Genomic DNA, 42,483 nt, shown 5'->3' with positions numbered 1-42,483 from the left:
ATGCGATCGTACTTTTTACGGACTTTAATCATTATTTCAAAATTAAGATATTTTATTGTTCTTAACTTGATCTGCCGACTAAGTTAGCAACTCCAATAATTTCCAGTCATGAATGGGAAGTTTTTCTAACTAATTTTTGGAAAGATGCCATAGAATTCGCTCAAATAGTTGAACAAATACCAGAAGAAAAGCTACAGGAAATTTTTATCGATGAGAAATATGGTACTTATCTTCTAAATATAGAGTCGATGATTGAACACTGCTATTATCATTTAGGGCAGATAGTGCTTCTGAAAAAGTATTTTGTTGTAAATGCTTAATTGACGACATGACTTTCTAGATCCCTTTCATGTAATATATCACATTTATGCAATTTACAAGACCATGATCTTCATTTAAATATGACTTTTCAAGCGCCCATCAAACCTTTAGTATTAAGCTTGACTCTATTATCTGCTTGCAGTAATCGTTTTTAGTCAGGATGTTTTGCTGATGGGCATTATTGAATTAAATCTATTAAAACATGTAATACTGTCGATTATTGCTCACAGAATCTATATATTTTTTGATCAGAAAGTCTTTTTACATATAATCTTCGTTCGCCATAATAGGTCTCAATCCGATTAATTACCGCGATCGCGGAGTCAATAACCGGCCTACTATAGATGGTATCATTCCGGACGAAATTATGTGTATCGTTAAACACAAGGATATCCTGTAGACCACTATTATCCCCACAATTTTTCCAAATGGAATTTGTTAAGCTCTTGTTTTTGCAAGAAAAAAGGAAAAAGCTCAGGCCTAAAAAGGTAAGGAGAAATTTTAGTCTCATCATAAAACTATTCACACAACATGTACTACAGCAATAACATGTAAAATACATAATTTTTCTAAACTTTTTCTGTAATCTCCCCTACAAATAGCTATTTTAGAAGTGGGATAGTTCTATGATTTCTTCTGACGAGGCGAAAGACTTTATTCAAAAGCATGAAGGTATTTCAATAACAAAAAGTCAGCTCGACCAATTTTCTGAACCTTATAAAACTTTAGGGCTTATAACCATCAATCAATTGGTAAGAGACTATTCCGAGCATTTTGCTGATGCCATTTAAGGACTATTTTCTAGGATAGCCTCTACTTTAGGCCCGATTATTTTAAGCATCCTTTCAAATCCTACATCTGTTGGGTGGGTGCCATCCACTGTTCCTTCGGAATCATCACCTATCAAATGATCCGTGGGTATATAATACAAATTTTTATACCCTGCCTGCAGCAATCGCTCATACTCCAATTTAAAATTTCTGTTCTGCTCGGTCAAGCGCGTGCGCCACTTTAAATTATAATTGCCGACCTGACGTGTAATGCTCTCGATTAGCAATATGGGTAACTGGGGATGGGATCGACGGATCCGTTCCACAAAATTAAACGTTCGTTCCCGAACTTCATCAGGGCTACTATTGGGCACACAATCCATAATGAGCAGATCCATGGAGTCAATAGCACTCAGCATATCGGCCACAGCAGGCTCCATGCGGGCATTGCCGCTCACGCCCATATTGATCACGTTGGCATTCAGCCGGCGCCCCAATTGCGCTGGATAGGCTAATCCCGGACGGCTTGCGGAAGCTCCATGGACAATGCTGGAACCATAGATCACGACCTTTTTAGCAAACGACTGTCTGGTACCAACAAAGCTGGCTTTGTCATCAATAATCAGGTCAAAATCCAATAGCTCTTTATATAGCGGAAAATAAATAAGAAATTCTTTTTCTGTCGCAGCCATATCTTCGACCAGCGTAGCCTTACTTTCCGCCAGGTTAAGATCTGGACGGGCTACCCCTGCAAATCGCCAGCCGCTGGCTTCTTTTACATATACATCAAAACCCCGCGACATAATCGGCGTGGAATTATTGCCCAGCGCGGCATCAACCGTCTTCCAGCGTAAAGATAATTTGCTCGTATTGCTCTTAAACGTGATAAACATTCCTGCAGCATGGGTATATAATTTCTTTACCGCAGCTGGAAGTTCGCTGTACTTCGCTGTATCTATCCGATGAAATTTTGGCGCATTTTCAAAAGCTCTTCCCTGCAGCGCAAATTTAGCAGACGGAATAACCTGTTGGGCGTATGAAGATACCGAGCCGCAAACAAGGGCGAGGAAGAATAGGATACCTGTCTTTTTTTTCATGATGTTTCAATTAATAGCAATAGAAATCATTATCACTTCATAGCGGCCATCTCATCTTATCCATGAGATGGCCGTCTACCTATAAAAGTATCGATTTTTTATTTCACTGTAAATACCGTGGCTACAGCGCGTTCACCTTCATGGTCAAACTTTCCATTATCTGAAGGATAGTTGACCACACCCTCGCCCTTCACCCAGGCTGTAGAGGAACCGCCACCATCGTAGTTTAATGCGGAAGTGCAACCCAATGCGGCCATTAACTCGCCCAGCTGGGGGATCGTCAGTCCCTGTGACTGCGACGAACGTCCATCGATAACAGCTACGATCAGCTTATTGTCCTTGGTAAGCCCTACTGCCGTTCGGGGATGTCTGCTGGTATTGAAATCTACATTCAACTGTTCCAGTACCTGACCATTCTGCATCAACAACGGGCCGCCAGCCAGTGCAGCGGTAGCGCTCAGCGTCCCCCAGCCCCCTGCCGGCTTAGGCACAATCTGATAGCTCTGCCCGGTAAAGGTAAATGCCCCGTTTTCACGGTAGCTATTAAATCCATTCACAGTCTGATTAATCACCTGGCCATCGTATTTGAAAAATACGGTTGATCCGCCTGTACTGGTATTAAAATAACTGCCATTGAATGCAACCAAAGCGCCCTTAGCCGTGGCAGCAGTACTTGTTTTTAGAAATCCGGTCTTCACATAGGGAATTTCCAGCTGCATGCCTTTCTTCAGATCGATCTCAAATACATTGACATATTGTTTGGAATCAAATATCCGCGGAAATTGGTAATACTTCCACACGACACCGTCGGCAACCGTTTTTGTATTCCAGGCAGTCGTATTGATAATCTCCGCCAGGTCTTCCTCCTGGGGAATACTGTAATCATAGGGCAGCTGCGTTCCGCCCTCATTTTTCTTGCATGAAATAACAAGAAAAAGCAGCAATAAGCTGTATATAAAATTTCTTTTCATCTGTTCTTACTTTATTTCACCGATCCACTTTAATTTTAATGGCATCGCTTTTTCAATTGTTTTCTGGTCAATAGTGCATACGGCAGACTCCATATTGCGGTAAAAGATGACCTTATTTTCTCCCGGCAGCAATCTTGCCGCACTGACATTGCCCGCGCCCCAGCTATAGGGCCAGTTGACAAAATAGTGTTGCGCCACGGTATCCCGGACGTACTGAAAGGCCTTTCCTTTTCGCTCCGCCAATAGTACCTTGTCCTTTCCGATCAGTACCAAGGATTTTCCCTGGATATATCCGGTATTGATTTGGCTCCAGTTCAATGTGTCTGGCAGCTTCAACCATTCCTGAATAGGCTGTTCATCCAATACCTTATAGTCTTTTTTTGAAACTTTGCGGCAATAGCCATCAAAGAGGATGTACCATGCGGTGGACTCGTCGATATATACTGGCGGATTAAACTCTGAGCTGCCTTTCAGAAAAGGAAACAGCTTTTCCACAGGACTGACGCTATAGCTGCTGTTAGCTGCATCCGTTGTGTAGACGATATCCTGCGTGAGATAACAAGTACTGTCTTTTTTTGTCCATACCGCTTCCGGTGTCAGCCAGGTTCCTTTTAACGTAAAAAGGTGATTGTCATCGTAAGCGTTAAATATTCCGGCATAATCAAGACGGTCTTCTTTTTTGGGCTGTATAGCACCTTCAATAAAAAACTTCGCTGTCACCCCATCGTATTTTTGCAGGCGGGCAGCGACAGCAATAGCATGCCAGTGGTTGGAAACAACATACACGGTATCTCCGGGCTGTATGATTCGCTCGCCAGCATTATTTTTGAGGCGCCTGCTAAAAATATAATTCTGCACCGTCGTCTTGGAGTTTTCCTCCTTGAAGATCAATGCCGCAGGCACGCCCTTGTTGGCCAATTGCAGCGCCATGGACGAAGCTTCACAAATCTTGGAACCGTGCGCACCACAACCTCCAGACACCACAATAGCATCCATCGGCCGGATACGGTAGAGCTGCGCAGCAACATCTACCCGCTGAGCCAGTACCTCAGGATCGGCTGAACCTAATAACAGTAGGATGTTTTTGTGCGCAGCAGCCCAGCTGTTGCCCAATAAAAGCATGGTAAGGATAAATAGACAGCTTAATTGTTTCATCTTATTTCACTTTTGCACCCATCCAAGTAGCGGAGCGCGGGTTATTATTGATATCTTGTTGCATGCGACTATCGTCCAATGCCGGCGTGTATTTCTTGGCAAGCTCCAGCAGTCCGGCTGAACTTAAACCATAGCTCATGGACGGATTTTCGGCACCGATGGGCAGGTAATCGGGATTGAGCATGGTCGCAGGTTCAAAACTTACTTTTGGAACAATACTTCCATCAGCAGCGTACACCGCTTGCGCAGCAATCGTGTGCTGTATCCGTGGCACGACAGCAATGTTATCTGAATAGGCATCAACATCGGTAGAACTGCCCGCCTGGGTATTGCCCGATACGATCGAATTGATCAAAGTCAGGTTGTTGACATTGCTGCGTCGATAAATTCCACCTCCTGGACCAACAACGGTATTCTTGGTAATAGTGGTACTGATGACGTCTGCCTGACTGTTATCATACAGCATCAGTCCGCCGCCGCCATTAGCTGATGTACTGGAATTTTCAGCCAGCAGGCAATTAACAAATACCCCTTTTGATTTTTCACGCAGATAAACCCCTGCTCCATAAGATGTATTTGAATTGCCAACCACCTCACAATTATAGAGTGTGATATCCGCGTTTGGATAGGCGTGTACGCCCCCTGCGGTGCCTTTTGCGCTATTGTGATTAAACTGGCTATCGTAGGCAATCAGTGAACCATCGGCGATCCATAGTCCCCCACCATTATTTCCGCTGTTGCTATTATTGTTGATGCGACAGTTTTCCAACCTGAGCTGAGCACCTGCAAACGCGTAGATGCCGGCAGCAAAGCCTGCAGTTCCCTTATCTGCGGTCGCTTTATTGTCAACCACATCCACATTTTTGAGCAGGACCCGAGCCATCCCAATCAACATACCGCCTCCTTGACCACGGCTGAATTTGACGTTGTCAATCGTCGTACCGGCACTGCGGTCGGTAGCATTCCCCCCTTTGATGCTGATATTTTCCAACACAACCTGATTTTCAGGATCTAGGCTTGCCGTCACCGTGACTGTATGAAATACCGATTTTCCACTGGAAAGCTTTCCCTGAAAGATGGTTTTATACAAAGCCGGATTGGGCTGATCTCCAGGTTTGGCATTGGCCGCATATCCGCCGATCAGGCTGACATTTTTTGCGATCTCTATGGTTTTGTCCGATTCCTCATTCACATCACCATTGCGAATGGTCCGCGTTGGAACATAGGTCCCCTCGGCCAGGAATAGCGTACTGCCTGTCGTTGCTTTTTCGAGTGCCTGATCGAGGTCAGTAGCACTACTCCAGGAACTGCCATCCCCTTTGCCCCCAGGAGTCACATAAAAAACGGGAACTTTTCCGGACTCCTGCAAAATCAAGATCTCCTGCGATAGATTATCGTTCAGCCTGAGCAGCAAAGTCGCCGAACGTTCGTCTTCCGAATTTTTCGAAACAGAAAACCGGATCTTATTTTTCCCTTTGGGATACACCGTACTATCGAGTTTGATCCAGTCTTTGTCACTGCTTACAGTAACCGCCGCATTCGCCAAGATATCCAACTGATAGGTATCGGCCCTACTGCCGACTTCCATATAATCTCGATCGATCAGGAGCCGCTGCTCACTTTCGATTTTATCTTTTTTACAGCTCTGTATGCCTAGGGCATACAAAAGAACCATAAAAATATATAACGATTTTTTCATTATAATCAATGTTTTTTGAACCTACTTATTGTTTTGTGTTCCTATAATTTTGCTGCAGCTGACGGTAACATTGGACCAGCTGGTCTGTGGTTTCATAATGACACTCAAACATGAATACACCTTTATATTTAATTTTTTCCAGAGCGGCAAAGATCTTATTCCAGTCATTCTGTCCCTTCCCATTACAGGGTAGATAGTGACTTTCCTTGGTTCCGTCCCCATCCGCGACATGCAGCGTCTTGACGCGCGGCCCAAAAGCCAAGAGCAGGTGCTCGGGATGCGCAATATGGTTCATGTCCACTGCAATGCCGACCTGATCAGGAAAGCGGGCGAAAAGTTCCTGACATTCTTCAACGGTCCGCAGCAGGGGCCGCTCCCGCTCACCCACCGTCAGCGAAGGCCCCAGCATATTTTCGATGACGAGCTGCCGCCCAGCCTTAGCCACTGCCGAGTACAACTCCTTGACAGAACGTACCAGCTGATCCTTCCGGGCCGCACGTTTGTTGGGCTCGAGGTAATAGGAAGGGTGAAACAGGATCACCTGCGGATGAAGGCGGTAAAGACCTTCCAGCAGCTGCAAATGCATACGGATCACCTGCTGCCGTTGCTGTTCGTCCAACGTAGAGATATCTATTTTGGAGGAAAAGGGCATATGAATAGACCATACCCCCACTCCCGCTTTTTTCAGCACAGTAGCCAACGAATCACATTTAAGCAACCATTCATCCTGTGAGATCTTTAAGCTGAGGTCTGCATTGACAAAGCTTCCAAGCCCAGCAATCTCGATGTAATCCATACCAGCTGCTTTGTCCGCCTTGAGTTTTTCCAATGCTATCTTCCTGATATCGAGCGAGTAGCCAACTGCATAATCAGGCCCACCCTGTTTTTGACAGTACGTATATCCTGGGATCAATAGACAACAGAGGATCGCTATAAAAATAAGTTGTTTCATGTTATCGGTATAATTTTTCCCATTCAGGATTTTGTTTCAAATTTGGATTTAACTGGATATCTTCGATTGGGATCGGTGCATAGTAATCACGTTTTTCATCAAACTTACCCCGTTGATAAAAGGGATCCAGGGAGCCTTTATTCGCATTCTGGGTATTTGAAACGGGATCCCAAAGCGTCCGCTGATTGATATTGATCAATGCGGTCACCGTACCCGGTGCACCCGATGTATTGCCTGTATGGACATACACATCGGCCTTGCCATCCCCTGTAAAATCATAGGCTCCAACGCCAGGAAAATAAACGCCGACAATAGGCTGATTGAGTTTGGAGCCAGCTTTCCAGCGCATTAAGTCATCCCAGCGCTGTCCTTCGTTAAACAACTCGATCCGTCTTTCGCGCCGTATTTCCAAAAGAACGCCCCTAAATGCGCCTCCGTCGATGTTCGGATACATAGTCAGCAGATAAGGATCGGGGTTGGCATTCGCTTCAGCCATGGACAGCATCGGCATCCCCGCGCGGCTACGCAGCTTATTGACGGTCAGGTCAAGGTCGCTTTGGCTGATCGTCCCCAGTTCGGCTTTTGCTTCGGCATTGATCAGCAGTGCTTCTGCATACCGGAATAAGATGACATCGAAATAGGAGGCCGATACACCCCATTGCAATTTGTCAGGTAAGGCCTTGATCAGGCGATAGCCTGTCGTGGTGATCGTCAAGTTGACAGGCTCATTTGCTGTTTCTCCATTGGCACGGAAATCAGGCCCCGCAGTTGTCTGTGTAAGCCTTGGATCTCTATTTTGCATTTCCTGATAGAATTCCATAGTCTTGTAACCCGATCTATCGGTAAAGCGGCTCCCATCCTTCATCAGATAGCTATTGATCATATCTTTGGCGATCCCGTAGGCTCCTGAAGTTGCTGAGGTAAAGGAATAGCCAAGGCCATGAACACGCATGCCCAGTTCAAAATCAATGGCAAGAATAGTCTCCACCTGATCCTGATTATTGCGGGCGAACAGATTCCGATAGGCTTGATCTGCTCCCCCCTGGCTGTACAAGGTATAGGCCCCGGTATTCATCAGTTCGGACGATGCACTGACCGCCGCATTCAGGAACTTTTCATGTCCTGCGATCTGATGATATTTTCTAAATGTTCCTTCAAAGAGTGCCACCCTGGCTTTCAGCAGCAGTGCCGTGTATTTGGTGATCAAATTAAGCTGTTTTTCGGCTGGTATATTTTCGATAGCATAGTCCAGGTCAGCCATAATGGAATCCATCACCAGCTGCCGTGAATCCCTCGCTTTGAAGAGATCTTCATCTTTGGCGGTCAGCACCTTTCCATACCAGGGCACGTCACCGAAAGTTTTCACCTTATCGTAATAAAAATTTGCTCTAAAAAAACGGGCTATGCCACTGTATTTCTTTTGAGCCGCAGCGTCGGGAACTTTATGGTAGTTGGCCAGAAAATAATTGATCTTGCGCAACTGGCTCCAGGACCAACCGCCCGCGCCGCTTCCCACGGGGACAGTTCGATTGCCCTTGATCCGGTCGGCTACCGTGAGGGGGATCATATTGTCCGAACTCCCATCGTTTGTATACCAGGATTCATTGGGCAGAAAGGTGTAAAAATCATTGGTGGCAACCTCCAGATCCTTTGCTGTATTGAAAAAATAAGGTGCTTCCACCTGGTCCTCCGAAGGACGGTCCAAATAATCTTTCTGACAAGCTGCCAGCGATAGCAAGATCAACAGACCAAGTAGTTTATAGCTGTTTGTTGTAAGTTTCATTATCATTGCGTTGTCAAATATTAAAGCGTAAGCATTAAACCAAAAGAATAGGTTTTACCCATGGGATAGTCCCGCAGCAGCCCCCGTTCCGAAGAGTCCGCAGGATCATTGGCACTTGCGGGCGAATTATAATTGATCATTGCACCTGCCTGTTCGGGATCTATATACTTGGTCAGATTGCCAAAGTTCCAGGTCAACAGATTCTCGCCACTGAAGTAAAACCGCAGTTTTTCAACTTTATAGCGCCGTGTCCATTGCTGTGGCAGGGTGTAGCCCAACGTAAAATTTTTCATCCGCAGGAACCCGACATTGGTCAGGTAATAATCGTTCAATTCATATAGAGACCTTCCGCTCTGCAAGGATGAGTATCCCCGATAGATCTGTGGATACCTGTTCGCTTTCTTGTCCGGCGTCCATGCATTATCTACCAGGTCTTTACGTACAAAGGAAAGATATGGCCGCTGATAGGAACCCCAGTATAAATCCCCTGTCGGGTACCAGTCCTGTTTGGCAACACCGGCAAATGCCGCCGAGAGATCAAAATTATTCCAAGAAGCACTCATATTGATACCAAATGGAAATTTCGGCATGGCATTGCCAATGGGTTTAATATCACCGTGGTTGGCAAGCGTGTTGTCGCCTTTGTCGATACGGCCATCACCGTTGAGATCTACGTATTTCACATCGCCACCGCGCAACATATTCCACTCACTATTTTGCGATACACTCAGAATATCGTTATATACTTTAGAGAGGGACAATTGCGGGTCCTGGAAACTATTCTGGTAGCTCAATGCCTCCGCATCGGACTGAAACTGTCCGTCGATATGGTATCCCCAGATCTGCCCCAGCACCTGTCCTTCGTAATAGGAGCTCAACAAGCCCTGCGGATTATTATATTTCGTGATGATCCCTTTAAAATTGGTGGTATTCACAGCGATGTTAAAGCGAAAGGGTGAGCCGGCAAGGTCAAATTTGTCTTGGTAGCTTACCCCCACTTCAAAACCTTTATTACGTAATGCAGCGTAGTTTTCACGGGGTTCATTAGCTCCAAATACTGCTGGAAGTGGCTGTCCCGGAAGGTACATGCCTTCGACATCTTTCCGATACCAGTCAAAATTGACGTTTAGCTTGTTTTGGATCAGTCCAAGATCAACACCGAAGTCAATGCTTTTGGTCCGTTCCCAGGTGACGACGTTCGGCAACGGTGCCGGCGTACTTGCCCCAATAAGACGGGAGCCCCCATTTAGCCAGGCCAACTGCTGCACGGTCATCAATTCCTTAAAGGTATTGACCCCTACAGTCTGGTTGCCGAGCTTGCCATATGAAGCTCTGAGCTTTAAGGTAGGTATGGTGCCTTTGATCGATTCCCAAAAGTGCTCACGATCCAGCTGCCAGCCTAATGAAACTGAGGGGAAAAATCCCCATCGGCTCCCGCTAGGAAACCGTGATGAACCATCATACCGTGAATTTATTTCCAGCAGATATTTATTGTCGTAGGCATAATTAAAACGGCCAAATACGCCCTGGATAGCCCAATTTTCAGCTGTTCCGCTCAGGCTGTACATGGAAGTACCCAGCGCCAGGTTGGATAGATCCTCGATCAGCAGATCGTCCATGGCCCCGGCGATACGGTCCCGGTCAAAGGATTCCTGATTGTAGCCCACCAATAATTTGAACTGATGCTTTTGCGCCACATTTTTTTCGTAGGTCGCAAACAGGTTCATCGCGTTATACTTGTCTTTCCAGCGGTATTCTGTCAGACGGTTGAGGCCGGCAGTTGTATAATTGAGTTTGTTGCCCGAGTAGTAACTGAAGGGGTTGAGGCGTGTGCTCCGTGAAAAGTTTTCGATACGGTTGCTATAATCAAAATTTACCTGTAGGCCTTTCAATGGCTTGAGCAGGACACGGAACGTATTGGTAAATTCTTCGCTATTGCGTACCTCCCAGCTTTTTCCCGATTCCAGTCCGGCATTGGCTCCCTGACCGCCAGTACCCACACCGATATCCGTTGGAATCCCATCGACAAAATTAGGGTAAAAAGGCATCAGATTATACCAGGTTGTCGTACTCCAAAGTCCCCCCAGACCATTAGTGTAGCCTCCATATTCTTTATCCTTTTCGTTGATGAACTGCGTATTGTTTGAAATTTCCAACCAGCTGTTGGGTGTGAATACCAAATTGGATTTCATATTCTGGCGATCCATATTCGCATCGTCATTGATATTGTTGATCGTTTCCCGTTTGAATACACGTCCAGAGAGATAGGCTTTCAACTTTTCACTGCCACCTGAAATGGCAATATTATGGAAGTTGGAGGGCTGATATTTTTTAAATAGGTAGTCCCACCAGTTGGTCTTATAGAAAAATTTATAGGTTCCGTCTGCCTGCTTCTCATGAAAGGGCGCAATCTCCCCTGCAGCCACCATTTTGATCGCTTCCCAGTCCATTGCATTGTAACGTGTATAGGAACTGCCGTTATAACCATACAGTGCAGCATCTACTGTTTTCCCGTAGACATAAGGATCAGAGATATAATCGGTACGGGAAGCCGGTGTAGTCCAGGCGAAATTATTGACATAATCCACCTTCACTGTTCCTGCCTTTCCTTTTTTTGTGGTCACCAAGATGACACCAAAAGCACCACGGGCTCCATAAATGGCCGCCGAAGCAGCATCTTTCAGCACAGAAACACTTTCAATATCATTGGGGTTGACCCGAGTAATATTCCCTTCGATCCCGTCGATCAATACCAGCGGGCCGCCCTCATTGATGGAATTGAATCCCCGCACATTGATATCAGGTGTTTTGGATGGATCACCGTTGTTGAGCTGGATATTCAAGCCGGGCATAAGTCCCTGGAGCGTACCTGCAATGTTCGCACTTGGACGTAGCGCGATATCATCCGCATTGACCTGCGACACAGCCCCCGTCAGATTGGCTTTTTTCTGCACACCATATCCCACGACGACCACTTCTTCCATTGCATTGATGGCCGGCTTCATGGTCACATGCAAGGTTGACTGCGGTGCCAGCGCTATTTCCAGCGGCTGATAGCCAACCATCGTAAATACAAGTATGGCATCACGGCTGCTGACCTGGATCTGAAAGCTGCCATCCTCGCGACTGAGGGTTTTCTCCTTTTTGCCTTTTTCACTGACCGTAACATTGTCCAACGGCCGGCCCTGCTCGTCTTTGACAAACCCTTTGACCGGGTACAGCTGCGGAGCCTCCGTAGCCGACGCCTGGCCAACAGCCTGATCCGTTCTTTTGTTCAAGACAATATTTTTATCCGCTTTGACATAAGATAACTGCAGCTGGGCCAATAGATCTTTCAAGGCTTCTTCAAAAGAGATATTGTGGTAGTTGACGCTGATACGGTCGTCTTTTGCGATCAGCGATTCGTTGTAAAAAATGTTGTATCCGCTTTGCTTCTGCAGTTCTTTCAGGACCGCACTCACCTTCACATTGTTCCGCTTCAGATTGACGGTCTGGCCAAAAGAAAATGCGTGCAGCTGTAAATTGGCTGCGAATAAGAGAGGAATTGCTAATGACAATTTCATAGAAATTGGTATTTTCTGGGATCTTACCTGACATAATAGGGTCGGTCCGATCAATTTTTTTTTATTAAATTGCATTCGGTTGAGATAAAATTTAACGGTTTTACTATTCATCCATGTCGAGAAAAAGACAAAACTTTCAGGGGCGTTGGCGCGCTCCTGATTGTTATATATGCTATCTTCTCATCAGCGTTAGTTTAGCACATATATCCTCCTTCCTTTACGTTCGAAATGTACGCCACCGGCGAAAGCAATTGTTTTCAATAGTTTATCGATATTTTCATAGCGGGAGATAGTCCCCGAGAAGTGCTGTCCCTGCAGCTTGTCTCCGTAACTGATCTCGACATCATACCAGCGTGCAACCTCGTCCATGACCGTTTGAATGGATGCATTATCAAAGGCGAAATTTCCATTTTTCCAGGCAAGACTATAGAAGGGATCCACCTGCTCCTTCTTTACATTCTTGCGGCTTTTATCGAAAACGACCTGATCATTGGGTGCAAGCAGCTGTTCTTTCAAGGCAGCATCGGCAAAAGAGAGCTTGACTTTCCCTTCTACCAAGGTGGTAACGATGTGATCACCAAAACTCTTGATGTTAAAGTGTGTTCCCAGGACCTCGAGTGTCTGTCCTCCACTTTGCACAATAAAAGGTATCCTTTTGCCTTTAACATCCATTTTAGCCACTTCAAAATAGGCTTCCCCTTCGAGCTGCACCGACCGCAGCTTCGCATCAAATTTTACGGGATATTTGATCTTACTGCCTGCATTGAGCTGCACAAGACTTCCGTCAGACATCCTGAGCGTATATTCCCCGCCTCGGGGCGTAACAATGGTATTGTAAACGATGTTATTTGTTGGTGTCAGGTTGTCTTTGAGCCTATAACTGATTTGACCTTTGTTGTCCTTGGTAATCAAATATTCGCCTTGGTCAAGTACCGTATCCGCACGGAGCAAACTGAGGTCGATCTGTTTTCCATCTTCAAGAATGATCATGGCTTTATCAGAGCCCGGTACGATCGACACATTAGACAGCTGCTCCTTCGGTGGCGTATCCACGGTATAAAAATTATAGTAGCCCCATAGCGCTGCACCGCAGAACGCAAGAAAGACTGCCGCAACCTGCCACCAATTTCTCCTGAAATTAAAATGTCCATCTGTCGTCCTTTTGGGAGTAGATGCCGCTGTTGCAATTCGGGGATCAGCCATTATGTTTTCCAGCATCCGATGTGGATCAGGGTATGTTGCGGGATGTGCGGGATACGAGTTATCCCGCCAGACTTTCTCCCAAGCCTGAAGAAATACGGGATCATCCATTAATTCCTGAAGCTGTGCCCGTTCTTCTTTACTGGCTTGATCAGCAAGATATTTATGTATTAATTGGCTGTATTGTTCAATTTGATTCATTCCTTTGGATCGATTTCAACTACATAATCGCGCGAACCTCGAAAAAGTACCAATGAGAAAAATATTTTTTTTACGGATTGTAGGTGAGCCATTTTTTAGCCTCCGGGAAGACTAAACAGGGCTAATAAAAAAATTGATGCACAAGTTGAGTTGCTTATAAAAAAAAGATAGATAGGATTTTGTCCAGCTTGAACCGGACAAATTTCGAGGCGAGGCTGAGGTGATTGCGTACCGTATTTTTCGAGAGTCCTTCCTCATCGGCAATTTCCTGATAAGATTGGTCTTCAAACTTGCTCTTTCGGTAAATTGCCTGTTGCTGTGGCGGCAACTGTTCAATAATGGATTCTAATATAACTTGTAGCTCTTTGCCATCTAGCTCATCCTGCAGCGAAAAACTTTCAGGCTTAATGTACTGAAGTGACTGCAGATAGTTGGACCGGACCAGCGATTTACGGAAATTGGATATGGCCATTCTTTTTGAAATAGCAAATAGAAAGGGGAAAATGGCTTCCGGACCGGAAAGCTGCATCCTTTTTAAATAAAATTCAATAAAAACTTCCTGGGTAACTTCCTCCGCGTCACTATCACTTTTACAGAGCTGCCTGACTTTAAAATAGATTATCGGCTGATAATACTTGAACACAATACCAAAAATAGACTGATCCCCAGCTTGTAATAAGAGGAAATCGTCCATTGATATGGAAATATGTTTCAGCCCAGCGATCATGAATTCGGTATATCTAATTGATACAAATTAACCTAACAGATGTTAATTTCGTATAAAATTAACATTAATATCCATAATTTCGAGTTCAATCACCCTATAAAAAACAGTGCTGTCCATAAAGATTGATCTCTATCAGCCCATGAAATAAGACAAAAATACTGCTGTTGAACCTTCAAATACTTAATAGAAGTATCTCAGCCCCCGCCTTTGGCAAACCCTTGTTAGCCGTTCGCCCAAATTATTCTTCAGTCTCTTCATTTTGGCCTTCTAAGTAGAAATTATATGTTTCAAATGTTATTTCGTCAGGAAATTCTTCTAGCAAATTCTTGTTAACGGTAGTATTTTTGTTGGTGGTAAGGTTTTTTGTTATCTCTTGGCGATATTTCAATTTATTTTTTAATTTAGTTACATTAAAATCTCTTTATAAAATATTGATTTTCGATTTATCAAAAGCTAAAAGGCTTTTGACAGATTCTTTCGTCTGCTTAACAGCTTACGAATGCTACTTCTATTTTCAAATTTTATAAAGAACAAAATGAATCATAAAATAAAAATCGCTGTGATTGGCGGTACAGGTAAGTCAGGAAAATACCTGGTCAAACAACTTATAGAACAAGGTTTTCAACTCAAAATTCTTCTTAGAGACCCTGATAAATTTCAAATTAAAAATTCACAAGTCGAAGTTATTAAGGGTGATGTACTAAATTATACTTCCGTCAATGCTTTAATTGAGGGCTGTCAGGCTGTAATTAGTACATTAGGTTTGGGTGTTCCCGCTAGTGAGCCCACAATTTTCAGTCGGGCAACTACCAATGTTATTCGTGTTATGAATGAACAAAATGTTCAGCGATATATTGTATCTACTGGCTTGAATGTTGATACTCCTTTAGATAAAAAAGGCCCTAAAACGCTCTTTGGAACAGCGTGGATGAAAGAGAATTTCCCAATTTCAACAGCTAATAAACAGTCAGAATTTGAAATTTTGTCAAACAGTACCATAGATTGGACTTTGGTAAGACTTCCTTTAATTGAGCAAACCGATCATAGCGGTGAGCTAATTGTCAGTTTAGAGGATTGTCCTGGCGATAAAATAAGTGCTACTGATTTGGCTAATTTTTTAATTAAACAACTGTTCGATGATAGGTTTGTTAGAAAATCTCCGTTTATTGCCAGTCTGTAATGTCGATAGTGAGCCTGAGAACGGCTCACTATCTTATTTGCGCAGGGTCGTTATAACATAATCGCTAACGTCTAGGGTATTGCCTAAAACGGCGATTTCTGGTTTTAGACTAACGGACAGGAAAACTCGGTAAATAGCAGGAATGGGCAGGTGAAAATATTGACAGCTATAGAAACTTACGCCAAGATGTATTCAGTGACAGAATGCACTGGGAAAGCAGGTAATATCGTATAACAACGGGACTGTCCAATCTTTTTGAACAGTCCCTTTTGCCTAAAAAACATCCGCTAATATCGCTATTTAAAACTTATGCGAATGATGTCACTGTACCTGTACTCCCAATAGTTTTAACCATCCGGTACTGGTCATATCCCCATTTACGGCAAGTTTTATTCCCGGCTGATTTTCATTTGTTGTATCTACGATGGCAACGGCCCAGGTATAGTTTCCGGCAGGTACATCAACATTAGCTTTCAACTCGTACGCGACTGGATTATTCTTAAGCCAGGTTGAGGGCTCTCCTTTGTCATCAACAAAAACTTTTTTCACCCTGTTTTCTTCATCCAGGAGTGCAAAAGCTACTTTATATTTATAATTCCACTGGGGAATATTGTTCGGAAAATATCCCCAGCCCATGTTCCGCCAGCGGTGGTTAATTGTCGTTTCTGTCCCCGAATTGACTTTCTCCGGTAAATAAACACGATCGGGATATAAACGATAGCCACCTTCAGAAATAAAACGCTGGCATAAGGTAAAAGATTTGGTGAACCAGCTTTCAATTTCACCGATACGGAAATCCATCATGTTTACGGCAGCTTCCAAGGAGCTGTCAAATTCGCCCTGCCGAACATCTTCGGGATGGTCTTGCCTATATTTACCGCTTGGATCAGTCCAGTAACGATGTGTACCAGTCGTAATCCAACCACCTTCCATAATAATCGGGCGTTTAAAATTCCAGACCTTGGCAAAATTCTTCTCCCAGCTTTGATAATAATCGGTCATTCCAAAGGCATCCTGACGCAGGCTGTACCCTTTGTTGATCATCTTATTCAACAGCTTCTCCGAATTAGGATTGGGAGCTCCATTGCCCGCAGGGTCGCCAACTACGCGATGATAATTGATCAGCAAGGGGACCTTTGTAAAATTCTTCGCATACACATCCGAAATCCAATCAACGACTTCTTCTTTGATCACCTCTATGTTTTGGCCGGAAGGATTATTAGGATCTTCGTAAATGACACTATGCCCTTCACCCCACAAGCCTAGTCCGTAGGCATCGACAAAGGAGGTTTTATTTAAATCATTAAAATCCTTCGCCAACTCTTCGATCAGCTTGCTATAATATTTTCTAAAAATAGGATCTTGCAGCACGGGTGTTTTTCTATCCGGAAAAGATGTATTGGCCACATAATACTTGGCGCCTGCATCGAACACAAACTGCGGCGTATTTGCCCCTTGATCGCGGCCGTCGATGACGATACGAAAGGCGATTGGCAATCCTTTATCTTGTGCCCCTTTGATCATTTTATAAATTGCCGTGCTGGGGTCCCGCCAGGCATATACGCCATCTACAGGATTAAAAGTTCGCCAGCTGGTACGGATATAACAGGCAGATGCATAGTCAATTGCTTTGACCGTTTTACCTAAGTCAGGTACATAGAATTGGGTATCCCAATAAGAAGGAGTCCCCGAAGCTGAAGCATACATGACCCAGCCGTTCAAAGGGTTACGAAACATGGAACTCCGGTTGTAGCTGGGTTTCACCAAGGTGCCCGCTATATCTTTTTCGTTATCAGCACTATCTTTCTTGCATGAAACCGCTAGAAAGCAAAGCATGATAGCAAATGCGCTGAGGCAGGCTTTTTTATAGTTTATATTGTTTTTCACTTTCAGAAATGTTAAAGTTAATTTAAATGCTTTTATGCAATTGCTTACCGTTTTAACCCCAGAATTGTCATGTTCCTTAGATCAAAAATCAGCACATTGGTCGTGGCCGGAATGGTGAAATAAGAATTGCGGTTGGCGCCAACGGTACCTCCGCCCAATTCTGCTATTTTCCCTAAAGTAAGCGTCAGGGTCTGAGCCACACCTTCAGTCGTAGGCGGAGCACTAAAAGCATAAGCCAGGTTTTTGTTATTACTGTTGTCTCCAGTCACGATAAACTTGGTGGTCCCGACTTTACCCCCGGTATAGACCAAAACCTGCGGATCGGCCAAACTTACCTGACAATCCATTTTTACCGGAGTTCCCCAGCCATTGATACTTCCGTGCATCCACAAATCCGTCACCGTGGTCGTATAAGGCTGATCCCCTGTCCATGTCACTATTTTGGGAGCAAGTGCTTTCGCTGGAGAATAAATGGTTGCTGTCGCTTTTTGCATATTGACCACAACGCGATACTCGCCCGCAGTTGCTATTTTCCAGGAGAATACGTTTTCTCTCATTTTGATGCCAACGGCATTTCCATCGTTTAGTTCAGCGCTTCCATCGGAGGTAACAACATAATTGGTTTCACCGTTAAATTCGACCGGAATTTCCAGTTCACCAGGCTGTAAATTCAATACATAAGCATACTGATCCAGATTTTCCAATGTTTTAGGCATCTCCACCTTGCTTGCTCCCACCGCACTTCCGCTTAAAAACACTCTATCGGCGTCAAAAACAACGGTCTTGATCGGGTTCACGGTAATCCTTACGGTCCGTACTTCGGGGGCTTCAAAAGTAGCGCCCCCCTCCCATTGGGCAACCACCCTAAACTCCAGCGTAAAACTCTTATTTGCGGGTATACCCCACTTTTCGTTGGCCCAATTTTGCAATTGTTCAGAAGTAAAGCTTCTACTGAATACATTATCATCCTCATAGTTGAATATGGCTGTACCGGTCCCAAAATTGTTTCCCACTATATCTAACATGGTACTGTAGCTGACCAAATGGTCATCTGACTGTGCCCTAGCGGGTTTCCAGTTAAATGTGACAATATCTTTGGTTATATTGACCTCGTCCAGCGTAATGTTTTCTGACGAAGGCTGAAGTTCCATCGTCTCATTGACTTTGGGTATATCCTGAATTTCCTGTTTGCACGATAACTGGCACATTACCATGCATAAGAAAAATAAAGCTTTGTATAAATAATTGATTATTTTCATTGATTTATGTTTTTGCTAACATTTTGGATAATATCATGCGCCTGACTGACGCAATTGCTGTTTTATCATCAGATAGGGAAACTGCCGAAATTCGAACGCCATTCGTACAGCTTCCCACTAATATTAATTATATCCCGGATTTTGAGGGAACGGTGCACCTGTATTTGCATCTATGATTACCTGTGGAATAGGCCACAGGATATTATTATCCGTAATTTTATCCTTGATCGCATTATTATACTTTTTGACACGCTCCACCAAAGTATTGGTACGTACCAGGGTAAATCTTCTGCTTTCTTCGCCCACTAATTCGCGGATACGCTCATCGAGCAGGAAATCCATATTCATCTGCGCGCCGGTAATTTCGGACGCTCCGGCTCTTTTCCGCACCTCATTGACGGCTTGGGCAGCTTTATCCGGCATATTTTGTCCCAAATAGGCTTCCGCAAGCAACAGATAAGTTTCGGCCAAACGGAATTTCATCCGGTCTTTATAGCTACCGGTCAAACTTAAGTTTTCGGTACGCCCGTAAAAGAATTTTGTAATCGCCGGAAATAAGCTTTTTGTCGTAAACCAGGTCTGTTCGGTAATATTGGCTTTTTTGCCATATAGCGAGGCCTCGTTCGCATTGTTGTAATACCAGTTGCGTTTAATGTTATAACCCGAATTACGGATATCATTTGCTTCAAAAATACCGGCCACATTGCCTGTCGCATTGGTACCCGTGGTGCCTACCCACCATTTCATAGGTACTAACTGTGCGATACCACGACCGCCCAAGGTGTCAGCCAAAACAAATCCTGTAATCGTCGAGTAATTGGGTATCCAAGCCCTACGCGTCCAGTCATCCGAATTGGTACCGCCGCCGATGGTATTAAACTGGAACTGCAATACCCAGATACTTTCTTTATTGCCGCTTTTCCTATTTTGATTATTTTCCAGAAATAAATCGCTGAATACATCGCCTGGTTTACTGCTATTTACGCCGTATCTGTTTTTCATCAGGTTATAATAACCGCTATTAATGACCGCCAATGCCGCTTTTTCGGCTTCGGCATGATTGCCCTGCAACAGGTAGATCTCGCTCAGTAAGTGGCTTGCTGCCCATTTGGTCAGCTTCCCTTCTTTGACGCCGTCTGGATTGGTAGGCAGGTTGTCCACCGCAAACTTCAGGTCGTCAACCATATGTCCGATAACTTCGGCCTTTGGTGTACGGGTAAAATTAAGCTGAAAATCATACAGAATGGTTTCCACGTAAGGTACATCGCCGTAGAGATAAACCAAGGTGCGGTAGGCATAAGCCCGAAAGAAGCGAGCTTCAGCCTGGAAGCGTGCTTTATCTTCCGGTGTATCCCAATTGGTGTTTTTTTCGGAATAAACCAACATGAGGTTTGCCGATGAAATAAGATTATAAGCCCAATTCCAGTAGGTGCCCACAAACCGCTCCGAAGCTGTAAGTGTGAGATTGGCAAAAGCCGTCAGCGAGCCGTCACTATTGATGGCATCCGCAATATCTGTAGAGACCTGTAAGGCTTCGTATGGACAGGCGCCATTGTGAATAAAAGCACCGCCTTCGCCATAGGTATTGTATTCTGAACGGGTGAGCGCATACAGGCCAGCACTCCCCACCTCGAAACCGTAGGTGCTGGTGTAGGTATTTGATGGTGCCAGTTCAGTTTTCAATTCTTCCTCCAGAAACTTCTTACAGCCTCCTAAGGTAAACAATACGATAAGCCCCAAACTTGTTGTGATAATATTTTTCATTTTCATGTCCATTCGATTAGAAGTTTACATTTAAGCCAAACATATACGAACGTGCCGTCGGATAGGAGGCCATCCAGGTGTTGTCGTAATTGAGTACCTCTCTGATATTAGAAATCGTATTCAGATTGTTCACGCTAGCGTTTATATCAATACCATTTACACCTACCTTTTTAGCAATTTTGTGTGGCAATTTATAACCAAAGGTGATGTTCTTCACCTGCACGTAGCTCACCTTTTTATAGTACCCGTGCCCTAATGGATTGAGATAGCCGGGTGAAACAATCGTCGCATTGGGATCCTCCGGTGTCCAATAATTGGCATCGTGTACATAGTTGGTAATCCCGAAAGTCCAGGCCCCAAGATTGGCCATGTGATCATCGCGCCATACATCAAAAACCCCAGTAACCAACGCAGATGCATAAAAATTTTTGTAAGCAAACCGGTTGGCTAAAGATGCTGTATAGCGTGGATTTTTAGATCCGATGACCACCCTGTCACTCGCTTCTATCTTGCCGTTACCATCGCGGTCGTACAGCTTGGCGGCTCCGGGTGCTGCCCCATCCACAGTAATGGTTTCTCCATTTTGCCATACACCGATCATTTTATAATCGTAGAATACTCTTAATGGCTTACCAATAAACCAGTTGTTGGCAATATCATCGATGCCATCCCCTCTCAACTCGACAATTTTATCGCGGTTTAAGGAAAACACTGCGGTCGTATTCCATTGAAAATTTTCTCCTTTCACGTTCGTCGAGTTTAAGGTGACTTCAATACCTTTATTTTGGGTAGCGCCGATATTATCCCAAATCCGGTTATACCCGTTCATGATAGGTACGGTACGGGTCATCAGTAAATCTTTCGTTTTAGAGAGATAGGCATCGATAGTTCCCCCCAATCTATTATTAAATAACTGAAAGTCCAGCCCCAGGTTGGTCGAATAGGTGGTTTCCCATTTCAGATTAGGGTTTCCCACACCATCACCGGCCAAATAGGCTGTCGTAACGGCAGTGCCATCATCGCCCCAGATATATTTTACATTGGAGTATAAGCGGTCTAACGTGCGGTAGGGTGTAATCGCCTGGTTTCCGTTGGCGCCATAAGAAAGACGGATTTTCAGCATGTCCAGCCATTTGGCGTTATCTTTCAGAAAACGCTCTTCTCCGATTTGCCATGCTGCCGCCGCCACAGGAAAGAATGCGTATTTATTGTTGACACCAAATACAGAGGCTCCGTCTGTACGTCCTGTCAGGGTCAATAGATACTTGCCTTTGTAAGCATAATTTATTCTGCCCATGTATGACAGCATCGCAGATTCCGATAAGGAAGCGCTGTTGGAAACAAGACGGCTGGCCGAACCGATCATAAAGTATTCGGTATCGTCAGTTACAAAACCTGCTCCGCTTTGCGCTGTTGACCAGCTTTTCGTTTTTTGCATACTGAATAAACCCGTCACGTCAAAACGATGATCGCCGATCTGCCGCTCGTATTTGAGCAGGTTCTCCCAGGTATAATCGTTATAATTGGAATTGTTAATGGAAGCACTACCTCCGGCCTGCGTACCCTGATCCCTGCCTTCAAAAGTATTGCGCCCGTAATAGGTTCCTGTAAATCCGTTCCGATAATTATAACCAAAATTTGATCGTAAGGAAAGACCCTCTACCGGCAGCAAAATATTGGCATAGCCAGAAAGAAAGAAGTTGTTATTATACCTATCCTGAATCGCATTGACGTTGCGCATCGGATTGACGATCAATGAATACTCCATGGGCTCGGGCACATACTTCCCCGATTCGTCTTTATAGCTTCCATAAGGACTTTGTTTTATGGCATGTTCCAAATTTGGCGTAATACCACCGTCGCTTTTTCGGGTATATTGCAGGCCAACACCAGTGGTTAACCATTTATTAAAAGTCTGGTCCACATTGGTGGTAATATTTAAACGTGACAACTTAGAATTGTATACCACCCCCTCTTGATCCAAAGCCGCGAGAGCAGCCATATATTTTGTATTCTCTGTACCACCGGAAATGCTCAGCTGATGATCCATGGTCATGGCTTTTCGAAAGACGTAATCCTGCCAATTGTTCGTAATGCCTTTCGCATAGTTGCCGCGCTCTGTTACACTAATAATATCACCAGCAATGGGATCTAATAAAGCGCCAGTATACCCTTGCCTAATTCGGGCAATATCCTGTTGAAAGCGGATATATTCATTTGGCCCCATCACATTGATGCGTTGCATAGGCTCGGCCATGCCGATCAAACCTTTATAGTTTACCTGGGCTCTACCCAGCGCCCCCCTTTTTGTTTGTATCAGAATAACCCCATTGGCCGCACGCGAACCGTAGATAGCCGAAGCCGAGGCATCTTTTAAGATCGAAAGGTTTTCGACGTTGTTTGGATCGATATCTGCCAGGGATCCGCTGTAGGGAATACCATCCAAAATAATCAATGGACTATTATTGGCCGATATCGAATTTTCACCCCGTATCAACAGGGTCTGTGATGCTCCTGGCGCAGCTTCTCCGGTCGTAATAGAGAAACCAGCCACCTGCCCCACCAAGCGATCCATCAGGTTTGAGGTAGATACCATGCTTAGCTGCTCTTTTCCGACCACGGCCAAACCTCCCGTCAAATCTTTCTTCTTGGCTGTACCGTACCCTACGACCACGACCTGATCCAGGACATTATTCCCTGACATCTTCACATTGATGACTCCAGATGGATTAACCTTTACTTCCTGGTTATTGGAACCAATGTAGGTAAAGAGTAGCGTAGCCGTGCGTGATGCCAAAATGGTATAATGGCCATTTGCATCTGTCTGAACACCGGTTTTCGCCCCTTTAATCATGACCGAAACACCCTTAAGTCCTTCTCCTGCATCATTGGTGACCTGACCTTTGACATTTATTTGATCTGTTGCTTGCGAATAAGCATAATTTGTCGCCACCACCGATAGGGCGGCACTCATTATCCAGCTCCTGAGCCAGATATGTATCTTTTGTATCATTGATTTATAATGGTTAGTTTAAAATTTACTTGCGTTCTTTACTTTCCCTTTCTCGTAAAGAATATGAGTTTAAAATAGGTCTGCTTCGATAGGCTTGGATTTTTAATTTAAATTTTGTGATACATACTATCTCATTGCTGCTAACGTACTTACAATGCTGATGGCAAGATTCCGTTTCAGGCTTATTGACGAAACCTAAAATTCCGTTGCGCCTTGCTATTGATTTTTGTAAAGTTCGGATTACCCTGCGTGAGCCTAATCACGTTATCGGGAGGAATTTTCATACACATATTTGCTTTTTTAAAATTGGTTAAGACAAAACTATAATCATCACCAATTCATAGGGTTCGTTTTTGTACGAAAATGGTTTGATTTTGTACAAAAGGCAAAAACATGTGTTTTTCGCTGTAAAATGAAGATTAGGAGCGCTTTATTATTCGTTTTTTATACACATTAAATGATCTAGGATAACAGTATCGCTTGGTTTCACATCGATAGCTTCACCCCGACCTTTATAAATAATATCGCGGAAACTGGCCTGCGAGACACCTTTGGCTTTTATAGGTTGATGACTGATTAAATTTCGTACAAATAAGCCCTGCACATGCTCGCCATACTCGACTACCAAACCCTGTTGCGCTAGCGGACTGATGACCATATTCTCGATAAAAACATTGCTGATACGAAGTTTACCTACAGGCATAATCCGTATTGATCGGTGTGAAATTGAATAGAAGTCCTGCCAGTTCTGGAGATAAATAGTCGAAATGTTGTCGATTTCGCCCCTATAAATCGAACCACTTACCACATTTACATTTTCTTCACCTGCTCCCACTCCGGTATCTGTCAACCCGATATTAATAAAGTCGTCACCGCTTTTACCTTTGCAATTCGCAATAATAATATTTTTACAGCCAAAACGTATGCCCATGCCGTCTTGGTTCAAAATCTGTTTGTCTACTCCATCAACAGTTACTGCCTGCCTCACGTTAAAAGTAATATCGCCTACCTTACCGTTGGTACAGCGTTCCAATACCAGACCGTGCCCATGATAATCCTTTAATGTAATGCCGCTAACCTCAAATACATCGATGTGAGCCAATATAATGGCGTGGTTCCGCCATCCACCTTTTTGATTCTCTCCGGGTTTACCTGCATCGGTACCATAAGATTGTCCAAATCCACTGGGATTTAAGGACAAAGTTTTATTATGGTCACCGGTAGCTCTGGGATGATCAGCTCCTTCTAAAAGAACATTTCCTTTTCCAATAATCTTGATATTCTTTGTGGGTGCTATATCTTTAATTGCCAGCCCTGCATTTGCCGAACGAATAAAATTATCCCGGCATTTATCCGATAGCTTAATGGTACAGTTATTCAATTCAAGTTCAAAATCGCCCGGAAGCAAAATGGCCTGATCGATGAGCCAGACACTTTTTTTTGTTACCGCATCGTATTTAGGGATCACAACTTTCCCAGTCGACTTTTTTGCCTCATTTATGGCTTTTTGTATACGTTCTGACTGGGAACCACTTTTGTATTTATTGGGGCTGATCGAAGTCTCATCTACCTTTTGGGCGACAGCCGCTGTCAGATAAATTACGTTAAACAAGCAAAAGCAACATGTAAGCAGAAGCGTTTTTCTAAAAATTGTCATTTTCATAATCGTTAGGATTTCAAAAATAAAGAATTGCCTTTCCCCCATCTGAAAGGAGATATCGGTCAAAATTGGCTGTATTTTATTTCTTTCCACCGGAAACCTTTTTCTTAAACTCTGAAGGGCTCAGTTCAAACTGTTTTTTGAAACAGACGCTAAAGTATTTGGCATTGTTAAACCCGGTTTGGTAAGCAACTTCCGCGATCGTCAAATCCGATTTTTCTAACAGATAGGCACTTCTTTTCAGCCGCATATTCAAAATAAATTCTTTGATGGACATTCCCACAATATCATGTATTTTTTGATAAAGGATGGTTCTGCCGACGTTCATATCAGCCACAAAATCTTCCACGGAATAACTGGCATTGTCAATATTTTCTTCAATGACCTGAATGGCCTTAATCAGCAGTTCCTCGTCCATGGAGGTAACGGTTACATTGGAGGGATCTACCTGAACGTGCTTGCTGTATTTTTCTTTTAGTTCCCGCTGATTTCTTAGAATGGTTTCAGTCTGTTGCAACAGATAGTCGACATGAAACGGTTTATCAATAAACACATTCGCGCCATATTCCAATGCTTTTATTTTATTCTGGTTGTCATCTCCCGTACCCGAAATCATAATAATAGGAATATGGCTAGTCTTAAAATTTTGTCTAAGGCTGCGACATACTTCCAAGCCATTGCGATTGGGCATGATCAAATCGGTAATAATAAGTTGCGGATAAATCTTTTCGGCTTTAATTAAGCCTTCTTCCCCGTCACTCGCCGTGTATACATTATATTTTTCGGCCAGACGTTGCTCCAGATAGACACGCAGCTGTTGGTCATCTTCAATGAGCAGGATATTATCTGTCTTTTTTATAGGGATAGATCCTTTTTCTGGGGCTGCAGTATCCTGCGTGATAATATCGTCGATTTCAGAAACGGTGTAATCATACACGTTAGGCTGCATGTCGCCTGCCCCGGCCTGTTTCCTTAACGGTAGTGAAATGGTAAATGAAATTTTATCAGTCTTATTGACCATCCATATTTTACCCTCAAGCACATCTATCAGTTCTTTCACAATAGCAAGTCCAAGTCCTGAACTTTCTTCAAAAGTTGGCCGATGAGAAGATAAGCGGTTGAAAGAAGTGTAAAGCGTCGCGATCTGTTCTTCAGAAAAACAATCACCAGTATTTATAACTTCAATGGAGATGTATTCGATTTCCGTCGGATTTAACGAAGGAAACCGTTCTTTTTCTTCTGCTGTTGCACTATAGATACGTACGCCCACATACCCATTATCTGGTGTATATTTTAGGGCATTGGAGAACAGATTAGTCAATATTTTTTCGATAACATCGTAATCAAAGGCAACATATAAATTGTCCTTGTACGCGGAAATATTGGTTTCAACACCTTTTTTATTGGCATAGAGCTCAAATAAGCTAAATATATCCCTTACAAAATTGATAAAATCACCAACCTGCGGATTGAGCGTAATTTTTTGGCTTTCTATTTCGCGAAAGCGCAGCAATTGGCTAATCATCCGCTGTATTCTGGATACATTTTTCTCTATTAAATCCATGTATACCAAAGCGGTATCATTAGCCACAATAGTGTCTCTGAGTTGTTTAAGCGGCTGTAAAACCAACGTTAGCGGTGTTTTTAAATCATGGGAGATATTGGTAAAGAAGTCGGTACGTGCCTGGTTCAGCTCTTGCATATTCTGTTCTTTTAAACGCTCGAGTGCTAATCGCTCTTTAAACACTCTTTTATTGCTGTAATATCTCATTATGAAAAAGAGCAGGGCAGAAACAAGTGCTGCATAGCAGCAATAAGCCCACCAGGACAAGAAAAATGGTGGATCGACATGGATATATAATCGTGAAATTTGATCGCTCCATAGCCCATCATTGTTGGAAGCCTTAATTTCAAAGGTATAATCTCCGCCCGGAAGATTGAGAAACTGTACAGATTTCTGATTGGCATGACTGATTTGCCAGTCTTCACCAAGGCCCAACATCCGGTAAGCGAACTGGTTCTTCTCTGCGGATAGATAACTATTTGCAGAAAACTTAATTTCTACATTGGACTGGCTACTGGAGAGCCTTATCTTGCCTTCTTTTTGATTGGAAAGACTACCAATGTCTTTCGTTAAAACGGATGAACCATCCCCTGGTTTCACGAGTTTATTGTTGACCAGAAATCCTGTAAAAAAAACTTTGGGTTTTTGCAGATTTTTATTGAGGTACGCCGGATCGAAAAGTAGAAATCCATTGGTACCACCAAACAGCATTTCACCCCTGGAGGTTTTGTAAGCGGCATGAATATAAAATGAACCAATCTTATTTTCCTGATAAAATCTCGCTTTCTCAAATTTACTGGATTTCCAGTTGAAACAAAAAAGACCATCACTGGTACTTAACCAAATATTTTTAGTGGCAACATCTTCTAATATGCCAAATACCATTTTCGCCGGAAATCCGTTATTTACACTATAGTTGACATATGTCCCATCTCTTTTGAGTACATTTACGCCTTTACCCAATGTTCCCAACCACACTTCACCATTTGAAGTCACTGTATAACTACACAGGTAATTTGCTGAATAGGAAGCATCTTTGAGCACGTAGTGCTTCAATACCTTTAATGTATGGGGATTTACAACAAGAAATCCTTGATGGCTAATTAAACAGAGCTGATCTTGGTTATTCACATATAATGCTTCGACTTCGAGTTCTATTTTTTTGCCCTGCGCATCAAGGACGCTCACCATCTCTATAGGACCTAGGGGATTCTTTCGATATAAAAATGATTTATCGGGGTCTGTCATCCACCAGGTGCCTTCCTTATCGTTTACAAAATCATAAACGGTGAGTGGTTGCTGGCTCTCCGGAGAGCGGAAATTGAAACTGCTGAAATGCTGATTGTCCACATCATAACTGCCAATACCGCCGTTATAGGCTGAAATCAAGAGTTTTTTGCTCATTCGTTCAAATTTCAGGCGTTTAATCATATGGGGACTTGACGAACTACCCTGCGATTTTTCTAGGGGGGTAAACTGATCCTTTTTTCTATTCCAGTAATTCAGGCTCCCCCCCTCGGTACCGATCCATATATTTCCCAGATGATCTTCCTGAAAACTACTAACTATGGGGTGATTGAGTCCCCCTGGGCTGGGCTTAAAGTAACGTACTCGGGAATCGTAAAGCGAACAATAAGCTATTTTACCACCGTAAGTACCTATCCAGGCCCCTTGGTCCGGGTCTGGATAAATCGTCCATATCGAGTTATTCGGTAGTGAATAAGCATCGTTCAAGTTCATTTGCAAGGTGCTGCTGCTTTCATTGGATGGATCATAAAGATACAATCCAGCTTGCGTAGCCACCCAGATCACCCCCGTTTGGTCCAAATATAATCTTTTGGTTAACACGGATGAATTTCCCATTATGCTTACCGGAATCTTCTGTTTTAAGGTACCTGTTAAATCTGTTACATGGATTCCCCCTCGTTGTGTTAAAAAGTAATATTCTCCCCCGTACGCGACCGCATCGTTCACCTGATTTGTCGTACTACCAAAATCCGCAAACTGGATTAGGCGTTTTTTCGTCATTTCAACTTGATACACGACAGCGCCTTGGCTTAGAAACACATGATCTTTAGCACTCAATATATTTTGGAAAGACTTGTTTTTGGGTAATAAAAAGCTTTCTGTCTGTTTATTTTGCGGATTATAGCGTAGTATGCTATTGTCTGACAGCATGTAAACCTGACCATCGCTATGCATACAAAGCGAACGGATCATTCCGGGAACCACGACATGAAAAGAAAACCGTTCGTAATCGAATTTTAATAAGCCGTGCCCCGAAGCTAGAAACAGATTTCCCTTTTTATCCCGAATTAAAGAACCATAACCCCATTTTTGTGCTGGTTTGATCGCAGAGACGATATCATTTAACTGATAAAAACTGTTGCCATCGTACATGAAGAGCGCATCGGGTCCCGTGTACCAAATACGTCCTAAACTATCTTTTGCGATGCTCTGTATACCGCCATAATAGGAAGTTTCGGGCATCAAATGAAACCTATACCTCGAAAGATCGATGCCGAGAACACATTGTCCCCATAAAACAACAAAACAAATTATCAGACTGTATTTATTCATTTACCGTGCTACTAAAGCTTTTTAAATTTCAATACAAGGTTTATGCTTGCCAGGTTCAATCAAAATCCCTGCTGCTAATTGTGAGCAGTGGTTCTATAAACTTCGATTATCATACTATTAGGCAAAGAGCTTCGTCGAAATTCTGGCCTTAGCCCTTTTTCAGCTGTTCAGATCCATGCGAAGCCCACAGTACCAATTTACTTAAAAACAGGCGTTGGGGACAAACTTATCTTCTTTTGCTGATTATTTTTGAGTTCGAAGATTACAAGTTCATTTTTTCCGGGTATTAAATCCGCCGAAGGAATTAATATCGACTGCTGTTTTTCTTCCTCCCAGTAAGATCCCAAATATTTTTGATTTAACCAGACCTCCCCCATTCCCCATCCTGTCATATTAAGATACTTGTTTCCGGACAGATGGTGTTCGAACTGACCTTTGTAAAAACCGGGGCTGTCATTAGCTGACCTTTGTTCAAAAACCAAATCCTTCAGCGGATAATTACGCACCGTTAAGGGGATCATTTTCCAGTCTTGAAGGTCGTTTCCGTTTAAAGTAATGGTGCCAAAAAGCCCTTTTGAATTATCTGTAATTTCTGGTCCGTAAGTGATCCGACCAATATTCTCGACATAAAATTGAAGCAAGTGTTTGCCTGGATTTGCTTTGATGGCTAGTTTTTTACTCTTATCTGTCAGGCTACCCTGTACCTTACCATCGACATAGACCACGGCATAATCGCGTACGTTTTCCAATTCCAGCTCTTCGCTTTCGGCATCAGTGTTTATCTCGGTCTGATAAAGTACATAGCCTGATTCGATGTCCAAATCATTAAAAGATAATGCATTTTCCGCCTCGACAGCCTTATTATAAACCTGGTTTACAGACGCTTTCTCCTCTAATCTAATTTCCTGTGCTATGAGGGGCTGACCAAAAAAAACAGTCATCATAGATAATATCATTGTTCTTACCATTGTGTAATCTTTCTTATTTCTCTAAAAATGACTGAATAAAAGTTTCGTCCACGGCCACTTGCGGCGAGAATTTCTCACTTTTCACATAATTATCGATACTGTACAACAATTGTTGGGTAGCGGGACGGTTATCCATATCATTTTTGGTATCCAATGCTAATACCAGCAGTTTCCCACCGTTCATTTTGGCTTCAAAACCTATACCCAATTTCTGGTTGTTGTCGTAGCTGTCGATGACCTGTATAAAGGGACGCAGTTGTTGTGGTGCATGTTGCATTTCGATTACTTTTGCATGGTTCAAGATATCCCACCACTGCCAATCGGTATGGTATGAAGTAAGAAAATCATTAAACATAGCCTGTTTATGATGGACCAGGTTGCCGATGGTCATGGGTGCCCATGCAAACATAATGGGGTTCCAAAAATGATTGTGAAACAGTGATTTTCGACCTTTCACCTGGTCTGGCGAAGGATAAAGAACCACGGTCTTACCCTGGGCCAACTGCCTTTTTGCAACATCATCGTAGACATCGGTGTACAATACATTAGCTGTAGACTGCATCAGATGTTGATGTTTTGGATATACCCAAATGTCCCAGCTATTCTTAATGCTATCGTTTACCGCAAGATGAACCGTAACTTTTTGGGTGCTGATGTTTTTTAGGGAAATCTCAAATTCACCTACCGGCGATACATTTTCGTTGGCAATGGTTTGCTTTTTCAGCGTTCCCTTTTTCAATACGTTACCAGCGGTATCGGTCAACCACCATTTAATTTTCGCATTTTCAAGTGCAGAATTGCTAAAGTTATATACCTCGGCTTTACCCTTAAATGTTTCGGTGTTGAAAAAACTGCTTTTGTTATAGCGTAGTAGAGCGACTGTTGGCGCGCAAAACTCCCTGAATTTTTCTGCCGTAACCAATCCTTTCGAATCCCAAAAAGGATCGAATATCCCCACGGGTGCGTAACCTTGTCCCGGAAAGTCGTTCATCGACAAAAGCTGAAATCCGGCAGATTTACCTGATCGCAACAGGGCTTCGATCACGGCTTTGTACTCCAGCACGGTCAGCGCACCAGATGCTCTGAAGAAATCCTTTGCCTGGTCCAGCATGCCATTTTTTTGCAATAAATCGCTAAATACTTCAAAATTGCGGGCCTCTACGGGGCTGTTGGCATATTTCTTTATTTCATCAAAATTTGGATAGATACAACGTTGTCCCGACTCATGTGAAATGACGGGCACATCTACATCAGATTCCGCATTCTTGTCCCAATCAGTACCCGGCTGACCTTCGTAAACCTTTACAGCCCCTTTGTTGGTTTGCTGGGACACGTAATATTGATCTGATTTAACCCTTGTCCGTGCAGTAGAACCGCTATAAAGATGACGAGGATCAGCTTTTCTTCCTTCGGCGGTCAGTTCTTCAATAAAGTCGAAGTTCCCTGTAATTTCATTGCCGTTGCAGTACAGAACAAACGAAGGATGATTGCCGTATTCTTTCAAAATAGCTTTAATTTCACGGCGGAAGAAGTTATATCTAGACTCGTCGGGTTCGGCATCTTTGCCCCACATAGGCATTTCCACTTCAAAATATATCCCATGTTTGTCTGCCATGCGAAAGGCCGCCGCCGGCGGGCACCATGAATGGAATCGTAAATGGTTCATGCCATACGTCTTCATCAGCACCATGATTCGTTCCCAAGAGGCATCGTCGAGCGGAGCATGGCCTGTTTTTGGAAACACTGCATTTTCTACATTGCCTCTTAAATGGATGGGACGATTATTGAGCAACACATGGTTTTTTCCTTGTTTTACTTCACGCATACCAAAGGTGGTAGCCTTTTCATGCCGATAGCTATTTTTGCCGTCGGAGGTATTCAGTTGACAATTTATACGATAGAGGTTTGGGTTAAACTCATCCCACAGTTTGATATGCTTACCTAATGGAATAGTAGTCTCTACGAAGTTCACCGAATCGGTACTTACCAATGCAACTTCATCCTTAAGGCTGTAGTTTGTTCCCTCGATGACGAAAGACACTTTACCCTTTACCTGTTTTTTTGTCGCATTATTTACTCGTAATTTTATATTTATGGACTGATCGGCTATATTTGGATATACCTGAAGATCTTCCAGATAAACTGGGTCTATGGCCAGCAGTTTTATTTCTCCTAGAATTCCGTTCCAGTTAATCTGCGTAAATTCAGTATGCGCATGGTTCCATTTATGGGTGTTATACTGAAATCGGTTATCAATACAAATAGTTATGCGATGCTTCTTTCCCGGCTTTACAAATGAGCTCAGATCGTGGTTGTGAGGCACACTTACATAATCGATACTGCTAACTTCCTTGGTATCTACAAAAACTGAACTTAACCAGTGGGTCCGTTCAAAGTATAGGAATATTTTTTTCCCTTTCCATTCGGCAGGGATTTCAATATCACGTTGGTACCATGCCGGTCCCATATATTCGTATTTTCGGGTCAGACGGTCGATATATTTATAGGGATTTTTATATCCTATCTGATAATCATCGGTAATACCGGGAAGCTTAATTGTTTCTTGCAAAAGATGGTTATAGCGGGGGGACAGCGAGCCTCTACGGAAATCCATCACGTCCGTCTGAAACCCCCAAGTGCCTGATAAATCGATAGCATCTTGAGCCTTTAACAAGGCTGCCTGCAGGAAAAGCCCTGTTAGGCACATCATTTTAAAGTATTTATAGATGCTTGTCCTGTATTCATCCATTTTGTGTTTCGATAGTTTATGTGCTTTCATTCTTTTCGGTATATTATTTTTGTAGGCATCGAAAAAATAGTGTCTATGTGATGCTCCTCTTTAAGCTCGTTTTCAGAATTGAAATCTTATTTATTATCATAATAATGCTTCATCAGAAACCAGGCTTTCTTTCGGTAGCCTTGGTCTGAGATTAATCCTTTGCGGTTCCAGCCATCTTGGTTGGTCGGATGAAAACGGAAAGGCGAACGGAAATCAAATAGCACCCAGGGTGAAGTTCCGCGCAGGTTTGGAATATGCTTAAACATTTCGAGGTTGTTTTTGTACAAAGTCTCTTGGTAATCTTCACTCCATGAACTGACGACATCCTTTTCGCCCGTTTTGCCATACAGCGCCTCGCCTCCAAATTCAGAAATAATTAAAGGCTGGCCTCTTGCCACATCCCATAATGCTATATCAGGAGAAACTGGCCAGGAATGGTACCAGCCTAAATATTTGTTGACAGCTACGACGTCCAATTCTTTCGTAAAAGGATCATCCATAACAAAGGTTTCCTTCTCCTTATTGAAACGAACAAGATCAAAAGCAGCGGTTATAAGTCTGGTCGTGTCAACGGCTCTGCATGTAGCAATCAAATGCCTGATAAAAGCATTTCTAGGCTCGGACGGTTGGGTTTCATTGGCTACCCCCCAAAAAGCGAGTGCGCAACGATTTTTGTCTCGAGCAACCATTTCCCGCATCATTTTACCGGCTTTATCTTTGGTCGATTCATTTTCAAAATCGATGCCCTGCCAAATGGGAATTTCTTCCCACAACAAGAAACCCATTTTTTCGGCCATTCTCACGATATATTCATTTTGTGGATAATGCGCCAAGCGAATCATATTACAGCCCAAAGCTTTCGCTTCTGAAAGCAGCATCACTGCATCTGCCTGTGAAAAAGCACGACCTTTGCGCTGAGGTATTTCCTCATGAAATGAAATGGACTTGAGAAAAATAGCTTCGCCATTCAGAAAGATATCTTCCCCTTTAACCCAAATATTTCGAAAACCTATTTCCTCCTCTATTTGATCATCGTGCGTTGAAATCTTCACGTTATACAGTTTAGGTGCAGTAGGCGACCAACGTTTGATTTCTCTTGATAGGAAAGAAGTTTTTACTTCTCCCTGTGCATCTGTTTTAAGCGTTTGTTTTAGTTGTAGTTCCGGTATTTCGATAGTTACCGAGGAATTGGCCATCGTTTCCGAAAGTTTGACCTTCGCATTGATTTTATCGGCTTTGGTTTTGTCCAATTGAACAAAATAATCATCGATAAAAACTTTTGGCGTGCTGACCAAAAAGACATCTCGGGTGATACCGCCATAGTTCCACCAATCAAAGGCCATTGCCGGAATGGCATCAACCTGCCGGCTATTATTTACCTCAACTGCCAAAAAATTATCGTTTTCTTTAGCTGCATCTGTTATTTCAATCTGAAAGGGGGTAAAACCACCTTCATGTTGTGCAATCTCTTGTCCATTGAGATATATGCGACAACGGTAACTTACCGCAGCAAAATACAAGAACAACCTTTTGTTATTTTCTTTCACTACATCGAACTTACGCCCATACCAGATGGTACCTTCGTAATATTTAAGTTCAGGCATTTGACTGTTCCAATCTGAAGGCACATTTAAACGGAGACCATTCTCGAAAGCGTATTCATAAAAATCAGTCTTGCTTTCGGCTTTTTTATTCAGGTAGATTTGGTTTTTTCTTCCCTGGTCGTACAAGTCTACAATAGCGTCCCACTTTCCATTTAATGATTGAGCTCGCCTACCATACACATTGGCCATATTTTGCTGTGCAACAAGGTTGGAGGTTATCAGGCTAAAAAAAAGGGACAATATCAAAGATAGATTGATCAGCTTTATCATAATAGGTGTTAGTTGTTAATAAAATTTTCTATTTTACCTGTAATGCCGAAAGCTTTGTCCACCCCTGAGCCGTCAAATCTCCATCAAGGGCAAGTTGAATTGCCGGCTTATTTTCCTTTGTCGTATCAACAATGGCGACTGCCCAGCTATAAATTCCTGCAGGTAGATCTACTTTTGCATTTAATTCATAACTCGCAGCAGTACCTTTCAACCAAGCAGACGGTTCACTCTGACGATCTACAAAAATCTTTTTAACATTCCCTTTGGCATCTAACAGTGCAAAAGCAACTTTATATTTGTAGTTCCATTGTGGAATATTATTAGGTAAATAGCCCCAGCCCATATTCTGCCAACGATGGGTGATTTGCGCTACTTTTCCCGTCTTGATATCTTGAGGGAGGTTGATTTGGTCTGGATATACACGGTACCCCCCTTCTGTAATAAACCGTTGAACCAAATCAAAAGACTTAAACCAGGATTCAGTTTCTCCTCCCGCTCTAAAGTCCATCATATTGACATGGGCTTCGGCCGACAAGTCGAACTCACCTTTCCTCACATCTTCATCATGACCTTCTCTATATTTCCCACTGGGGTCTGTCCAATAGCGGTGCTTACCTGGAGCGATAATCCAGCCTCCTTCCATAATGATAGGACGCTTAAAATTCCATTTCCTGGCAAAATCCTTTTCCCAATTCTGGTAATAGCCAGTCATGCCAAAAGCATCGTGGCGAAGGCTATACCCCTTATCAATAGCTTTATCCAATAAGCGTTCACTGTTCGGGTTGACTGCTCCCCAACTTTCGGGATGACCGACTAGACGATGGTAGTTGATAACCAAAGGAACTTTTGTAAATGTGTTAGCATATAAACTGGTCACCCAGTCCAGGGTTTCCTCCTTTATTTTTTCGGTATTTTCGGGCGTTGCCATTTTAGGATCTTCATAGACAACATAATGTGCTTCGCCCCATTTTCCCAAGCCATAGGCATCAATAAAGGAGGTCTTTTCAGGATCATTAAATTCCTTGGCCAAAGCTGTGATAAATTTGGCATAGTATTTTCTAAAAACCGGATCCTGCGGATAAGGTGTTTGTCTATCGGGATGATTTTCATTTTCCAAATAATATTTGGCTCCAAGGTCAAACACAAATTTGGGTGTATTTTGTCCCTGGTCGCGGCCATCTACCACAATACGGAGCGCTATGGGCAGCCCTCTCTTTTGCGCGCCTTTTAGGAGCTTTCCTATTCTGGAATTTGGATCATCCCAAGCATAAACACCTTCACTGGGATTCAGCGAAGACCAGCTCGTGCGTACATAACATGCCGAAGCATAATCGATGACCTTTACCTTTTTACCCAATGCCGGCACAAAATATTCGATATCCCAATACGTTTCATCGGCATTACGGGGAGCATACATTACCCAACCATTTAATGGGTTACGCAAGACTGAATGACCATCGTATTTCGGCTTTAATAAGGTATACCCGGAGTTCTTCGCATTGCTTTTCCCTTTATTTTTTTGAGAAAAGCCAAGCGATGCAGAAGTGCACAATAAAAGCGTTAAATAAATTTTTATTATCCAATTTGAGATTATCCGTTTGTTTATTGTTTCGTATTTGAACATATTTTCAAGTCTACTGGTTATTGGTTATTGTAATCCCATTGTGTCAGCCCCTTCTATAGTTTATCCTATATTGGTGTTGTTTCAACAAAACTGATTTATTGGGATATGGTACAAAATTAGCCATGGCAGGCTACCGCTATGGTATTGATTTGTTCAGAAATGGTTCGTTTTTGTACAAAAAATTGGATGTCGATGTCTTTCTTCATTTGTGATAAAGCTTTTCTGAGCGCTTTGATCTTTGCACAGGATAATATTTGCTTTCTGTTTAATTTCAAACTATAGCACAATAGACCTTAGCGCTGGAGCTTTTTCAAAAAAAATCAGTCCAATAAAACTATTTCAAATCGGCTATTGTTCTTATTATACAAAACGGCTACAAGCTACCTTTCGAGAGAAAGGATCAACATAAAAATTGGCGCCGTACAGTGAAAATCCAATTGTCTTTAAAAACATTGGATGCCGAAACAAAAAAGAGGAAACGATAAGAAACATAAAAGTTACTGTACAAAAAAACGCTAAGAGAAAGGGTCTGATGAGAATCAGCCCCTTTTGACGTAAAAAAGCCACATCCTAAGACGTGGCGCAACAACATTTATATATTTATTTTGAGATGCGCTTATTTATACGAATTGACCAAACTAGTTACTTTCAAGTCGTTACCTTCGCGAACCAAAGTCACTAGCTTAGTCTTGGTAAAGTCTTCAAACTTCAGGATCGCTTTGGCTACCATATAATCGGCAGGCTCTTCGAGAATATCGGTGCATACCACAGTTTAGTTCGCCAATATCCATTTCAACATTGGAAGACCACTCTCCAGACATACCCAAGGTCCAAAACGCGGCCAAAGTCCTTCGCCCAAACGGATCTGGAAGAGCGATTTTTTACAAATAAGCTTATCCTTAAGCCTATTTGTAAAAAATCGGATCATATTGACCAAACAATATCCTGATGAAGATTATTTATACCCCAGATTTTGCTTTAGATTGTCGCCGTCTTTATTATTCAGTTGAATCTCACTTAATGGAATAGGCAGTAAAACATTATAATCCTGAAAACCAGCCGTTATCTTATTTGCAGGACCCGTGTCCCCATTGCGTAAAATCCGTTCTTTAAGCTTATTCATTCTGACTAAAGTCATTCGACGGTTTTCTTCTGCTATCAGCTCGCGGGCGCGTTCATCTAGGATAAAATCAATCGTTAACTCACTTGCCGCCACTTTTCCTAATTGATTATTGCCCGACTCTGCACGCGCCACTTTAAATGAACGATCCCGTAGTTTATTGATATCCTCGGCAGCACCAACTGTATTGCCCTGCCGCAATCGAGCTTCTGCACGCAACAAATAAGTTTCTCCGAATCTCATAACAGGCCAATCTTTTACCAGGGCATAACCAAAATCATCCAGTGGATCATAACCGCCCCATTTTGTTGGAAATGGATACCAGACTTCCAAACTATCGGTACGGAAAGGGACTACCTTATCCCCTGTTTTGATAATGATATTTTTAGATCCTGTACCTTTTGCTACGCGATATCCATCCGCGTCGATACCAATTTCTGTACTGAAATTTGGACGATTATAGTTGGTTGTCCTCCGTATATTAAAATTGCTATTGCGGATATCGCCTTTTAGCCCTTTCCATACCGTATACTTCATAAAATTACTTAACCTTAAACGGCCATTTCCTCTTCCGCCCAGCGAATCGGCATTGACCATACCATCCCATTTGTGGTAAGCAGGCTGCCATACCCGACGTTGTTGTGGGTTGTCAATCGTACCGCCATTGACCTCTCGGTTATACTCCAACTCAAAAGTCCAGATGGCTTCGGTATTCCCCTGTCTACGGCGCATGTTTCCCTGACGAAACATATCCCTAAAGTAATCACCACCTTCGGCCAGGTATTTTCCATAACGTGCCTCAATCAACTTATAGTTACCTCCATTGATAATAGCGGTTGCCATCGTTTCAGCTTGTGCGAAATAGCTTGCGTCACGCATACCAATACGTAAAAAAGCCTCTGCAGCGAGCTGTCTCGCCATATCCTTATTGATTCGGCTAGGTGTGCTCGCTGTAGCAAGATCGGGGAGCTCTTTAACGGCATAATTCAAATCATCAGCGATAACCTTGTCGATTTCAGCAACAGCGTTTCGTGTATAATTAAATGTAGGCACCTTAATTGAACTGGTCAACAGAGGTACATCTCCCCACAATGTAACCAGCATATTATAGGCATATGCGCGAAAAAATCGTGCTTCGGCAGACGCTTTTGCGTTGCTATCCCCCACGCCGTCAATAACAAGATTGGCATTATTAATAAATGCATAACATTTTTCCCATAAAAAACTTACGCCTCCATTTTCTGAATTCAAATCGGCATATTGGTAAAAAGGATTTTCGACACCCTCGGTCGATCCAGCACTCGTAATATCCGTCCCAATCTGCCAACAGGAAAGAAACCCTTGCCGGCCACTGTAACCCCAAAGCTGAGCGAAATTGTAATGTAAGCCCAACAGCCTGTTTTCAACTGTTGTCGGATCAACATTTGTTGCATCGTAACTTGAATAAGGTTTTTCGTCCAAATAACCTTTACCACAAGAGCTTGCTCCTACGGATAACAAAGCCAACATGGAGAATAAGGTGGTATAATTGTTTATCGTCTTTTTCATGTGTATGTAATTGATTTTGAAAAATGATGGGTGAGCGTTAAAAGCTAAGGTTAATCCCCAAAACATACGTCCTCACCATTGGGTAGTTTATTGCGTCATTTGTGGATCCGCGTGTAATATCCCTTGCTTCAGGATCCCAGCCCAACCAATTGGTCCATGTATACAAATTGCGACCACTTGCATAAATAGTTAAGCCTTGGACTCCTATTTTTTCAACAAGCTGTTGTGGCATGGTGTAACTTAAGGTTATATCTTTCAAACGAGTGAAACTTGCATTTGATGGGAAGCCGTAGCCATGGATATTGGAGTGGTTACCCAAAGAGCGCCATTCGTTACTTTTATTTTCTGGTGTCCAATATCCCAGTGCTGCAGGTGTGCTGCGACGCCCCATCTCGTCCGAAGCACCGCCGATTTGTGGATTATTACGCAATGCACCTTGGACTGTATTAATAAAAACATTGAGTGTAAATGCTTTGTAGCTAAATGTATTGGTCAGACCTGCGGTCCATTTTGGCGCAGTCTGTCCGAGAACAGATCGATCGCCATCATCAATTTTACCATCAGCATTTAGATCTGCCAATTTAAGATCGCCCGCTTGCGCAGCATCATCCCAACCCTTGTTCGCTCCAGACGCAATCTCATCTTCCTGCCAGATACCTACCTTGGTATAATCATAGATGACCCCTAGAGGTTGGCCTATAAACCACCTATTGCCCAGGTCGTCTTTACCGTTGCCATATACTTCAGTGATCTTATTTTTATTACGGGAGAAGACCAGCGTACTGGACCAGTTAAAATTGTCCTTAACAATATTTTTGGTATTTAAGGTCAAGTCGATACCCTTATTCTCAATTTTACCAATATTCGAATACACTGTCGCAAAACCTGTTAGCTTAGGTAATCCCTGGGTCAGGAGCAGATCATAGGTACTGGATTTGTACATATCTATACTACCGGAAATCCGATTATTCAATAGTCCAAAGTCAACACCGGTATTGAGACCCTTTGTTTTTTCCCATTGCAAATCATAATTGCCCATCAAGGTTCTAATAGTTAAGGCAGTATTCGACAGGCCATTCATTGCCATGGGGTTTGAGTCCATTAAAAATTGAGTGCGATAAACAGGAATAGCTTCATTTCCAGAAAGACCATAAGAAACCCGCCATTTTAAACTGCTGAAAATATGCTTGGTATTCTGCATAAAGGATTCATTATGGATATTCCAAGCTGCAGCTGCCGATGGAAAAGCACCATATTTATTGTTTCTACCGAAAACAGATGCACCATCCCGACGAACGGTCAGGGTCAACATATAGCGGCTATCATAAGCATAATTTAAGCGGCCCATTTGTGAGATGGTACGGTATAAATCTGCCGTCGAAGAAACCTTTTGGGTGGATGCCGCCCCTAAATTACCCCAACCAAGTGCATCATTGGGAAATACTTCGCCCGTCGCAATCGCCTGTTGCCAATATTTGCTTTTCGCCGCATATAACCCCGTGAAGTCAATATGGTGCTTACCAAAGTCTTTGGCATAAGTCAATATATTCTCTAATGTATAGGTCTGTGTTTCATTATTGGTCATACGTCCGAGACCAGCAAAATTATAGACCGATTCGCCTTCATATTCATTGTTCCTGACCGGTACAAAAGAATAACCCGCATTCAATTTATATTTCAGTCCAGCTAATGGCTTATATAATTCACCAAAATTTAGCTCGGCATAGCCATTCAGTGAGATATTAAATTGTCGGCGTTGTGGATCTAAGGTCGTCGGCAGTAAAGGATTGGACCATAATTGTTCTGAGTACATCGGATATTGGGTCAAAGAACCATCTTCGTTATACATTCTAGCATAGGGACTCATTGCCGCGGCTTGCAACAGATTAGCCCGGCCGCCATCTCTATTGTGTGCAACAATAAATGAAGACGTACCCACAGATAGGTATTTGGTAGCCTTGAAATCGGTATTCGTCCGGAAGGAGTAACGATTGTAATTGTACCCCAGCAAGACGCCTTTTTCATTTAAATAATCGCCCGACACAAAATACTTGGCATTTTCACTTCCACCGGACAGACTTACGTTGTGATTTTGTATAACGCCCGTCTGCATCACCGCATCCAGCCAATCTGTCGTTACACCATTTTTATAATTGTCGTATTCGTATTGATTACGCACGGGACCGCCATTGTATAAACTTGTGTTGGTAATCCGTGCATATTCCGCATAACGTTTTAACAGTTCTTCGCCAGATACCGGTTCAAGAATATGCGCTACATTCTCTATACCGCCATAGCCACTGTAACGAATTGACGGTTTACCTGTTGTTCCTCTCTTTGTTGTAATCAATATAACACCGTTCGAGCCATTTACACCATAGATAGCCACTGCGGAAGGATCTTTAAGTATTTCGACTGATTCAATATCATTGGGATTGATATCATTGATAGAACCATCTGTTTTTGTCAGTGGAATTCCATCCACAACAACAAAGGGCTCCGTGGTCGCGCTGATTGAGTTTCTCCCTCTTACCTGCACCGACGGTGCATCGCCCGGAATCGATGATGCTTGAGAAACCGTCACATTGGACACGGCACCCTGAATTGCTTGCATCACATTATTCACAGGGATCTTCGAAAGTCGGTCCTTGGGAACTGAAGCAACCGAACCGGTTATATCCGATCGCTTCTGACTACCATAGCCCACCACAACAAGCTCTTCCAAGACATTTTCAGCTGGCACAAGTGCAATGTCTAAATTGGCTTGTTGCCCTACTGTAATTTGCTTCTCCTGAAAGCCAACGGATGTGATAATTAAAGTGCTGCCAGGAGATACCTGAATGGAAAAATTTCCCTGAGTATTGGTTTGAACTGTTTCCGCCTCCCCTTTCACCCTAATGGTAACACCTGCAATTCCCTTCCCAGAGCTATCTTTAATAACCCCCTTGACATTTGCACTCTGCCCATAACTGGACATGGCAATCAAAAAAAGACTATTCAACAAAAGACCTTTTTTTGAACATCTGTTATAGTAATGATTTAACATGATTTATTTAATAATTGATTTGGTTAGTTTGTAATTTTCTAAGTGCTTCTGGAATCAACCTAGCAATGCCAGAATGTCCGATGGATACTCTTCTCAATTTGAATTCATAGACTCTTGTTTATAATTGGTGTTCTCGATTCCTCACGAAAATAGCGCGCAAATTTTCTAAAGAAACAAG

The 42,483-nt window shown here is 43.0% G+C and carries 24 protein-coding genes; 2 read left to right on the top strand and 22 right to left on the bottom strand.

Annotation, left to right across the window (positions count from 1 at the left end; genetic code table 11):
- Positions 1 to 947 precede the first annotated feature (947 nt).
- Positions 948 to 1,112 carry a hypothetical protein gene (locus D7322_RS28580; protein ID WP_183078809.1) on the top strand — a complete coding sequence of 55 codons (165 nt, stop codon included), beginning with the start codon at positions 948 to 950 and terminating at the stop codon, positions 1,110 to 1,112.
- Here the strand turns inward: D7322_RS28580 and D7322_RS22295 are convergent.
- The 9 genes from D7322_RS22295 to D7322_RS22255 form a co-directional block, all read right to left on the bottom strand.
- Positions 1,109 to 2,188: an SGNH/GDSL hydrolase family protein gene (locus D7322_RS22295; protein WP_121126416.1), complete on the bottom strand. Its 1,080-nt coding sequence runs from the start codon at positions 2,186 to 2,188 to the stop codon at positions 1,109 to 1,111. The genes D7322_RS28580 and D7322_RS22295 overlap by 4 nt on opposite strands.
- 98 nt (positions 2,189 to 2,286) lie before the next feature.
- Positions 2,287 to 3,159 (bottom strand): phosphodiester glycosidase family protein, encoded by an 873-nt coding sequence (locus D7322_RS22290; RefSeq protein ID WP_121126415.1) that lies wholly within the window; start codon positions 3,157 to 3,159, stop codon positions 2,287 to 2,289.
- A 6-nt stretch (positions 3,160 to 3,165) separates the two neighbouring features.
- On the bottom strand, positions 3,166 to 4,314 hold the full coding sequence (locus D7322_RS22285) for a YdcF family protein (protein WP_121126414.1): 1,149 nt from the start codon (positions 4,312 to 4,314) through the stop codon (positions 3,166 to 3,168).
- Position 4,315: 1 nt separating this feature from the next.
- Positions 4,316 to 6,013 (bottom strand): right-handed parallel beta-helix repeat-containing protein, encoded by a 1,698-nt coding sequence (locus D7322_RS22280; RefSeq protein ID WP_121126413.1) that lies wholly within the window; start codon positions 6,011 to 6,013, stop codon positions 4,316 to 4,318.
- A 25-nt stretch (positions 6,014 to 6,038) separates the two neighbouring features.
- Positions 6,039 to 6,965 (bottom strand): sugar phosphate isomerase/epimerase family protein, encoded by a 927-nt coding sequence (locus D7322_RS22275; RefSeq protein ID WP_121126412.1) that lies wholly within the window; start codon positions 6,963 to 6,965, stop codon positions 6,039 to 6,041.
- A 1-nt stretch (position 6,966) separates the two neighbouring features.
- On the bottom strand, positions 6,967 to 8,748 hold the full coding sequence (locus tag D7322_RS22270; RefSeq protein ID WP_121126411.1) for a RagB/SusD family nutrient uptake outer membrane protein: 1,782 nt from the start codon (positions 8,746 to 8,748) through the stop codon (positions 6,967 to 6,969).
- A gap of 20 nt (positions 8,749 to 8,768) precedes the next feature.
- Positions 8,769 to 12,311 carry a TonB-dependent receptor gene (locus D7322_RS22265; protein ID WP_121126427.1) on the bottom strand — a complete coding sequence of 1,181 codons (3,543 nt, stop codon included), beginning with the start codon at positions 12,309 to 12,311 and terminating at the stop codon, positions 8,769 to 8,771.
- A gap of 189 nt (positions 12,312 to 12,500) precedes the next feature.
- Positions 12,501 to 13,712, bottom strand: a complete 1,212-nt coding sequence (locus D7322_RS22260; RefSeq protein ID WP_121126410.1) for a FecR domain-containing protein — start codon at positions 13,710 to 13,712, stop codon at positions 12,501 to 12,503.
- A 154-nt stretch (positions 13,713 to 13,866) separates the two neighbouring features.
- Positions 13,867 to 14,406, bottom strand: a complete 540-nt coding sequence (locus D7322_RS22255) for an RNA polymerase sigma factor (protein ID WP_183078808.1) — start codon at positions 14,404 to 14,406, stop codon at positions 13,867 to 13,869.
- Positions 14,407 to 14,974: 568 nt separating this feature from the next.
- Here D7322_RS22255 and D7322_RS22250 point away from each other — a divergent pair.
- Positions 14,975 to 15,619: an NAD(P)-dependent oxidoreductase gene (locus D7322_RS22250; RefSeq protein WP_121126426.1), complete on the top strand. Its 645-nt coding sequence runs from the start codon at positions 14,975 to 14,977 to the stop codon at positions 15,617 to 15,619.
- Between the two features lie 321 nt (positions 15,620 to 15,940).
- On the opposite strand, the gene D7322_RS22245 is transcribed toward D7322_RS22250, so the two are convergent.
- The 13 genes from D7322_RS22245 to D7322_RS22190 form a co-directional block, all read right to left on the bottom strand.
- Positions 15,941 to 17,506 carry a DUF4832 domain-containing protein gene (locus tag D7322_RS22245; protein ID WP_245971423.1) on the bottom strand — a complete coding sequence of 522 codons (1,566 nt, stop codon included), beginning with the start codon at positions 17,504 to 17,506 and terminating at the stop codon, positions 15,941 to 15,943.
- 44 nt (positions 17,507 to 17,550) lie between these two features.
- Entirely contained in the window at positions 17,551 to 18,765 is a 1,215-nt protein-coding gene (locus D7322_RS22240) for a SusE domain-containing protein (protein ID WP_220700155.1), read from the bottom strand.
- 123 nt (positions 18,766 to 18,888) lie between these two features.
- On the bottom strand, positions 18,889 to 20,529 hold the full coding sequence (locus D7322_RS22235; protein ID WP_121126424.1) for a RagB/SusD family nutrient uptake outer membrane protein: 1,641 nt from the start codon (positions 20,527 to 20,529) through the stop codon (positions 18,889 to 18,891).
- Positions 20,530 to 20,545: 16 nt separating this feature from the next.
- Positions 20,546 to 23,542, bottom strand: a complete 2,997-nt coding sequence (locus D7322_RS22230; protein ID WP_121126407.1) for a SusC/RagA family TonB-linked outer membrane protein — start codon at positions 23,540 to 23,542, stop codon at positions 20,546 to 20,548.
- 433 nt (positions 23,543 to 23,975) lie between these two features.
- Positions 23,976 to 25,295 carry a glycosyl hydrolase family 28 protein gene (locus tag D7322_RS22225; RefSeq protein ID WP_121126406.1) on the bottom strand — a complete coding sequence of 440 codons (1,320 nt, stop codon included), beginning with the start codon at positions 25,293 to 25,295 and terminating at the stop codon, positions 23,976 to 23,978.
- The gene (locus D7322_RS22220; protein WP_220700154.1) at positions 25,282 to 29,346 is read right to left on the bottom strand and encodes a hybrid sensor histidine kinase/response regulator transcription factor; all 4,065 of its coding nucleotides are present in this window, start codon (positions 29,344 to 29,346) and stop codon (positions 25,282 to 25,284) included. Before D7322_RS22220 ends, D7322_RS22225 begins: the two co-directional genes overlap by 14 nt.
- A 197-nt stretch (positions 29,347 to 29,543) precedes the next feature.
- Positions 29,544 to 30,290, bottom strand: a complete 747-nt coding sequence (locus tag D7322_RS22215; RefSeq protein ID WP_245971422.1) for a hypothetical protein — start codon at positions 30,288 to 30,290, stop codon at positions 29,544 to 29,546.
- A 37-nt stretch (positions 30,291 to 30,327) separates the two neighbouring features.
- A complete protein-coding gene (locus D7322_RS22210) occupies positions 30,328 to 33,093 on the bottom strand; it encodes a sugar-binding domain-containing protein (RefSeq protein ID WP_245971420.1) in 2,766 nt (921 codons plus the stop codon).
- An 86-nt stretch (positions 33,094 to 33,179) separates the two neighbouring features.
- Entirely contained in the window at positions 33,180 to 34,967 is a 1,788-nt protein-coding gene (locus D7322_RS22205; protein ID WP_121126403.1) for a glycoside hydrolase family 2 protein, read from the bottom strand.
- Positions 34,968 to 34,995: 28 nt separating this feature from the next.
- Positions 34,996 to 36,519, bottom strand: coding sequence for a DUF4832 domain-containing protein (locus D7322_RS22200; protein WP_245971418.1), 1,524 nt, complete (start codon positions 36,517 to 36,519; stop codon positions 34,996 to 34,998).
- 688 nt (positions 36,520 to 37,207) lie between these two features.
- The gene (locus D7322_RS28575) at positions 37,208 to 37,360 is read right to left on the bottom strand and encodes a hypothetical protein (protein WP_183078807.1); all 153 of its coding nucleotides are present in this window, start codon (positions 37,358 to 37,360) and stop codon (positions 37,208 to 37,210) included.
- Positions 37,361 to 37,546: 186 nt separating this feature from the next.
- Complete coding sequence (locus D7322_RS22195) at positions 37,547 to 39,259, bottom strand: RagB/SusD family nutrient uptake outer membrane protein (RefSeq protein WP_121126402.1); 1,713 nt, start codon at positions 39,257 to 39,259, stop codon at positions 37,547 to 37,549.
- Between the two features lie 37 nt (positions 39,260 to 39,296).
- Entirely contained in the window at positions 39,297 to 42,260 is a 2,964-nt protein-coding gene (locus D7322_RS22190) for a SusC/RagA family TonB-linked outer membrane protein (RefSeq protein ID WP_220700153.1), read from the bottom strand.
- Between the last annotated feature and the right edge of the window lie 223 nt (positions 42,261 to 42,483).

Source organism: Sphingobacterium puteale (genome assembly GCF_003627955.1).
GTDB lineage: Bacteria > Bacteroidota > Bacteroidia > Sphingobacteriales > Sphingobacteriaceae > Sphingobacterium > Sphingobacterium puteale.
The sequence above is the reverse complement of the archived record's forward strand: the minus strand, read 5'-3'. Positions and strand labels throughout refer to the sequence as shown.

Excerpts from the sequence above, each read along its gene's own strand:
- D7322_RS28580 (WP_183078809.1), top strand. The coding sequence starts at position 948 with ATGATTTCTTCTGACGAGGCGAAAGACTTTATTCAAAAGCATGAAGGT.
- D7322_RS22295 (WP_121126416.1), bottom strand. The coding sequence starts at position 2,188 with ATGAAAAAAAAGACAGGTATCCTATTCTTCCTCGCCCTTGTTTGCGGC.
- D7322_RS22290 (WP_121126415.1), bottom strand. The coding sequence starts at position 3,159 with ATGAAAAGAAATTTTATATACAGCTTATTGCTGCTTTTTCTTGTTATT.
- D7322_RS22285 (WP_121126414.1), bottom strand. The coding sequence starts at position 4,314 with ATGAAACAATTAAGCTGTCTATTTATCCTTACCATGCTTTTATTGGGC.
- D7322_RS22280 (WP_121126413.1), bottom strand. The coding sequence starts at position 6,013 with ATGAAAAAATCGTTATATATTTTTATGGTTCTTTTGTATGCCCTAGGC.
- D7322_RS22275 (WP_121126412.1), bottom strand. The coding sequence starts at position 6,965 with ATGAAACAACTTATTTTTATAGCGATCCTCTGTTGTCTATTGATCCCA.
- D7322_RS22270 (WP_121126411.1), bottom strand. The coding sequence starts at position 8,748 with ATGAAACTTACAACAAACAGCTATAAACTACTTGGTCTGTTGATCTTG.
- D7322_RS22265 (WP_121126427.1), bottom strand. The coding sequence starts at position 12,311 with ATGAAATTGTCATTAGCAATTCCTCTCTTATTCGCAGCCAATTTACAG.
- D7322_RS22260 (WP_121126410.1), bottom strand. The coding sequence starts at position 13,712 with ATGAATCAAATTGAACAATACAGCCAATTAATACATAAATATCTTGCT.
- D7322_RS22255 (WP_183078808.1), bottom strand. The coding sequence starts at position 14,406 with ATGGACGATTTCCTCTTATTACAAGCTGGGGATCAGTCTATTTTTGGT.
- D7322_RS22250 (WP_121126426.1), top strand. The coding sequence starts at position 14,975 with ATGAATCATAAAATAAAAATCGCTGTGATTGGCGGTACAGGTAAGTCA.
- D7322_RS22240 (WP_220700155.1), bottom strand. The coding sequence starts at position 18,765 with ATGAAAATAATCAATTATTTATACAAAGCTTTATTTTTCTTATGCATG.
- D7322_RS22235 (WP_121126424.1), bottom strand. The coding sequence starts at position 20,529 with ATGAAAAATATTATCACAACAAGTTTGGGGCTTATCGTATTGTTTACC.
- D7322_RS22230 (WP_121126407.1), bottom strand. The coding sequence starts at position 23,542 with ATGATACAAAAGATACATATCTGGCTCAGGAGCTGGATAATGAGTGCC.
- D7322_RS22220 (WP_220700154.1), bottom strand. The coding sequence starts at position 29,346 with ATGAATAAATACAGTCTGATAATTTGTTTTGTTGTTTTATGGGGACAA.
- D7322_RS22215 (WP_245971422.1), bottom strand. The coding sequence starts at position 30,290 with ATGATGACTGTTTTTTTTGGTCAGCCCCTCATAGCACAGGAAATTAGA.
- D7322_RS22210 (WP_245971420.1), bottom strand. The coding sequence starts at position 33,093 with ATGAAAGCACATAAACTATCGAAACACAAAATGGATGAATACAGGACA.
- D7322_RS22205 (WP_121126403.1), bottom strand. The coding sequence starts at position 34,967 with ATGATAAAGCTGATCAATCTATCTTTGATATTGTCCCTTTTTTTTAGC.
- D7322_RS22195 (WP_121126402.1), bottom strand. The coding sequence starts at position 39,259 with ATGAAAAAGACGATAAACAATTATACCACCTTATTCTCCATGTTGGCT.